Origin of the sequence: Aeromicrobium sp. SORGH_AS_0981 (assembly GCF_031453195.1) — a bacterium.
In the GTDB taxonomy this organism is placed as follows: domain Bacteria; phylum Actinomycetota; class Actinomycetes; order Propionibacteriales; family Nocardioidaceae; genus Aeromicrobium.
Genome location: NZ_JAVIZD010000001.1, coordinates 1,512,587 through 1,568,959 on the forward strand (window position 1 = coordinate 1,512,587; position 56,373 = coordinate 1,568,959).

Annotated in this window: 54 protein-coding genes and 4 pseudogenes (2 of these 58 only partly in view); 40 read left to right on the forward strand and 18 right to left on the reverse strand. The window is 72.4% G+C overall.

Going from position 1 to position 56,373, the window contains the following annotated elements; genetic code table 11:
• The 3 genes from QE370_RS07735 to QE370_RS07745 all read right to left on the reverse strand — a co-directional run.
• A protein-coding gene (locus QE370_RS07735; protein WP_309633999.1) for a 5-oxoprolinase subunit PxpA crosses the window boundary here: on the reverse strand, positions 1 to 661 show its 5' portion. 29 nt of this gene lie to the left of the window's left edge; only the first 661 of its 690 coding nucleotides appear in the window; its start codon is at positions 659 to 661; its stop codon lies off the left edge, out of view.
• Between the two features lie 274 nt (positions 662 to 935).
• On the reverse strand, positions 936 to 1,454 hold the full coding sequence (locus tag QE370_RS07740; RefSeq protein WP_309634000.1) for a THUMP-like domain-containing protein: 519 nt from the start codon (positions 1,452 to 1,454) through the stop codon (positions 936 to 938).
• On the reverse strand, positions 1,391 to 2,107 hold the full coding sequence (locus tag QE370_RS07745) for a methyltransferase domain-containing protein (RefSeq protein ID WP_309634001.1): 717 nt from the start codon (positions 2,105 to 2,107) through the stop codon (positions 1,391 to 1,393). The genes QE370_RS07740 and QE370_RS07745 overlap by 64 nt, the downstream gene beginning before the upstream one ends.
• Before the next feature lie 271 nt (positions 2,108 to 2,378).
• Here QE370_RS07745 and groES point away from each other — a divergent pair, with 271 nt between their 5' ends.
• The 5 genes from groES (at position 2,379) to QE370_RS07770 (ending at position 7,769) form a co-directional block, all read left to right on the forward strand.
• Positions 2,379 to 2,672 (forward strand): co-chaperone GroES, encoded by a 294-nt coding sequence (gene groES, locus QE370_RS07750; RefSeq protein ID WP_067854175.1) that lies wholly within the window; start codon positions 2,379 to 2,381, stop codon positions 2,670 to 2,672.
• Positions 2,673 to 2,845: 173 nt separating this feature from the next.
• A complete protein-coding gene (groL, locus tag QE370_RS07755) occupies positions 2,846 to 4,450 on the forward strand; it encodes a chaperonin GroEL (RefSeq protein WP_309634002.1) in 1,605 nt (534 codons plus the stop codon).
• Between the two features lie 129 nt (positions 4,451 to 4,579).
• Positions 4,580 to 4,972 (forward strand): hypothetical protein, encoded by a 393-nt coding sequence (locus QE370_RS07760; RefSeq protein ID WP_309634003.1) that lies wholly within the window; start codon positions 4,580 to 4,582, stop codon positions 4,970 to 4,972.
• Between the two features lie 246 nt (positions 4,973 to 5,218).
• Complete coding sequence (locus tag QE370_RS07765) at positions 5,219 to 6,148, forward strand: diiron oxygenase (RefSeq protein ID WP_309634004.1); 930 nt, start codon at positions 5,219 to 5,221, stop codon at positions 6,146 to 6,148.
• Positions 6,149 to 6,155: 7 nt separating this feature from the next.
• Entirely contained in the window at positions 6,156 to 7,769 is a 1,614-nt protein-coding gene (locus tag QE370_RS07770; RefSeq protein ID WP_309634005.1) for a 4Fe-4S binding protein, read from the forward strand.
• 69 nt (positions 7,770 to 7,838) lie between these two features.
• Here QE370_RS07770 and QE370_RS07775 read toward each other — a convergent pair whose 3' ends face one another.
• Positions 7,839 to 8,294, reverse strand: a complete 456-nt coding sequence (locus QE370_RS07775) for an SRPBCC family protein (protein ID WP_309634006.1) — start codon at positions 8,292 to 8,294, stop codon at positions 7,839 to 7,841.
• A 146-nt stretch (positions 8,295 to 8,440) separates the two neighbouring features.
• Between QE370_RS07775 and QE370_RS07780 the strand changes: the two genes are divergently transcribed.
• Genes QE370_RS07780 through QE370_RS07795 form a run of 4 tightly spaced genes read left to right on the forward strand, consistent with a single transcriptional unit; the run spans position 8,441 to position 12,138 of the window.
• Positions 8,441 to 9,439: an ABC transporter substrate-binding protein gene (locus QE370_RS07780; RefSeq protein WP_309634007.1), complete on the forward strand. Its 999-nt coding sequence runs from the start codon at positions 8,441 to 8,443 to the stop codon at positions 9,437 to 9,439.
• Positions 9,436 to 10,419, forward strand: coding sequence for an ABC transporter substrate-binding protein (locus tag QE370_RS07785; RefSeq protein ID WP_309634008.1), 984 nt, complete (start codon positions 9,436 to 9,438; stop codon positions 10,417 to 10,419). The genes QE370_RS07780 and QE370_RS07785 overlap by 4 nt, the downstream gene beginning before the upstream one ends.
• A complete protein-coding gene (locus tag QE370_RS07790) occupies positions 10,416 to 11,405 on the forward strand; it encodes an ABC transporter substrate-binding protein (protein ID WP_309634009.1) in 990 nt (329 codons plus the stop codon). Before QE370_RS07785 ends, QE370_RS07790 begins: the two co-directional genes overlap by 4 nt.
• A gap of 4 nt (positions 11,406 to 11,409) precedes the next feature.
• On the forward strand, positions 11,410 to 12,138 hold the full coding sequence (locus QE370_RS07795) for an SIP domain-containing protein (RefSeq protein ID WP_309634010.1): 729 nt from the start codon (positions 11,410 to 11,412) through the stop codon (positions 12,136 to 12,138).
• Between the two features lie 13 nt (positions 12,139 to 12,151).
• Here the strand turns inward: QE370_RS07795 and QE370_RS07800 are convergent, their stop codons facing one another.
• Positions 12,152 to 13,324, reverse strand: coding sequence for a low temperature requirement protein A (locus QE370_RS07800; RefSeq protein ID WP_309634011.1), 1,173 nt, complete (start codon positions 13,322 to 13,324; stop codon positions 12,152 to 12,154).
• Positions 13,325 to 13,487: 163 nt separating this feature from the next.
• Between QE370_RS07800 and guaB the strand changes: the two genes are divergently transcribed.
• Together guaB and QE370_RS07810 are read left to right on the forward strand one after the other, a co-directional pair.
• A complete protein-coding gene (guaB, locus tag QE370_RS07805; protein WP_309634012.1) occupies positions 13,488 to 14,996 on the forward strand; it encodes an IMP dehydrogenase in 1,509 nt (502 codons plus the stop codon).
• Positions 14,997 to 15,030: 34 nt separating this feature from the next.
• Positions 15,031 to 15,537, forward strand: coding sequence for an SRPBCC family protein (locus QE370_RS07810; RefSeq protein ID WP_309634013.1), 507 nt, complete (start codon positions 15,031 to 15,033; stop codon positions 15,535 to 15,537).
• Positions 15,538 to 15,551: 14 nt separating this feature from the next.
• On the opposite strand, the gene QE370_RS07815 is transcribed toward QE370_RS07810, so the two are convergent.
• Positions 15,552 to 15,836, reverse strand: a complete 285-nt coding sequence (locus QE370_RS07815; RefSeq protein WP_309634014.1) for a hypothetical protein — start codon at positions 15,834 to 15,836, stop codon at positions 15,552 to 15,554.
• A gap of 113 nt (positions 15,837 to 15,949) precedes the next feature.
• Between QE370_RS07815 and QE370_RS07820 the strand changes: the two genes are divergently transcribed.
• From QE370_RS07820 to QE370_RS07845, 6 genes and pseudogenes are all read left to right on the forward strand, one after another.
• On the forward strand, positions 15,950 to 17,056 hold the full coding sequence (locus QE370_RS07820; RefSeq protein ID WP_067854215.1) for a GuaB3 family IMP dehydrogenase-related protein: 1,107 nt from the start codon (positions 15,950 to 15,952) through the stop codon (positions 17,054 to 17,056).
• Positions 17,056 to 17,475, forward strand: coding sequence for a hypothetical protein (locus QE370_RS07825; protein ID WP_309634015.1), 420 nt, complete (start codon positions 17,056 to 17,058; stop codon positions 17,473 to 17,475). The genes QE370_RS07820 and QE370_RS07825 overlap by 1 nt, the downstream gene beginning before the upstream one ends.
• A 115-nt stretch (positions 17,476 to 17,590) precedes the next feature.
• A complete protein-coding gene (gene efeO, locus QE370_RS07830; protein ID WP_309634016.1) occupies positions 17,591 to 18,724 on the forward strand; it encodes an iron uptake system protein EfeO in 1,134 nt (377 codons plus the stop codon).
• A 56-nt stretch (positions 18,725 to 18,780) separates the two neighbouring features.
• A pseudogene (locus QE370_RS18175) lies at positions 18,781 to 19,908 on the forward strand (Dyp-type peroxidase); the annotation flags it as partial.
• A 166-nt stretch (positions 19,909 to 20,074) separates the two neighbouring features.
• Entirely contained in the window at positions 20,075 to 21,625 is a 1,551-nt protein-coding gene (locus QE370_RS07840) for a succinic semialdehyde dehydrogenase (protein ID WP_309634018.1), read from the forward strand.
• A gap of 85 nt (positions 21,626 to 21,710) precedes the next feature.
• Positions 21,711 to 23,402, forward strand: coding sequence for a GMC oxidoreductase (locus QE370_RS07845; protein WP_253022539.1), 1,692 nt, complete (start codon positions 21,711 to 21,713; stop codon positions 23,400 to 23,402).
• Positions 23,403 to 23,525: 123 nt separating this feature from the next.
• Here QE370_RS07845 and QE370_RS07850 read toward each other — a convergent pair whose 3' ends face one another.
• Positions 23,526 to 25,121, reverse strand: coding sequence for an adenylate/guanylate cyclase domain-containing protein (locus QE370_RS07850; protein WP_309634019.1), 1,596 nt, complete (start codon positions 25,119 to 25,121; stop codon positions 23,526 to 23,528).
• Between the two features lie 140 nt (positions 25,122 to 25,261).
• Here QE370_RS07850 and QE370_RS07855 point away from each other — a divergent pair, with 140 nt between their 5' ends.
• The gene (locus QE370_RS07855) at positions 25,262 to 25,660 is read left to right on the forward strand and encodes a cyclic nucleotide-binding domain-containing protein (RefSeq protein ID WP_067854232.1); all 399 of its coding nucleotides are present in this window, start codon (positions 25,262 to 25,264) and stop codon (positions 25,658 to 25,660) included.
• Positions 25,661 to 25,726: 66 nt separating this feature from the next.
• Here the strand turns inward: QE370_RS07855 and QE370_RS07860 are convergent, their stop codons facing one another.
• Positions 25,727 to 26,542: an adenylate/guanylate cyclase domain-containing protein gene (locus QE370_RS07860; protein WP_253022535.1), complete on the reverse strand. Its 816-nt coding sequence runs from the start codon at positions 26,540 to 26,542 to the stop codon at positions 25,727 to 25,729.
• Between the two features lie 244 nt (positions 26,543 to 26,786).
• Between QE370_RS07860 and guaA the strand changes: the two genes are divergently transcribed.
• The gene (gene guaA, locus QE370_RS07865) at positions 26,787 to 28,346 is read left to right on the forward strand and encodes a glutamine-hydrolyzing GMP synthase (protein ID WP_253022523.1); all 1,560 of its coding nucleotides are present in this window, start codon (positions 26,787 to 26,789) and stop codon (positions 28,344 to 28,346) included.
• A 33-nt stretch (positions 28,347 to 28,379) separates the two neighbouring features.
• Here guaA and nhaA read toward each other — a convergent pair whose 3' ends face one another.
• Positions 28,380 to 29,657 carry a Na+/H+ antiporter NhaA gene (gene nhaA, locus QE370_RS07870; protein WP_309634020.1) on the reverse strand — a complete coding sequence of 426 codons (1,278 nt, stop codon included), beginning with the start codon at positions 29,655 to 29,657 and terminating at the stop codon, positions 28,380 to 28,382.
• A gap of 114 nt (positions 29,658 to 29,771) precedes the next feature.
• On the opposite strand from nhaA, the gene QE370_RS07875 reads away from it, so the two are divergent.
• From QE370_RS07875 to QE370_RS07890, 4 genes are read left to right on the forward strand one after another with little or no spacing between them, the layout of a single operon-like run.
• Positions 29,772 to 31,274, forward strand: coding sequence for a gamma-glutamyltransferase (locus QE370_RS07875; protein ID WP_309634021.1), 1,503 nt, complete (start codon positions 29,772 to 29,774; stop codon positions 31,272 to 31,274).
• 32 nt (positions 31,275 to 31,306) lie between these two features.
• Entirely contained in the window at positions 31,307 to 32,137 is an 831-nt protein-coding gene (locus QE370_RS07880) for a hypothetical protein (protein WP_309634022.1), read from the forward strand.
• On the forward strand, positions 32,134 to 32,928 hold the full coding sequence (locus QE370_RS07885) for an META domain-containing protein (protein ID WP_309634023.1): 795 nt from the start codon (positions 32,134 to 32,136) through the stop codon (positions 32,926 to 32,928). Before QE370_RS07880 ends, QE370_RS07885 begins: the two co-directional genes overlap by 4 nt.
• 50 nt (positions 32,929 to 32,978) lie before the next feature.
• A complete protein-coding gene (locus QE370_RS07890) occupies positions 32,979 to 34,178 on the forward strand; it encodes an FAD-dependent oxidoreductase (protein ID WP_309634024.1) in 1,200 nt (399 codons plus the stop codon).
• Between the two features lie 147 nt (positions 34,179 to 34,325).
• Here the strand turns inward: QE370_RS07890 and QE370_RS07895 are convergent, their stop codons facing one another.
• Positions 34,326 to 35,276: a succinylglutamate desuccinylase/aspartoacylase family protein gene (locus tag QE370_RS07895; RefSeq protein WP_253022508.1), complete on the reverse strand. Its 951-nt coding sequence runs from the start codon at positions 35,274 to 35,276 to the stop codon at positions 34,326 to 34,328.
• On the reverse strand, positions 35,276 to 35,797 hold the full coding sequence (locus tag QE370_RS07900; RefSeq protein WP_286690435.1) for a RimK/LysX family protein: 522 nt from the start codon (positions 35,795 to 35,797) through the stop codon (positions 35,276 to 35,278). Before QE370_RS07900 ends, QE370_RS07895 begins: the two co-directional genes overlap by 1 nt.
• Before the next feature lie 28 nt (positions 35,798 to 35,825).
• Between QE370_RS07900 and QE370_RS07905 the strand changes: the two are divergent.
• The 11 genes and pseudogenes from QE370_RS07905 to QE370_RS07950 all read left to right on the forward strand — a co-directional run bounded on the left by QE370_RS07905 (position 35,826) and on the right by QE370_RS07950 (position 43,428).
• Positions 35,826 to 36,729: pseudogene (locus tag QE370_RS07905) on the forward strand (RimK family alpha-L-glutamate ligase).
• Positions 36,730 to 36,761: 32 nt separating this feature from the next.
• Positions 36,762 to 37,016 (forward strand): annotated as a pseudogene (locus tag QE370_RS18180) (cation:proton antiporter regulatory subunit); the annotation flags it as partial.
• Positions 37,017 to 37,167: 151 nt separating this feature from the next.
• On the forward strand, positions 37,168 to 37,821 hold the full coding sequence (locus QE370_RS07910) for a hypothetical protein (RefSeq protein WP_309634025.1): 654 nt from the start codon (positions 37,168 to 37,170) through the stop codon (positions 37,819 to 37,821).
• Positions 37,818 to 38,042 carry a hypothetical protein gene (locus QE370_RS07915; protein ID WP_309634026.1) on the forward strand — a complete coding sequence of 75 codons (225 nt, stop codon included), beginning with the start codon at positions 37,818 to 37,820 and terminating at the stop codon, positions 38,040 to 38,042. Before QE370_RS07910 ends, QE370_RS07915 begins: the two co-directional genes overlap by 4 nt.
• Complete coding sequence (locus tag QE370_RS07920) at positions 38,039 to 38,284, forward strand: hypothetical protein (RefSeq protein ID WP_289017526.1); 246 nt, start codon at positions 38,039 to 38,041, stop codon at positions 38,282 to 38,284. The genes QE370_RS07915 and QE370_RS07920 overlap by 4 nt, the downstream gene beginning before the upstream one ends.
• A gap of 145 nt (positions 38,285 to 38,429) precedes the next feature.
• Positions 38,430 to 39,456, forward strand: a pseudogene (locus tag QE370_RS07925) (NADH:flavin oxidoreductase/NADH oxidase).
• Positions 39,457 to 39,483: 27 nt separating this feature from the next.
• Entirely contained in the window at positions 39,484 to 39,780 is a 297-nt protein-coding gene (locus tag QE370_RS07930; protein ID WP_286689905.1) for a DUF1905 domain-containing protein, read from the forward strand.
• Between the two features lie 9 nt (positions 39,781 to 39,789).
• On the forward strand, positions 39,790 to 40,140 hold the full coding sequence (locus QE370_RS07935; RefSeq protein ID WP_309634027.1) for a hypothetical protein: 351 nt from the start codon (positions 39,790 to 39,792) through the stop codon (positions 40,138 to 40,140).
• 177 nt (positions 40,141 to 40,317) lie between these two features.
• Complete coding sequence (locus QE370_RS07940; RefSeq protein ID WP_309634028.1) at positions 40,318 to 40,689, forward strand: hypothetical protein; 372 nt, start codon at positions 40,318 to 40,320, stop codon at positions 40,687 to 40,689.
• A 49-nt stretch (positions 40,690 to 40,738) separates the two neighbouring features.
• On the forward strand, positions 40,739 to 43,033 hold the full coding sequence (gene purL / locus QE370_RS07945; RefSeq protein WP_309634029.1) for a phosphoribosylformylglycinamidine synthase subunit PurL: 2,295 nt from the start codon (positions 40,739 to 40,741) through the stop codon (positions 43,031 to 43,033).
• 5 nt (positions 43,034 to 43,038) lie between these two features.
• Positions 43,039 to 43,428, forward strand: a complete 390-nt coding sequence (locus QE370_RS07950) for a sterol carrier family protein (RefSeq protein ID WP_309634030.1) — start codon at positions 43,039 to 43,041, stop codon at positions 43,426 to 43,428.
• A gap of 144 nt (positions 43,429 to 43,572) precedes the next feature.
• Here QE370_RS07950 and QE370_RS07955 read toward each other — a convergent pair whose 3' ends face one another.
• From QE370_RS07955 to QE370_RS07965, 3 genes are all read right to left on the reverse strand, one after another.
• Positions 43,573 to 45,135 (reverse strand): long-chain-fatty-acid--CoA ligase, encoded by a 1,563-nt coding sequence (locus tag QE370_RS07955; protein WP_309634031.1) that lies wholly within the window; start codon positions 45,133 to 45,135, stop codon positions 43,573 to 43,575.
• A 74-nt stretch (positions 45,136 to 45,209) separates the two neighbouring features.
• The gene (locus QE370_RS07960) at positions 45,210 to 45,662 is read right to left on the reverse strand and encodes an SRPBCC family protein (RefSeq protein WP_309634032.1); all 453 of its coding nucleotides are present in this window, start codon (positions 45,660 to 45,662) and stop codon (positions 45,210 to 45,212) included.
• A gap of 51 nt (positions 45,663 to 45,713) precedes the next feature.
• The gene (locus QE370_RS07965) at positions 45,714 to 46,397 is read right to left on the reverse strand and encodes a ZIP family metal transporter (RefSeq protein ID WP_067854282.1); all 684 of its coding nucleotides are present in this window, start codon (positions 46,395 to 46,397) and stop codon (positions 45,714 to 45,716) included.
• An 807-nt stretch (positions 46,398 to 47,204) separates the two neighbouring features.
• Here QE370_RS07965 and purF point away from each other — a divergent pair.
• From purF to QE370_RS07980, 3 genes are all read left to right on the forward strand, one after another.
• On the forward strand, positions 47,205 to 48,698 hold the full coding sequence (gene purF, locus QE370_RS07970) for an amidophosphoribosyltransferase (RefSeq protein ID WP_309634033.1): 1,494 nt from the start codon (positions 47,205 to 47,207) through the stop codon (positions 48,696 to 48,698).
• On the forward strand, positions 48,695 to 49,768 hold the full coding sequence (purM, locus tag QE370_RS07975) for a phosphoribosylformylglycinamidine cyclo-ligase (RefSeq protein WP_309634034.1): 1,074 nt from the start codon (positions 48,695 to 48,697) through the stop codon (positions 49,766 to 49,768). The genes purF and purM overlap by 4 nt, the downstream gene beginning before the upstream one ends.
• Positions 49,769 to 49,858: 90 nt before the next feature.
• Positions 49,859 to 50,035, forward strand: coding sequence for a DUF3073 family protein (locus QE370_RS07980; RefSeq protein WP_083516201.1), 177 nt, complete (start codon positions 49,859 to 49,861; stop codon positions 50,033 to 50,035).
• A 184-nt stretch (positions 50,036 to 50,219) separates the two neighbouring features.
• On the opposite strand, the gene QE370_RS07985 is transcribed toward QE370_RS07980, so the two are convergent.
• A complete protein-coding gene (locus QE370_RS07985) occupies positions 50,220 to 52,295 on the reverse strand; it encodes an MMPL family transporter (protein WP_309634035.1) in 2,076 nt (691 codons plus the stop codon).
• Positions 52,296 to 52,318: 23 nt separating this feature from the next.
• Between QE370_RS07985 and QE370_RS07990 the strand changes: the two genes are divergently transcribed.
• Entirely contained in the window at positions 52,319 to 52,804 is a 486-nt protein-coding gene (locus QE370_RS07990) for a MarR family transcriptional regulator (RefSeq protein ID WP_309634036.1), read from the forward strand.
• Between the two features lie 13 nt (positions 52,805 to 52,817).
• Here QE370_RS07990 and QE370_RS07995 read toward each other — a convergent pair whose 3' ends face one another.
• Entirely contained in the window at positions 52,818 to 53,894 is a 1,077-nt protein-coding gene (locus QE370_RS07995; RefSeq protein WP_309634037.1) for a Glu/Leu/Phe/Val dehydrogenase dimerization domain-containing protein, read from the reverse strand.
• Positions 53,895 to 54,040: 146 nt separating this feature from the next.
• On the opposite strand from QE370_RS07995, the gene QE370_RS08000 reads away from it, so the two are divergent.
• Complete coding sequence (locus QE370_RS08000; protein WP_309634038.1) at positions 54,041 to 54,313, forward strand: hypothetical protein; 273 nt, start codon at positions 54,041 to 54,043, stop codon at positions 54,311 to 54,313.
• A 9-nt stretch (positions 54,314 to 54,322) separates the two neighbouring features.
• Here QE370_RS08000 and QE370_RS08005 read toward each other — a convergent pair whose 3' ends face one another.
• Positions 54,323 to 55,141: an SDR family NAD(P)-dependent oxidoreductase gene (locus QE370_RS08005; protein ID WP_309634039.1), complete on the reverse strand. Its 819-nt coding sequence runs from the start codon at positions 55,139 to 55,141 to the stop codon at positions 54,323 to 54,325.
• Positions 55,138 to 55,764: a TetR/AcrR family transcriptional regulator gene (locus QE370_RS08010; protein ID WP_309634040.1), complete on the reverse strand. Its 627-nt coding sequence runs from the start codon at positions 55,762 to 55,764 to the stop codon at positions 55,138 to 55,140. The genes QE370_RS08005 and QE370_RS08010 overlap by 4 nt, the downstream gene beginning before the upstream one ends.
• A 79-nt stretch (positions 55,765 to 55,843) precedes the next feature.
• Here QE370_RS08010 and QE370_RS08015 point away from each other — a divergent pair, with 79 nt between their 5' ends.
• Positions 55,844 to 56,373: the 5' portion of a sterol desaturase family protein gene (locus QE370_RS08015; RefSeq protein ID WP_309634041.1), read on the forward strand. It continues 361 nt past the right edge of the window; only the first 530 of its 891 coding nucleotides appear in the window; the start codon lies at positions 55,844 to 55,846; its stop codon lies beyond the right edge, outside the window.

Here is a 56,373-nt window from a genome sequence, read left to right on the forward strand (position 1 = left end):
CGTCGACCAGCGCGGCACGCACGGCACGCGCGAGGTCGAGGGCGCCGGGGGAGTCGCCGTGCACGCAGAGCGAGTCGACCTGCGGGGCGAGGCGCAGCGCCTGGTCCGCGACGGAAGCGGCGTCGGTGAGCACGGCGCCCGGCTCGGAGCGCGGCACCAGGAGGCCGTCGGGGGTGTAGGCGCGGTCGGCGAAGCCCTCGGTGACGACCTGCAGCCCGTCGGCGGTGGCCAGCCGCAGGCTCGCAGCGCCCGGCAGGCCGAGCAGCGGGAGGCCGTACGGCGCCACCGCGTCGACGACCGCCGCCGCCTGGCGCTCGTCGTGCACGACGGTGTTGTAGAGCGCGCCGTGCGGCTTGACGTAGGCGACGCGCGCCCCCACGGCGTCGGCCACCTCGGCGAGCAGGTCGAGCTGCTTGCGCAGGGTCGCGACGAGCTCGTCGTCGGTCGGCTCCTGCGGTCGTCGGCCAAATCCCTCGCGGTCCGGGTAGCCGACCTGGGCGCCCACGACCACCCCTCGCTCGGCGGCGCGCTCGCACGCGTCGAGCATGAGCTCCTCACTGCCCGCGTAGGCCCCGCAGCACACGTTCGCGCTCGTGACCACGTCGAGCAGGGCGAGGTCGTCCGGCGACTCGGCGACGTCGGCGTTCAGGTCGATGCGCACGCCCCCACCCTAGGCCCGCTCGCCCTCGGGGTTGGGCCCCACTCAGAGTCTGACCGCCCACCTCAGCGCTGGGTTGGGACGAATCCTTTGGGTGGGGGTGCGCCCTGGCTGAGATGTCGACGGGCCCGGGCCCGGGCCCGAGTCCCAACCCGACGCCCGATCCCCCACACCGACGCGTGCCTCCGCCATCGCCCCATCCCAACGGGTGCACCCCACCCCAGCGCTGGTGTGGGAAGTCACCCTTGGGGTGGGGCCCCACCCCAAGGGTGAGAGGTCAGCGGGGGAGGGGGTCGACGAGGAGGGCGACGGCCTTGTCGTCGACCCGTGTCAGCACGACCGTGGCGCGCTGCGACCCCTTCAGACGCAGGCGGCGCACGAGCACCTCGGGCACGACGTCGACGCCGCGCTTCTTCACCGTCAGGGTGCCGACGTCGCGCGCGACGAGGGCTGCCTTCAGCTGCTTCTCGCGGAACGGCAGCTCCGCCACGACGCGGAAGGAGCGGGCCAGTGGGTGCCGCACGTCGACGTCGGTCGTCACCCAGGCGATCCTCGGGTCGACGAGCTGCCCGTCGACCTGCTCCGCCAGCGCCCCGACCAGGCCGGAGCGGATCACCGCGTCGTCGGGCTCGTGCAGCCACCCGGCGAGCTCGCCGACGTCACCGGGTGCGCCGTCGCCGCTCAGCACGTGCGGACCCGGCAGCGCCGACGCGCGTCGCGGCGCGCGGTCGGTCAGGTCGAGCCCGGCACCCCACAGGCACGCCTCGACCAGGTCGCCCCCCCGTCGCTGACCCACTGCGCCTCCACGCCGTCGGGGACGAGCGCATGCGGGATCCCCGGCAGCGTCTTCACCACGGCGCGGCCGGACAGGTGCTCCTCGACCACCGACCACGGCGGGCTCATCGCCTCCGGGTCGAACACCCGCCCCCGGTCGTCGCGACGGGCGGGGTCGAGGAACACCACCTCCTCCGCGGTCGGCGCCACGTCGGCCGCGTCGGCGCACACCACCTCCCCGTCGAGCCCCAGCGCACGCAGGTTCGCCGACGCGATCGCGGCACGCACCGGATCTCGCTCGACACCGCGCACCCGCAGCCCGGCGCGCGCGAACGCGACGAGGTCGGACCCGATGCCGCAGCCGAGGTCGAGCACCGCGGTCGCGCCCGACACAGCGAGCCGCTCGGCGCGCAGCGCCGCCACGGTGCCACGCGTCGCCTGCTGCAGCGCGTCGTGCGTGAAGAACATGCCGGCCGCGTCGTCGCCCAGCTTGCCCCGCGCCAGGCCCCGCAGGTGGTTCTGCGTCACCGCCGCCGCCACCAGCTCCACGTCGTGCAGCGTGCGCAGCCGCGTGCCGAGCGCGAGGTCGGACTCCCGGCCCGCGCGCTCGTGCACCTCCGCCACCAGCGCCCGACCCTCGTCGGTCTGCAGCCGCTCGAACGTCGCCAGGTCCACGACGCCATCGTGGCAGGCCGGGCACCCCCGCCGCCCACGGCCCGGCGCCCCCGCCGGCCTCGGCTCGGCACCCCCGCCGCCCACGGCCCGGCGCCCCCGCCGGGTGTCCGCCGCCCGCGAACACCCCTTAGCACTCGGGAGGGGTGAGTGCTAGATTCTGAACTGGCACTCGAACCCTGAGACTGCCAACCCGTGCACGGCCCCCGCGACGGCGTGCACACCCATCACGTACATCCGTCACTCACCACAACGTTGAAGGGGAGGTCGACCAGTGTCGGTCACCATCAAGCCGCTCGAGGATCGTCTCGTCATCAAGGCCGTCGAGGCCGAGCAGACCACCGCCTCCGGGCTCGTCATCCCGGACACCGCCAAGGAGAAGCCCCAGGAGGGTGAGGTCGTCGCCGTCGGCCCCGGCCGCATCGACGACTCCGGCAACCGCGTCCCGCTCGACGTCAACGTCGGCGACAAGGTCATCTTCAGCAAGTACGGCGGAACCGAGGTCAAGTACTCGGGCGAGGAGTTCCTCATCCTCTCCGCCCGCGACGTCCTCGCCGTCGTCTCCTGACGCACCTGGGCTCCCGACCGGCGGCGTTGCTGCTCGCTCGGCGACCAAGAACGGGTCGCCGTCGCTCGCGCGCCTTGCCGGTCGGGTCCCATGCGCGTCAGGACCGTGCTGACGCGCCACCTCCGGCTCTCGCCGGACACCACCATTCAGTCGTTTCGTAGGAAGGCATCACCATGCCCAAGATCCTCGAGTTCGACGAGGACGCACGCCGCGCGCTCGAGCGCGGCGTCGACGCCCTCGCGAACACCGTCAAGGTCACCCTCGGCCCCAAGGGCCGCTACGTCGTGCTCGACAAGAAGTGGGGCGCCCCCACCATCACGAACGACGGCGTCACCGTCGCGCGTGAGGTCGAGCTCGACGACCCGTTCGAGAACCTCGGCGCCCAGCTCGCCAAGGAGGTCGCCACCAAGACGAACGACGTCGCCGGTGACGGCACCACCACGGCCACCGTGCTCGCCCAGGCGATGGTCCACGAGGGCCTGCGCGCCGTCGCCGCCGGCGCCAACCCGGTCGGCCTCAAGAAGGGCATCGAGGCCGCCGTCAAGGCCGTCTCCGAGCGCCTGCACGAGGTCGCCCGCGACGTCGACGACATCAAGGACATGACCGACGTCGCCACCGTCTCCTCGCGCGACGCGCACATCGGCGAGCTCATCGCCGAGGCGTTCGACAAGGTCGGCAAGGACGGCGTCATCACCGTCGAGGAGTCCAACTCCCTCGGCACGCAGCTCGACTTCACGGAGGGCATGCAGTTCGACAAGGGCTACCTGTCGCCTTACATGGTCACCGACACCGAGCGCATGGAGTCCGTCCTCGACGACCCCTACGTGCTCGTCAACCAGGGCAAGATCAGCTCGGTCGCCGAGCTGCTCCCGCTGCTGGAGAAGGTCATCGCGGCCAACAAGAGCCTGTTCATCATCGCCGAGGACGTCGAGGGCGAGGCCCTCAGCACGCTCGTCGTGAACAAGATCCGCGGCACGTTCACCTCGGTCGCCGTCAAGGCGCCCGCGTTCGGCGACCGTCGCAAGGCCATGCTCCAGGACATCGCGACCCTCACCGGCGCGACCGTCGTCACCCCCGACGTCGGCCTCAAGCTCGACCAGGTCGGCCTCGAGGTGCTCGGCACCGCCCGTCGTGTCGTCGTCACCAAGGACGACACCACGATCATCGACGGCGGCGGCGACGCTGCCGAGGTCGAGGGCCGGGTCAACCAGATCAAGGCCGAGATCGAGCTCACCGACTCCGACTGGGACCGCGAGAAGCTGCAGGAGCGGCTCGCGAAGCTGGCCGGCGGCGTGTGCGTCATCCAGGTCGGCGCGGCCACCGAGGTCGAGCTGAAGGAGAAGAAGCACCGCATCGAGGACGCCGTCTCGGCGACCCGCGCGGCCATCGAGGAGGGCATCGTCGCCGGCGGCGGCTCCGCCCTCGTCCACGCCGTCTCCGTGCTCGACGACGACCTCGGCCTCACCGGCGACGAGGGTGTCGGCGTGCGCATCGTCCGCATCGGCGCCGACGCCCCCCTGGAGTGGATCGCCCGCAACGGCGGCGTCTCCGGCGAGGTCGTCGTGTCCAAGGTCCGCGAGAGCGGCGAGGGCTACAACGCCGCCACCGGCGAGTACGGCGACCTGCTCGCGCAGGGCATCCTCGACCCGGTCAAGGTCACGCGCTCCGCGCTGGCCAACGCCGCGTCGATCACCGCCATGCTGCTCACGACCGAGACGCTCGTGGCCGACAAGCCCGCCGACGACGAGGGTGACGCCCACGCCGGGCACCACCACTGAGTCAGCCGCACCACGACCGAGGCCCGTCGTCCCTCCTGGGACGGCGGGCCTCGTCGCGTCCCGGGGTGGTCGACCGCGGGCGTGGTCGACCGGGTTGACGGGCCGACGTCGCCGCACGACGCTGGGCCCGTGCCCACCCTCGCCGACGTCGAACGCCTGTGCACGGCGCTGCCGTCGGTGAGCGAGGGCACCACCTTCCGCAACCGGGCCTGGTTCGTGGGGAAGGCGGTGTTCTGCTGGGTGCGGCCCTTCACGCAGGCCGACCTGCGACGCTTCGGCGACGCGCGCGTGCCCCAGGGCGAGATCGTCGGCCTGCGCACCGAGGACCTCGCCGAGCGCGACGCCATCCTCGGCGAGGGCGTGCCGGGCCTGTTCACCATCGAGCACCTGGCCCGCCACCCCGGCTACCTCGTCGAGCTCGACGTCGTCGACCCGGCGCGGCTCGCGGAGGCCGTCGAGGACGCCTGGCTCGCCCGCGCCCCCGCCCCGCTCGCCCGCACCTACCTCGACGCCCGCCGCTGACCCCGGTCCGCAGATTCCCAGGTCGACCTGGGAATCTCCTGCGAGGCACGGAGATCTCAGCGGCGCACGGAAAGCTCTCCGTGCTTACCGAGGATTCCCAGGTCCACCTGGGAATCCTCGACGAGGCGCGTGGACGAACGGCGGGTGACGTGTGTCTCTTGCGCTTCCGCCAGCACGGGCATACCGTGGGTACGGATGTGACACTCCCGATGTCACATCGTTGCTGTCGAGTCGAGGAGTCCCACCATGACGATCACCGCACCCAGCCCGGAGCAGGACGCCGCCGCCTTCCGCGCCGAGGTCGAGCGCGACGGTGTGCTCGAGCGTCTGCTCTCCTCGTCGGCCCAGCTCTCGTACGACCCCGAGAAGGAGGTCGACTGGGACGCCCCGCTCGACCCGCTGCACGACGGCGTCAACCCGGAGTGGTGCACGCTGTACGGCACCGACATCTGGGAGCGCATGACCCCCGAGCAGCGCGCGACCCTCACGCGTCACGAGGCCGCCAGCGTCGCGAGCATCGGCATCTGGTTCGAGATGCTGCTCCAGCAGATGCTGCTCGTCGACATCTACGACAAGGACTACGCGAGCAGCGAGTTCCAGTTCGCGCTCACCGAGATCGCCGACGAGTGCCGTCACTCGATCATGTTCGCCAAGGGCGCGCAGCTGATCGCGGGCCGCTCCTACCTGCCGCACCCGCGTCTGCACCAGGCGGCCAAGCTGCTCAAGCTGACGGCACGCAACGAGGTGGCCTACACCTCCATCCTCGTCGCCGAGGAGGTGCTCGACGTCATGCAGCGCGACTGGATGCGCGGTGCGTCGGTCGCCCCGCAGGTCAAGACGATCTGCAAGATCCACGTGGTCGAGGAGTCGCGCCACATGAAGTTCGCGCGCCACGAGACCATCGAGGCGATGCGCGGCATCTCCGAGGTGCGCCGCAAGGCCAGCGCGCTGCAGATCGCCAGCGTCGGCTACTTCATCGTCAAGAGCCTGGTGCAGCCCGACGTGTACGCCGAGGCCGGTCTCGACGTGAAGGAGGCCGTCGCGGCGGCCAAGGACAACGAGCACCACCACGCCCTCATGCGCCTGTCGTGCGTCCACCTCATGGACTTCCTGTCCGAGGCGGGCCTGCTGACGCCTGCGGCCAAGCGGCTGTACCGCCGCGTCCACATGCTCTGACCCGCCCATGCCCTTCGCGATCACCCAGAGCTGCTGCTCCGACGCGTCCTGCGTCGAGGTCTGCCCCGTCGACTGCATCCACCCGACTCCGGGGGAGCCCGACTTCGGCCACACGGACATCCTCTACGTCGACGCGCGCGCCTGCATCGACTGCGGCGCGTGCGCCGACGCCTGCCCCGCCTCGGCGATCAAGCCGATCGAGATCCTCCGCGGCGGCGAGGAGGTCTTCGCCGAGCTGAACGCCGCCTACTACGCCGAGCGCCCCGACCGCGCGGTCGCGAAGGAGCAGACGCACGCCCGCGTGCGTCCCGGCGTGCCCACCGGCCTGCGCGTGGCGGTCGTCGGCACGGGTCCGGCAGCCACCTACGCCGCCCGCGAGCTGCTCGCCGCGACGGACGCCGACCTCTCCTTCGTCGACCGCCTGCCGGTGCCCGGCGGTCTGCTCCGCGCGGGCGTGGCCCCCGACCACGGCGAGACCAAGCGGGTCGGTGACACGTTCTCCTGGACGTACGAGCACCCGCGCACCTCGCTGTTCATGAACGTCGAGGTCGGTCGTCACGTCAGTCACGCCGAGCTGCTCGAACACCACGACGCCGTCGTCTACGGCATCGGCGCGCCCGAGGACCGGCGGCTCGGCATCGAGGGCGAGGACCTCGACGGCGTGCACGGCTCCACCGAGACCGTCTCCTGGTACAACGGCGACCCCGAGGTCCCCGGCGAGGCGATCCGCGTCGACGGCACGCGCGCGTTCGTCGTCGGCAACGGCAACGTCGCGCTCGACGTCGCCCGCATCCTGCTGAGCGACCCCGACCGGCTCGCCGGCACGGAGATCGCGGACCACGCCCTCGAGGCCATCCGGCGCGGCGACGTGCGTGAGGTCGTCCTCCTCGGCCGCCGTGGACCTGAGGAGTCGGCGTTCACGCGTCCGGAGCTGCTCACGCTGCCCGACGGCATCGAGCTCGTGGTCGAGGACGACGCCGCCACCGCTGCAGCGCTCGACGCCGCTGCGCCCGGCTCGAAGGCGGCGCTGCTCGCCGACCGTCGTCGGGTGCGCAGCGACTGGTCGAGCGAGCCGGGCCCCGGACGCCGCCTCGTGCTCGCCTTCGGTCGACGCGTCGTCGCCGCGCACGGTGACGGGACCCTCGCCTCGGTGACCGTGTCCGGACCCGACGGCGAGGTCGAGGCGCCCACCCGCCTGCTCGTCAGCTCGATCGGACGCAGAGGCCGCCCGGTGCCGGGCCTGCCCTTCGACGCCGACCGCGGCATCATCCCGAACGCCGACGGGCGCGTCGTCGACCCGGCGACGGGTGAGGCCGTGCCCGGCGCCTACGTCGTCGGCTGGGCGAAGCGCGGGTCGACGGGCGGCATCGGCGCGAACCGCATCTGCGCCGGCGAGACGGTCACGACCCTGCTGGCCGACGCCGCGGAGCACCGACTCACCCGTCCCTCCCGGTCGGGGCGTGCGTTCGCCCGGCTCCTGCGCAAGCGTCAGCCCGACCTCGTCCAGGCCCCGGGGGTGCGCGCCATCGAGCGCCACGAGGTCGACGCCGGCCGCGCGTCCGGACGGCCGCGGGTCAAGCTCGTCACGGTGGAGGAGCTCCTGGCCGCGGGCCGACGCTGAGCCTTCCGCTGGGCGGTCGGTGCTGGCCGGCCGGCGCTGGATGGTCGGTGCTGGGTGGTCGGCGCTGGGTCAGCCGACGACCGCGTGCAGACGCTCGAGCGTCCTCTCGAGCGCGGCCACGGGGACGGCGGGGAAGCCCCCGACCCTGCGGTGGATCTCGGGGTCGTCCACGTCGGACCAGTCGTACGTGAGCGACACCAGGCTTCCCCGAGCCGTCGCGTCGACGCGCCACCGCCACTCCCAGCCCGGCGGGGTGCCATCGACCGGACCGGTGCGCCAGGCGACCTCGACGTCGCGCTCGAAGCGCGTGACGAGGTTGTCCGTGCGGTAGTCGCCGGCGCGCGGGTGGTGGACGTGCATCCGGAACACCTGTCCGACGGCGGTGACGGGGGAGGCGCCGTCGTCGGCGCGCACCATGTCCGAGCCGTCGATCTCGGGGTGGCGCCGCGGGTCGGCGAGCAGGCCGAACACCACCGAGGGCGAGGCGGTGACCTCGCGCGAGACGACGACGCTGGTGCGGTCCACGTCCCCATCGTGCGCCCGGCGACGGCCGCTGTCGAGCGTCGTCGACCCCGGCGGTCGAACCTCGACCTCGCAGGTGGTCCACCTCACGCCGGCCGTCTGAGACATCTCTTGCTCAGGTAAGGCTGACCTAGGTTAGGCTCCCCTCCATGATCCGACGCACGTTCACGCCCCGACGCCTCGCCGCAGCCGTCGCCGTGGCCCTCGCCCTCCCCCTCGCCGCCTGCGGCTCGTCCTCCGACGACGCCTCCTCCGACCAGGCCTGGACCTACACCGACGACCTCGGCACCACGCTCGAGCTCGACAAGGCGCCTGAGCGGATCGTCGCGCAGTCGTCGGTCGCCGCGGCCCTCACCGACCTCGGCCTCGGCGACAAGATCGTCGGCGTCTTCGGCCCGGTGAAGAACGCCGACGGCGACGTCGACAGCCAGGCCGCCGGCCTCGACGTCGACTCCGTCGAGGACGTGACCGGCGAGGGCGAGTACGGCGACATCGACCTCGAGAAGATGGCCGGCCTCAAGCCCGACCTCATCGTCACCAGCTCCTACGTCGAGCCCGACCTCTGGTACATCAACAAGGACGCGCAGACCAAGCTCGACAAGCAGTACCAGACGCTCGTCATCAGCTTCGACGGCAAGACGCTGCCGCAGATCATCGAGTCGACCGAGAAGGCCGCGAAGGCCCTCGGCGCGTCCGACGACGCCGGCGAGAAGGGGCAAGAGGCCTTCGACGCCGCCAAGCAGCGCCTGACCGACGTCGCGGAGGGGGCGAAGCCGTCCATCCTCGCCGTGTCCTACTCCCCGGACCTGTTCTACGTCTCCAACCCCGACGTCAGCCCCGACCTCAAGTACTACCGCGACGAGATCGGCCTCGACATCGTGACGCCGAAGAACCCCGACGAGGGTGGCTACTTCGAGTCCCTGAGCTGGGAGAAGGCCGACACGTACGACGCGGACATCGCCTACTGGGACGACCGCATCGGCAGCGCCGGCCTCGCCGCGCTGAAGAAGGAGCCGGTCTGGGGCAAGACCACGGCCGCCAAGAACGACGCCTACATCCCGTGGACGTCCGTGGCGCCGCCGTCGGCCCAGGCCTACGCCGACATCTTCGACCGCTTCGCCGACGGCCTGGAGAAGTACACCCGATGAGACGCCCGCTGCAGGCCGCGCTGACGGCCGTCGCGCTGCTGCTGGCGACGGCCTGCAGCGGCGGCTCGACCGACGGGTCCGAGGAGGACTGGGCCTTCACGGACGACATGGGCACGAGGATCAGCCTCGACGCGGTGCCCGAGCGGATCGTCGCCTACAAGGGTGTCGCTGCCGCGCTCGCCGACATGGGGCTCGGCGACCGGGTGGTCGGCGTGTTCGGGGAGCCGGCCAACCCCGACCCCGACCTCGGGCTGCAGTCGCCCGACCTCGACATCGACGCGCTGCCCGACGTCACGGGCGGCGAGTACGGTGCGGTCGAGCTCGAGGAGCTGGCCGCGCTCGAGCCCGACCTGATCGTGACCACCACCTACGGCTCCGGCGACTACTGGTACCTCTCGCCCGACGTCGCGAAGCGGCTGGGCGGCACCTACGACCTCGCCGCGATCAACCTCGAGAAGGAGACCGTCGACGGGGTGATCGAGAACAGCGAGCGCCTCGCGCTCGCCCTGGGCGCCGAGGAGGCCGACTTCGAGGCGGGCCACGCCGCCCTGGAGAAGGCCGGCGACGTCGTCCGCAAGGCCGCGAGGGCCGCCGGTGACCCGACCATCATCGCCACGTCGACGACGCCGGAGCTGCTCTACGTCGCGAACCCGCCAGCGTACGCGGACCTGACCTACCTGTCCGACGAGATCGGCCTCGACGTCGTGCGTCCGGCGGCGAAGGACCTCGACGAAGGCGACTACTGGGACTCCGTCAGCTGGGAGCAGGCGGACGCCTACGACGCCGATGTCGCCCTGTGGGACACCCGTGGGGGCGACAAGAACCTCACGACCCTCGAGCAGCAGCCGGTGTGGAACAAGGTCCGGGCGGCGCAGGACGGGGCCTACCTGCCCTGGCGGTTCGAGGTCGCGCCGAGCGCGCAGGGCTACGCGACGATGCTCGAGCTGTTCACCGGCGACCTGCAGAAGCTGGGGTCGTGAACGCGCTGCGCCGTGTCGCGTCCCTTGCGGCAGCCGTGCTGGTCGTCGCCGGGTGCGGCGCCGGTCCCGGCGGCGAGGACCCGGACGCCTGGACGTTCACGGACGACCTCGGCACGAGGATCTCGCTCGACGCGGTGCCGCGGCGCATCGCGGCCAGCAAGGACGTCGCCGCCGCCCTCGCCGACATGGGCCTCGGCGACCGGGTGGTCGCGGTCTTCGGCAAGCCCGACAACCCGGACCCCGACCTCGGGCTGCAGTCGCCCGACCTCGACCTCTCCTCCGTCCCCGACGTGACCGGTGCCGAGGGGTCGGGGACGCTCGACGTCGAGGCGCTGGCGACCGCGCGCCCCGACCTCGTCGTGACGACCCACTACGTCGGCGACGCGCTCTCGTTCATCGATCCCGACACCCGGGCACGCGTCGAGAAGGCCTACCCGATCGCCGCCCTGACCTACGAGGGCGAGACGGTCGAGGGGATCGTCGACAACGCCGAGCGGCTCGGGACGGCCCTCGGGGCCGACCCGGCCGGCTTCGAGGACGACCACGCCGCACTGGCCGCGGCGGGCGACCGGCTCCGCGCCGCCGCACGAGCGGCGGGCGACCCCACCCTCGTCGCGACGTCGACGACGCCCGACCTGCTCTACGTCGCGAACCCCGCGGCCTACGGCGACCTGCGCTACCTGCGCGAGGAGGTCGGCCTCGACGTCGTGGTGCCCGACGAGCGAGACCTCGACGAGGGCGTCTACTGGGACGCCCTGAGCTGGGAGAACGCCGACACCTACGACGTCGACGTCGCGCTGTGGGACACCCGCGGCGGTCGCCAGCACCTGGAGCGGCTGCAGGATCAGCCCATCTGGGGCCGGACCACGGCGGCGCGCGACGACGCCTACCTGCCGTGGAGGTTCGAGGTGGCGCCGAGCGCGCGCGGCTACGCCGACGTGCTCGACGCCTACGCCGACGACCTGCGATCCCTGGCGAGGAGCTGATCCCATGGCCCGCACCCCGACCCTGCTCGCGAGCTACGTCGAGTCACAGGCCCACGACGCCGTGGTGCGTGCCAACGACCTGCTCTCGCCCGGGCTGCGCCGGCTCGTCCTCGCCAGCACCGACTTCCACGGCGCGACGATCGAGCCGTGCGACGTCACCGCGTTCCGGGTGGCCCGCAACGCGTTCCGGCACTACACCCCGGCCCGCGTCGTCGACGACGCGCTGACGATCGTCGTCCAGCGTCACGACCACCCGGGCCCGACGCCCGGCCACGACCTCCTCGAGCGGTGGGTGCCGGGCGACGCGGTCAAGGTGTGCCGGTGGTCGTCGGCGCGGGCGTTCACCTGGGCGCTCGGCGGGGACCGGCCCGTCGTGCTGCTCGGTGACGCGACCGTCATCAGCCTCGCGCTGTGCATGGCCGACCGCGCGGCGCGCGAGGGTCGCGAGCTGCTGACCGTGCTGGAGGTGCCCGGACCCGACGTCGCCGCCACGCAGGCGCTCCTGCCCGACGCCACCGTCCTGCCCGCCCTCGAGGTCCCGGGCGCCGTGGTCGACGCCTGGCTGCGCGCGAACGTCGAGGCGCTGCGTCTGCTGGACACCCCCGTCGCCTACCTGGCCGGCAACGGGCCGGCGATCCAACGCCAGCGGACCCTGCTGCGCGACGTCGTCGGCCTGGACCGCAGGGCCGTCCGCACGCAGCCCTACTGGGCCGAGGGCAAGGTCGGCCTGTAGGGGTCTCCGCCGGTCAGCCGTGCGCCGGTGTCGTCGGCGGCCGGACCACCAGCACGGCGACCACGAGCGCCAGCACCACCGAGGTCAGCGCGAACGGGATCGGCAGCACCGGGTCGAGCAGCACCAGCAGCGCCCCGACCGGGACGACGGTGTTGACCACGGCGTCGGCGTTGTCGCGCAGCGTGATCCACCAGATCCCGAGCACGAAGAGGGCGACGGGGACGGTCACCGTGAACGCCGCCGCGACGTCGGTGAGCTCGGAGTGGTCGGTGAGCACGTCGATCTCGACCTCGATGCCCGCCGAGAGCGCGCCCGCCGCGGCGAACACGACGTAGTGGACGTAGCCGTAGCGCAGCGAGCTCGCGAGCGACGTGATCGCCCGGTGGTGCGGCGGCCAGAAGTAGATCCACCAGAGAGCCGCGGTGGTCACGAAGGCGAGCAGCGCCACCGACAGCAGCGGGACGAGCGCGGTGTCGTCGTGCAGGGCCTCGAGCACGGCGTTCGCCGACCCGAGCAGGCTCTCGCCGAGCAGGATCAGGGTGAAGAGCGCGTAGCGCTCCGTCACGTGGTGCGGGTGCCACGGCGTCGTCTCCCGCCGTTCGGCCACCACCGGCACGGCCAGCTCGGCGAGCAGCAGCACCACGAACGCGACCGGCACCGCGGCACCCGGCAGCACCAGCACCGCGATCCAGAGCACCTGCACCAGGGAGATGCCCGCGGCGTACGTCAGGCACGTGCGGCGCGTGGTCTCGTCGGCGCGCGCGGCACGCAGCCACTGGGCGACCATCGCCACGCGCATGATGACGTACCCGACGATGACCAGGCGCAGGTCGTCGTCCTCGAAGACGGGCTGGATGCCGGCGGCCAGCACCAGGACGCCGGCCATCTGCACGAACGTGAGCACCCGGTAGAGCCAGTCGTCGACCGCGAAGGACGTGGCGAACCAGGTGAAGTTCATCCAGGCCCACCAGATGGCGAAGAACACCATCGCGTAGGAGACGAGCCCGTCGACCACGTGGTCCTCGGTGAGCTGGTGGTGCAGCTGCACCGAGGCCACGCTCACGGCGACGACGAACACGAGGTCGAAGAACAGCTCGAGCGTGCTGGCGACGCGCCCGTCCTCGCCTGGGTCGCGCGGCCGCATCGGCAGCAGGCGCAGGCGCGAGGGCGCGGTGCTCGTACTCATGGGTCCTCCCGACGGTCCCGGTGGTCCGGACCCGGCCATCCTGCCAGCGTCGGGGCGGGCCGGTCAGCCCCTTCGCCTCGGCTCAGTGGTCGTGCGAGGTCGAGCGTCGGACGTCACCCTCCACGCGGTCGGGGCACCTGGCGCACGGTCGTAGGATGGGTCCATGGAGCAGGGCATCCCCGACAAGTTCGCCAGTCTCGGTCTCACGTACGACGACGTCCTGCTGCTGCCGGGCGAGACCGACGTCGTGCCCAGCGAGGTCGACACCACCGCACGCCTCACGCGCGACCTGACGCTGCGCATCCCGCTGCTGTCGAGCGCCATGGACACCGTCACGGAGTCGCGCATGGCCATCGCGATGGCGCGCGAGGGCGGCATCGGCATCCTGCACCGCAACCTCTCGATCGAGGACCAGAGCTACCAGGTCGACCTGGTGAAGCGCACCCAGACCGGCATCATCCCCAACCCGGTCACCATCGGCCCGAAGGCCACCCTGGAGGAGCTCGACGAGCTCTGCGGCGAGTACCGCGTCTCGGGCCTGCCCGTCGTCGACCCCGACGACCGGCTCATCGGCATCATCACCAACCGCGACCTGCGCTTCACGCCCGTCGCGGAGTGGGCCAGCACGCTCGTCGGCGACGTCATGACGCCCATGCCGCTCGTCACCGGCCCGGTCGGCATCAGCCGCGAGGACGCCTCCGCGCTGCTGCGCCAGCACAAGCGCGAGCGGCTCCCGATCGTCGACGACGAGGGACGGCTCGCCGGACTCATCACGGTCAAGGACTTCGTGAAGTCCGAGCAGTTCCCGCTCGCCAGCAAGGACGGCGAGGGCCGTCTGCTCGTCGGTGCCGCCGTCGGCTTCTTCGGTGACTCGTGGGACCGCGCCAACGCGCTGCGCGAGGCCGGCGTCGACGTGCTCGTCGTCGACACCGCCCACGGGCACGCACGCCTCCTGCTCGACATGATCCGCCGCATCAAGGCCGACAAGAACTTCGCCGACATCCAGGTCGTCGGCGGCAACGTCGCCACGCGCGCAGGGTCGCAGGCGCTCGTCGACGCCGGTGTCGACGCGGTCAAGGTCGGCGTCGGACCCGGGTCCATCTGCACCACCCGCGTCGTCGCCGGTGTCGGCGTCCCGCAGGTCTCCGCCGTCTACGAGGCCTCGCTCGCCGCGAAGCCCGCCGGCATCCCCGTCATCGCCGACGGCGGCCTGCAGTACTCCGGCGACATCGCGAAGGCCCTCGTGGCCGGTGCCGACACCGTCATGGTCGGCTCGCTGCTCGCCGGCTGCGAGGAGAGCCCCGGCGACCTCATCTTCATGAACGGCAAGCAGTACAAGACCTACCGGGGCATGGGCTCGATCGGCGCCATGGCCTCGCGCGGCAAGAAGTCCTACTCCAAGGACCGCTACTTCCAGGCCGACGTCGTCAGCGACGACAAGATCGTCCCCGAGGGCATCGAGGGCCAGGTGGCCTACCGCGGCCCCCTCGGTGCCGTCGCGCACCAGCTCGTCGGCGGCCTGCACCAGTCGATGTTCTACGTCGGCTCGCGCACCATCCCCGAGCTGCAGGAGCTCGGCCGCTTCGTGCGGATCACGTCGGCGGGCCTGAAGGAGAGCCACCCGCACGACATCCAGATGACGGTCGAGGCGCCCAACTACGCCGGACGCTGAGCGCGTCCGGGACGGGTTGGTCCGGGGCGCGCCGGTGCTGGGTGAGCGCTGGGGCGTCACCGATGCCGAGACGCGCCTCGCCTTCGGCTGCGACGCCGTGCTGCCAGCGGCGCCGATGCAGGGGTGGAGGGGGGTCACCGTCGACGCCCCGCCCGACGTCGTCTGGGCGTGGGTGCGTCAACTGAGGCTCGCGCCCTACTCCTACGACTGGGTCGACAACCTCGGGCGGCGCTCGCCCCGCGTCCGCTCCGAGCTGCCCGAACCGGTCGCCGGTGACCGCTTCATGCACGCCATGGGCCGCGACGTCGGCACCGTCGTCGCGGTCGAGCCGGGTCGCGAGCTGACTGCCCGGATCGGCCCGTCGCTGATGAGCTACCGCGTCGAGCCGCTGCCCGACCGGCGCACCCGCCTGCTCCTCAAGCTCGTCTCGCGTGGCGCGCGGCCCTTCACCGACCTGTTGTGCCTCGGCGACCTGCCGATGGCCCGCCGGCAGCTCCTCACCCTGCGCGATCTCGCCGAGGCCGAGGCGCGCGCGGGCTGAGCCTGCGCCGAGACCTACTCCGGGCGGTCGAACACGTGGCGGGTGAGTGCCTGCACGTCGCGGTCGAGGTGGTCGAGCCGCTGGTCGACACGGCGGAACGCGGCGCGCATCTCGGTGCGCAGGCCGTCGATCTCGGCGCGGACGGTGCCGATCTCGCCGCGCAGCTCGTGCCGCACCGCCGTCAGCCCCGACTGCAGCGTGCGGTGGAAGGAGGTCATGACGAGGCCGAGGACGGCGACGGTCGTGGTCAGGAACCCGATGATCAGCGTCCAGCTCTGCGCGTCGGTCATGCTCGGCACCCCTCCATCGTCGGCGACGTCAGCGATCCTGCCAAGGGCCACCGACGTCGGTCCAGGCGTACGTCCACAGCCGGGCGGGTCGTGGCGATCGCCGTCGGCACTAGGGTGGACCCATGCCTGAGCTCGACATCGGTGCCGCCAAGCGCGGTCGGCGCGCGTACTCCTTCGACGACATCGCGATCGTGCCCAGCCGGCGCACGCGCGACCCCGAGGAGGTCTCCACCGCCTGGCAGATCGACGCCTACCGCTTCGACCTGCCCGTCATCGCCGCCCCGATGGACAGCGTGATGAGCCCGGAGACGGTGATCGCGCTCGGTCGCCACGGCGGCCTCGGCGTCCTCGACCTCGAGGGCCTCTGGACCCGCTACGAGGACCCGACGCCGCTGCTCGCGGAGATCGCGTCGCTCGATCCCGTCGCCGCCACCGCGCGCCTGCAGGACATCTACGCCGAGCCGATCAAGCCGGCGCTCATCAAGGACCGGCTCGCCGAGATCCGCGAGGCCGGCGTCACGGTGGCCGCCGCGCTCTCGCCGCAGCGCACCAAGCAGTTCGCCGACGTCGTGGTCGACGCTGGCGTCGACCTGTTCGTCATCCGTGGCACGACCGTCTCGGCCGAGCACGTGTCGAGCCAGACCGAGCCGCTGAACCTCAAGCAGTTCATCTACGAGCTCGACGTCCCGGTCGTGGTCGGCGGCTGCGCCACCTACCAGGCCGCGCTGCACCTCATGCGCACCGGCGCCGCGGGCGTCCTGGTGGGCTTCGGCGGCGGCGCGGCGCACACCACCCGCTCCGTGCTGGGCCTGGCCGTCCCCATGGCGTCCGCCGTGGCCGACGTGGCCGCCGCGCGTCGCGACTACCTCGACGAGTCGGGCGGCCGCTACGTCCACGTCATCGCCGACGGCTCGATCGGGCGCAGCGGCGACATCGCCAAGGCGATCGCCTGCGGCGCCGACGCCGTCATGATCGGCTCGCCGTTCGCGCGGGCCACCGAGGCTCCCGGTCGCGGGTTCCACTGGGGTGCCGAGGCCTGGCACCACGAGCTGCCGCGCGGCAAGCGGGTCGAGATCGGCACGGTCGGCTCGCTCGAGTCGGTGCTGTTCGGTCCGTCGTCGGTCCCCGACGGCACGATGAACCTCATCGGCGCCCTGCGTCGCGCCATGGCCACCACGGGCTACACCGAGCTCAAGGAGTTCCAGCGCGTCGAGGTGGTCGTCGCCTGATGGCGACCAGCCCCCCGGACGGCGCCTGGCCGGTCGCCGAGCCGCCCCCGGACCGGCAGCCGCCGACCGCTGCGCGGATCGTCGAGGTCGTGGTCGCCGGGGTGCTGTGGGTCGGTCTCGCGCTCGGCTCCCTGCTGGTCGGCGCTCTCGCGCCGCTCACCGCGATGGCCTCCGACGGCTGCGGCGGCTCCTCCGACGACGGGGCCCTCATCTGCCGTCCGGAGGGCTCGCTGCTGTTCTTCGGCGGCCTGGCGCTGCTCTGGGTCCTGCTGCTCGTGGCGGTGCTCCTCAGCGCCTTCCGGATCGTGCGCGCCGCGACGACCGGACGGCCCGTCTGGCCGTGGCCGTTCGTCGGCCTCGGCATCGCGCTGCTCGGCCTCGTCCTGATGATCCTGGACCTGGCGATCATCACCCGCTGACGGCTCGTCAGGGGTCCGGGCCAGATCACATCGGAATCCGTTGCCGCGAGGAACGGTCCGGGGTCTAGCATGGTGAGGCTGTCCTCACCTGGACGCCCGCACCGAAGGAACCCCCATGCGCCGCACCGTCATCGCCACCGGCCTCGCCGCCACGTCGCTCGTCCTCCTGGCCGCCTGCGCCGAGAAGCCGTCGGAGGCCGACGGCACGGTCTCCGTGAAGGCCGCCGACTCCTCCTGCAAGGTCTCGGCGACGCAGCTCAAGGCCGGCCCCACCACGTTCGCCGTGACCAACGCGGGCTCCAAGGTCACCGAGTTCTACGTGTACGCCGAGGGCGACCGGATCATGGGCGAGGTCGAGAACATCGGCCCGGGCCTGTCGCGCGACCTCGTCGTCGACCTGCCGAAGGGTGACTACCAGGGCGCGTGCAAGCCCGGGATGGTCGGCGACGGCATCCGCCAGGACCTCACGGTCTCCGGCAAGGCCGCCAAGGAGCTGTCGGACTCCGCCGAGCTCAAGGCCGCTGCCGCCAGCTACCAGCGCTACGTCGAGAGCCAGACCGGTGCGCTCATCGACAAGACCACCGAGTTCGTCGACGCGGTGAAGGCCGGCAAGGTCGACGAGGCGAAGGCGCTCTTCCCGCGGGCGCGCACCTACTGGGAGCGCATCGAGCCGGTCGCGGAGATCTTCGGCGACCTCGACCCGATCACCGACGGCCGCGAGCCCGACGCCAAGGCCGAGGGACGCGACTTCACGGGCTGGCACCGCATCGAGAAGCAGCTGTGGGTCGCGGGCAACACCGACGGCATGGACCCCTACGCCGACCAGCTGCTCGCCAACGTGACGAAGGTGGTCCAGGAGAGCAAGGACAAGCCGCTCACGGCGCTTCAGCTCGCCCAGGGCTCGAAGGGTCTGCTCGACGAGGTCGCCACGGGCAAGATCACGGGCGAGGAGGACGAGTTCAGCCACACCGACCTCTGGGACTTCAAGGCCAACATCGAGGGCTCCCAGGCGGCGATCGCCGCCCTGCGTCCGGTGCTCGAGAAGGCCGACCCCGACCTCGTGACCCTCATCGACCAGCGGTTCAAGGCCCTCGACGCCGAGCTCGACCAGTACCAGGACGCCGACACCGGCGAGTGGGCCGGTTACGACACGCTCAGCAAGGAGCAGGTCAAGCGGCTCTCGGACTCCGTGGCAGCGCTCAGCGAGCCGACCAGCAAGGTGGCGGCCGTGGTCGCGGCCTCGGCGTGAGCGAGCGCTCGCCCCTCTCGCGTCGCGCCCTGCTCGGCGCGGCCGGCGCCGGTGCCGTGGCTGCGAGCGTCGCCGGCGGCTACGCGGTCGGCGCGACGCGCGACGAGCCGGTGCGCCCCGACCCCGAGGCGGTCCCGGTCGCGTTCGAGGGTCGGCACCAGGCGGGCATCCTCACCCCGGCGCAGGACCGGCTGCACTTCGTCGTGCTCGACGTGACGACCGAGAGCCGCGACGAGCTCGTCGGCCTCCTGAAGGAGTGGACGCAGGCGGCGCGCAAGCTCACCCAGGGCAACGAGGTGGGCGTCTACGGTGCTGTCGCGGGCGCCCCGGAGGCGCCACCGGAGGACACCGGCGAGGCCCTCGGCCTGCCCGCGTCGGGCCTGACGCTGACCATCGGCTTCGGGCCGAGCCTGTTCGAGCGCGACGGTCGCCCCCGGTTCGGCCTCGGCGACGCGCGGCCCACCGACCTCGCCGACCTGCCGCTGTTCTCCGGCGACCGTCTCGAGCCGTCGCTGACGGGCGGCGACGTCGCGATCCAGGCGTGCGCGAACGACCCCCAGGTGGCCGTGCACGCGATCCGCAACCTCGTCCGCATCGCCTTCGGGCGTGCGTCGGTGCGCTACTCCCAGCTCGGCTTCGGTCGCACGTCGTCGACGTCGGCGGCCCAGGCCACGGCGCGCAACCTGTTCGGCTTCAAGGACGGCACCGCGAACGTGAAGTCCGAGGACCGCGACGTGGACGACGTGGTGTGGGTCCAGGAGGGCGACGGTCCCGACTGGATGGTCGGCGGCTCCTACCTGGTCGCGCGCCGCATCGACATGCGCATCGAGACGTGGGACCGCGAGCCGCTCGCCGGGCAGGAGGCGATCATCGGCCGGGCCAAGGGCTCGGGCGGTCCGCTGTCCGGCGGCGACGAGCACGCGGCGATCGACCTCGGCAAGCGTGGCTCGGACGGCCAGCCGCTCATCCCCGTCACGTCGCACGTCGCCAAGGCACACCCCGACAACAACGGCGGCGCCCGGATCCTGCGACGCGGCTACAACTTCGTCAACGGCACGGACGGTCTCGGCCAGCTGGCGGCCGGTCTGTTCTTCATCAGCTACCAGCGTTCGCCGGAGCAGTTCGTGCGGATCCAGCGCAACCTGGCCGGGCCGACCAACGACGCCCTCAACGAGTACCTCGTGCACCGCAGCTCCGGCTTGTTCGCCTGCCCGCCCCGGCGTCGGGCCGCGCGGCTTCTGGGGCGAGACGCTGCTCGGCTGACCCGCTGCGGTGACGTTCGTCCGACGGACCGTCCGGATGTGACACAAGCCCTGTCGCATTCGACATACCGGCGGTATCCTGGAGGGCATGTCACTCGTCGACGTGGTCCCCGCCTCCCGTGTCCAGAGCCTGACGGCGCTGATCCGCAGCACCAGCGGCGAGACCCGCACGACCACCACCCCGCTCACGGGCGAGCCCGTCGCCCAGATCCCCGTGTCGTCGATCGACGACGTCGAGGCCGCCTTCGACGCCGCCCGGGCCGCCCAGCAGCGCTGGGCGCAGACCCCGCTGGAGGCGCGGTCCGCGGCCCTGCTGCGTCTGCACGACCTCGTGCTGGCGCACCAGGACGAGCTGCTCGACCTCATCCAGCTCGAGTCGGGCAAGGCGCGGGCCCACGCCTTCGACGAGGTCGCCCACCTGGCGCTGACCGCCCGCTTCTACGCACGTCGTCTGAAGAGCCAGCTGACCCCCACGCGACGCAACGGCGCCCTGCCGGGGCTCACGCGGGTCGAGGTGAACCAGGTGCCCAAGGGCGTCGTCGGCATCATCAGCCCCTGGAACTACCCGCTGACCATGGCGATCTCCGACGGGCTGCCCGCCGTCGCGGCCGGCAACGCGGTGGTGCACAAGCCCGACAGCCAGAGCCCGCTCATCGCGCTCGCCGGCGTCGAGCTGCTGCGTCGGGCCGGCATCCCCACCGACGTCTGGCAGGTCGTCAGCGGTGCGGGCTCGGTCGTCGGCTCGGCGATCATCGAGCGCGCCGACTACATCTGCTTCACCGGCTCGACGGCGACCGGCACCCTGGTCGCGAAGCAGGCGGCCGAGCGGCTCGTCAGCTGCTCGCTCGAGCTCGGCGGCAAGAACCCGATGATCGTGCTGCCCGGCGCCGACGTCGAGCGGGCCGCAGCCGGTGCGGTCACCGCCTGCTTCTCCTCGGCCGGTCAGCTCTGCGTGTCGATCGAGCGCGTCTACGTGCCCGAGGCGCTGTACGACGGCTTCCGCGACGCCTTCGTGCGTCGGGTGCAGGCCCTGAGCCTCGGCGCGTCCCTCGACTGGGACGCCGACATGGGCTCGCTGATCTCCCAGAGCCAGGTCGAGACCGTCGCCAAGCACGTCGACGACGCGGTCGCGAACGGCGCCACCGTGCTCACTGGCGGTCGGGCCCGACCCGACCTCGGTCCGTACTTCTTCGAGCCGACGGTGCTCGAGGGGGTCACCGAGGCGGCCGCGTGCTTCGCCGAGGAGACGTTCGGCCCGCTCGTCTCGCTCTACCCGTACCGCACGGTCGACGAGGCCGTCGCGCTCGCCAACGCCGGCGAGTACGGCCTCAACGCCAGCATCTTCGGACCGGTCCGCGAGGCCCGTCGCATCGCCCCGGCCATCAAGGCCGGCACCGTGAACATCAACGAGGGCTTCGCCGCCACGTTCGGCAGCATCGACGCCCCGATGGGCGGCATGCGCACGTCGGGCGTCGGCCGGCGTCAGGGCGCCGAGGGCATCCTGCGCTACACCGAGCCGCAGGCCGTGGCGGTCCAGCGGGCCGTGCCGATGGGCGGGCCGGCGTTCGTCCCCGCGCGGCGCTACGCGCAGGCCCTCACCCTCGGGCTGAAGGTGCTGCGTCGCACCCCCCGCGCCTGACGCCACCGCACCTGCACACCCCGCGTTCCCACACTCCGCAGGACACAGCACCACCTACCCCGCAGCAGCACCACGAGAGGTTCCCATGGGTTTCGACCACGACGTCATCGTCATCGGCTCCGGATTCGGCGGCAGCGTGTCCGCCCTGCGGCTGACCGAGAAGGGCTACAAGGTCGCCGTGCTCGAGGCGGGCAAGCGCTTCCGCGACGAGGACTTCGCCAAGACGTCGTGGCGGCTGCGCAAGTTCCTGTGGCTGCCGCAGCTGGGCTGCTACGGCATCCAGCGCATCGACAAGCTCAAGGACGTGCTCATCCTCTCCGGCGCGGGCGTCGGGGGCGGGTCGCTGGTGTACGCCAACACCCTGTACGAGCCGCTCGACCCGTTCTACAAGGATCCCGCCTGGGGCCACATCGCCGACTGGAAGAGCGAGCTGGCGCCGTACTACGACCAGGCCAAGCGGATGCTGGGCGTCGCGACCTACCCGTTCGAGACCCCGGCCGACCGGGTGATCAAGAAGGTCGCGCAGGACATGGGCGTCGAGGGCACGTTCCACCACACGCCGGTCGGCGTCCTCTTCGGTGACGAGCCGGGCCAGAAGGTCGCCGACCCCTACTTCGGCGGAGCGGGCCCCGACCGCAACGCCTGCACCAACTGCGGCGAGTGCATGACCGGCTGCCGACACAACGCGAAGAACACGCTCGTCAAGAACTACCTCTACCTCGCCGAGCAGAACGGCGCCGAGATCCACCCGATGACGACGGCGGTGTCGGTGACGCCGCTGCCGGGCGGCGGCTACGCGGTCGAGACGCGCCGCACCAACAAGCGCTTCCGCAAGCACCGCGTGATGACCGCCGAGCAGGTGATCTTCTCGGCCAGCACGATGGGCACGCAGAAGCTGCTGCACCGGATGAAGGACCAGGGCGTCCTGCCGAACGTCTCGGACCGGCTCGGGCTGCTGACGCGCACGAACTCCGAGGCGCTGCTCGGCTCCATCGCCGACGGCAAGGACGTCGACTACTCCGAGGGCGTCGCCATCACGTCGTCGTTCCACCCCGACGAGTTCACGCACATCGAGCCGTGCCGCTACGGGCGGGGCTCCAACGCGATGTCGCTGATGCAGACCGTGCTCACCGACGGGAGCCTGCCGACGGCGCGCTGGAAGACGTGGCTCAAGGAGCTGTGGAAGCAGAAGGGCAACATGTTCAAGCTCTACGACCTGCGGCACTGGTCGGAGCGCACGGTCATCGCGCTGGTCATGCAGACCCACGACAACTCGATCACCACGTACACGAAGCGCAACCTGCTCGGCCGGAAGGTGCTGACGTCGCGACAGGGCCACGGCGCACCGAACCCGGCGTTCATCGAGCCCGGGCACGTGGCGGTGCAGCGGATGGCCGAGCACATGGGCGGCACCCCGGGCGGCACGATCGGCGAGCCCTTCAACGTGCCGCTCACGGCCCACTTCATGGGCGGCGCGTGCATCGGCGACTCCCCGGAGACCGGCGTGATCGACCCCTACCACCGCCTCTACGGGCACGAGGGGCTGCACGTGATCGACGGCTCGTCGATCAGCGCCAACCTCGGCGTCAACCCGTCGCTGACGATCACGGCCCAGGCCGAGCGTGCGATGGCCTACTGGCCGAACCGCGGCGAGGCCGACCCGCGCCCCGCGGTGGGCGAGGGCTTCCGCTCGCTCGAGCCGATCGCCCCGAAGAATCCCGTGGTCCCCGAGGACGCGCCGGCCGCCCTGCGCCTGCCGATCGTCGGCGTCAGCTGACCTCCGCCTCGCTGCTGCTGGTTCCCATCGGGTGATGGGAACCAGCAGCTCACCACGGTCCTCCCTCGCTCACCTGCGGATGAACCCGCAGGTGAGCGGGGGATTCCCATGACCTGATGGGAATCAGTCGATGGGCGAGGGCTCAGGCCTCGGGACCGTCGGCGCGGCGCGGCGCGGCACGGCCGTCTCGGTCTCCTCGGAGCGGCCGCGGAGCACGGTGCTGCCCTCGCGGCGCCAGTGGGCGGCCTCCTCGGGGTCGGCGGAGGTGACCGCCTGCAGGTCGGCCAGCACGCCGCCCTCCACGTCCTTGGCCAGCTCGGTCAGGCGGGAGGCGGCGTTGACGGCGTCGCCGATCACGGTGAACTCGTAGCGGGTCTCGTCGCCGACGTAGCCCGCGACGGCGCGGCCGGTGGCGACGCCGATCCCCGCCCGCACGCCCACCAGCTCCGTCTCCAGCCGCTCGCCGATCCGCCGGGCGGCGGCGAGCGCCTGTCCCGCGTGGTCGTCGAGGTGGCGCGGTGCGCCGAACACCGCGAGCACGGCGTCGCCCATGAACTTGTTGACCAGGCCGCCGTGCGCGTCGACCTCGGCGATGATCACGCCGAAGTAGTCGTTCAGCATGGCCACGACCTCGTCGGGCTCACGCTCCTCGGCGTATGACGTGGAGCCCACGAGGTCGGTGAACAGCACCGACACCTCGCGCGTCTCTCCGCCGAGCCGGACGTCCTCCAGCGCCGCCTCGGCCACGTCGCGCCCGACGTGGCGGCCGAACGCGTCGCGCAGCCGCTCCCGCTCGAGCAGGCCCGTCGACATCTGGTTGAACCCCGACTGCAGCATGCCCAGCTCCGAGCCGTCGAACACCTCGATCGTGGTGCCGAACTCGCCGCGCTCGACCCGACGCATCGCCTCGGTGACGCCGGTCATCGGCTGGACGACGGCGCGGGAGGTGAGCCACATGACGAAGAACCCGAAGAACAGCACGACCGTGCCGATGATGAGGGTGACGACGGCCAGCTCGCTCAGGGTCAGCTGGTCGGTCGACAGCGCGAGGATGCCCACCACGACGAGTCCGACGACCGGAGCACCGGTGCCCAGCCACCAGAACATCAGCACGCGGGTCGCGGCGCCGAGACCGCGCGGCCGCTTCATGACCGCACCGCGGAGGGCGCGCGCGGCGATCGGTCGCATCGCGAACTCGGCGAGGAGGTAGGCGATGGTCGTCACCACGATCGACGCGATGCCGACGGTGAGGCCGGTCGAGAGCGCGCGTTCGGGCTGCACGGCGACCGACAGGAGCGTGAAGAGGACCGTGGCCAGCACCCACAGCGTCGCCTGCATGACGGTCAGCGACCGCGCGGCCCGCAGCGCGCGCCGCCGCTCGCGCGACGTCGGCTCGCGGTCCTCGAGGGCCCACCGCTGGGCCCGCACCGTCCGCCGCGTGCCCCACGTCGCGCCCACGAGCACGGCGAGCCCGACGTAGATCGGCACCGCGACCGCGAGGGCCACGCCCATGTCGGCCGTCGGGCGGGGGCTCGGGACCACGAACACCGACAGCGCGACGACGATGCCCGCGCCGATGACGTTCGTGCTGACGAGGAAGAGGGTGAGCAGCAGCTGGATGCGCACCCGCAGCCGGCTGGTGTCCTGCTCGGCCGATCCGAGCAGCACCGAGCCGAACGCGCGGCGGGACCGGGCCGTACGCGCGTCACGAGAGGCCACGTCATTGCCTTCCAGGGCTGGCGGAGGGGACGTCGGGCAGCGTACCGTCAGCATGCTGCGGGCGTGTCCTCCTTCGCTCCAGGTCGTTGGACCGGCTGCGGCGCCCTCCCACCCCCGCGCCGTTCGACCGAGAGGAAGCCATGGCACGCAAGGCAGACCGCGAGACCATCGACGCGCTGACCCGCGTCACCGACTTCGACGCCAAGACCATCGAGAAGCTCGCCGGTGTCGGTCGTCCCGTGAACATCCCCGAGCGCTGGGCCGTGATGATCGAGAACACCCCCGCGGACAAGGCGTACATCATCCTCGAGGGCACGGTGGAGATCCGACGCCACCAGGAGTCCATCGCCGAGCTGGGTGCCGGCGACGTCATCGGCGAGATGGCGCTCGTGAACGGCAAGCTGCGCAACGCGACCGTCGTGGCGAAGACGCCGGTCAAGGCGCTGCACCTCACCGACTCCGACGTCGCCGAGCTGCTGGAGCACGACCCGAACTTCGCCGAGAAGCTGCAGAAGAAGGCCACCGAGCGGCTCGACTGACCGTCCCGCTCCCGGTCGCCCGGCCCGGTCCCTCCCCGGAGGTGCCGGGCCGGCGCGCGTCCGGGCTCAGACCTGCCAGTCCAGGGCGTGCACGACCTGCGTGCCCGGGATCCCCTTGAGGTCGACCTCGCGGCTCTCCAGCACGGGCACGTCCGCACCGTCGGCCTCCAGCGCCTCGAGGACGGTGTCGCTGACCAGCACCTCGCCGCCCTCGGCCTGGGCGGCCACGCGCGCGGCGTAGGCGACGTTGCGTCCGAAGAGGTCGCCGTCGCGGTGCACGGCCGAGCCGCGGTGCACCCCGATCCGCACGGCCACGCCGGCCAGGCGCGACCCCGGCCGGGCGCGGGTGATCCGACGCTGCACCTCGGCCGCGGCGGCGACGGCCGCGGCCGCCGTCGGGAACGCGACCATGAACCCGTCGCCCTGGGACTTCACGACGTGGCCGCCGTGGCGGCCGACCGCACGGGTGACGACCGCGTCGTGCTTGGCGAGCAGCCGCACCCAGCCCCCGTCGCCCAGCTCGTGGTTGAGGGCGGTGGAGCCCTCGATGTCGGAGAACAGGATCGCGACCGTGCCGTCGGGCGTGGCCATGCGCGCGAGGTCGGGCCTTTCGACGTCGGCCCAGCGCGCGAGGTCGTCGATCGAGCTGCGCAGGGTGCCGCCGAGTCCCTTGTCCTTCAGGCTGATCGCCGTGCCCACGACCGTGCGGACGGCGTCGGCGGGTCGCGGCACGGTGAGTCGGGGTCGGGGTCGCTCGGCCTGCAGCGACCGCTTCAGCTGGGTGATCCGGCGACGCGCACCCAGGAGCAGCCCCCACGTCACGACCAGCAGCACGGCCAGCGTGGCCGTGCTGAGGGAGAGGGCGATCTCGAGACCGGACATCGGGACCAATCTACGGCGCGGACGGGGGAGGGACGGGCGCCGCGGCCGCCGGCTCGGGGTGCCGGAACGCACAGGACCCGGCCTGGAGGGAGCTCACGGGCCGGGTCCTGTCATGTGCCACGAGGAGCGGGCACGATGTGGATCTCGCGGGAGGGAGTGTAGCGAGATCCGTCCTGTTCAACGACGCTCCCCGGAGGGGGTTACGAGCCGTCTGAAGAAATTTCTCGACCGATACGATGACGCGGTGACCCCAGACCACGACCTCGTCATCGTCGTCGACTACGGCGCCCAGTACGCCCAGCTGATCGCACGCCGCGTCCGCGAGGCCCGGGTGTACTCCGAGATCGTCCCGCACACGATGCCGGTGGAGCAGATCCTCGCGCGCGAGCCCGCCGCGATCATCCTCTCGGGGGGTCCCTCCTCGGTCTACGAGCCGGGTGCGCCGCAGCTCGACCCGTCGATGGTCGAGTCCGACGTGCCGGTGTTCGGCATCTGCTACGGCTTCATGGCCATGGCCGCCGCGCTCGGCGGCGACGTCGCCCGGACAGGGCAGCGCGAGTACGGGCGCACGGCCGTCGAGGTGCTCGACCCGGGCACCCTGCTCCAGGGCCTGCCGAACAGCCTCACGTCGTGGATGTCGCACGGCGACGAGGTCGTCGGCGCGCCCCAGGGCTTTACGGTGAACGCGCGCTCCCCGCGTGCCACCGTCGCCGCGTTCGAGGACATCGGACGCCGGCTCGCGGGCGTCCAGTGGCACCCGGAGGTGCTGCACTCCGAGCACGGCCAGCAGGTGCTGGAGCGCTTCCTCGTCGAGATCGCGGGCTGCCGCCAGACGTGGACCAGCGTCAACATCGTCGAGGAGCAGGTCGAGAAGATCCGCGCCGAGGTCGGCGACGCGCGCGTCATCTCCGCGCTGTCCGGCGGTGTCGACTCCGCCGTGTCGACGGCGCTCGTGCAGCGCGCGGTCGGTGACCGCCTCACCGCCGTGTTCGTCGACCACGGGCTGCTGCGCGAGGGCGAGGCCGAGCAGGTCGAGCGCGACTACGTGGAGGCCACCGGGGTCGACCTGAAGGTCGTCGACGCGCGCGAGCGGTTCCTCGGGCACCTCGACGGCGTGAGCGACCCCGAGACCAAGCGCAAGATCATCGGTCGCGAGTTCATCCGCGTGTTCGAGGAGGCCGAGCGGGAGGTGCTCGCCACCCCAGGGCCGCCGGTGAAGTTCCTCGTGCAGGGCACGCTCTACCCCGACGTCGTCGAGTCCGGCGGCGGCGAGGGCGCGGCCAACATCAAGAGCCACCACAACGTCGGTGGCCTGCCCGAGGACCTCGAGTTCTCGCTCGTCGAGCCGCTGCGCACGCTGTTCAAGGACGAGGTGCGCGAGGTGGGCCGCCAGCTCGGCATTCCCGAGGCGATCGTCGGGCGCCACCCGTTCCCCGGCCCGGGCCTCGCCATCCGCATCGTCGGAGCGGTCGACGCCGAGCGTCTCGCGATCCTGCGTCGCGCCGACGCGATCGTGCGCGAGGAGACGACGGCCGCCGGCCTCGACGGCGACATCTGGCAGTTCCCGGTGGTGCTGCTCGCCGACGTCCGCTCCGTGGGCGTGCAGGGCGACGGTCGCACCTACGGCCACCCGATCGTGCTGCGTCCGGTGTCGAGCGAGGACGCCATGACCGCCGACTGGAGCCGCCTGCCCTACGAGCTGCTCGAGCGGATCTCCACCCGCATCACCAACGAGGTCGAGGACGTCAACCGCGTCGTCCTCGACATCACCAGCAAGCCCCCGGGCACCATCGAGTGGGAGTAGTCACCCCGTCGCGAGACGGATAGGGACGGGGGCTCAGGCCTGGTAGACGTCGGGCACGCCGTCGCCGTCGTCGTCGCGGGTCTCGCGCTCGTGGAGGCGACGGTACGTGCGGTTGCGCGACCGCAGCACCACGACCGCCAGCAGCGCCGACGTGAGGGACCCGAGGAGCACGCCCACCTTCACGTGCTCGTCGGCCTCGCTGCCCGGCCCGAACGCGAGCTCGCCGACCAGCAGCGCGACGGTGAAGCCGATGCCGGCGAGCAGGCCGACGCCGATCAGGTCGGTCCACGTCAGGTCGTCATCGAGCTCGGCGCGGGTGAACCGAGCCGTGAGCCAGGTCGCGGCCAGGACGCCGAGCGGCTTGCCGAGGACCAGCCCGGCGACGATGCCCAGGGTGACCGGGTCGCGCAGGGCCTCCACGAACCCCGACGCCCCCTCGACCGCCACACCGGCGGAGAAGAACGCGAACACCGGCACCGCGAACAGCGAGGACACCGGGCGCACGACGTGCTCGAGGTGCTCGGCCAGGCCGGGGCCGGACTCGCCGTCGCGGCGCAGCACCGGCACGGTGAAGCCGAGCAGCACGCCCGCGACCGTCGCGTGGACGCCCGACTCGTGCACCAACGCCCACGCGACGACGGCCAGCGGCACGAGCAGCCAGGGTGAGCGGACGCGGCGCTGGACGAGCAGCCCGAACAGGCCGATCGGCACGAGGGCGGCCGCCAGCCAGAGCACGTCGAGCTCGGCGGTGTAGAAGAGCGCGATGATCGTGATGGCCAGCAGGTCGTCGACGATGGCCAGCGTCAGCAGGAACAGCCGCAGCGCCGTCGGCAGGAACGACCCCACCACCGCCAGCACGGCGACGGCGAACGCGATGTCGGTGGCCGACGGGATCGCCCAGCCGACCAGGCGTCCCTCGGGGTGCAGTCCGTTGATCGCCAGGTAGAGAGCTGCCGGGACGGCCATGCCGCCGACCGCCGCGACGATCGGCACCGCGGCGCGCGAGGGGTCGCGCAGGTCGCCGGCCACGAACTCGCGCTTGAGCTCCAGGCCGACGACGAAGAAGAAGATCGCGAGCAGGCCGTCGGCGGCCCAGGTGCCGAGCGAGAGGTCGAGGTGCAGCGCCGACGGCCCCACGACGGTGTCGCGCAGCCGTGCGTACGCGTCGGTCGTGTTGGCGGCGACGAGCGCGACGAGGGCCGCGGCGACGAGGAGCGCGCCGCCGAACGTCTCGGCGCGGACCAGCTCGCCGATGCGCTGTGCCTCGGGCCAGGAGCCCCGACCGAACAGACGGGGGCGGGTGGTGTTCACAGAGGATCGTCCTCCAGGGGTCGACGACAGGACGCCGACCAGACTTCCCGGCACACCAGCTCCCATCCTACCGTCGAATCGCGCGGGGTCGGTGGGCGAGGCTAGCCTGCGGGGATGCCTGACGTCGCGCTCGCCGCACCCAACGAGGCCGCCGCCGACGCCGGCGCGCTGGTGGCTCGCGCGGGCGGCAACGCCGTCGACGCGGCGCTCGCCGCCGCGCTGGTGACCATGGTCAACGAGGTGGGCCTGGTCTCGCTCAGCTCGGGCGGCTTCGTGACGGTGCAGCCCCAGGACGGGTCGAGCCCGGTCACCGTCGACGGCTGGATGGACATGCCCGGTCGTGGAGCGGAGGCCGCGCGCGGCTCGGGCACGTGGGACGTGACCACCGAGTACGGCGGCGGGGTCACGGTCACGATCGGCGCCGGCTCGGTCGCGACCCACGGCGCGGTGGCGGCGTTCGAGGAGGCGCACCGCCGGTGGGGGAGCGTCCCGTGGCGCGAGGTCGTGGCACCGGCCGTCGACGTGGCCCGGGGAGGCTTCCGGCTGGGCTCGGCCTCGCGCTACTACCTCGACTACGTGCACGACGGCATCTACGGCTGGGACCAGCAGAGCCGGGCGGCCGTGCACGACGTCGACGGCACGGTGACGCGCGGGCTCGTGGTGGTCGCCGACCTCGCGGCCTCGCTCGAGCTGATCGCCGAGGAGGGCGCCAGGGCGCTGCACGCCGGCGAGCTCGGACGACTCATCAGCGACGACGTCGTCGCGCGCGGCGGTCTGCTGACCCGCGAGGACCTCGAGGCGTACCGGCCGGTGGTGCGGCCCGCGTTGCGCGTGGAGCTCGGCGACTGGACGCTTGGCACCAACCCGACGCCGGCGATCGGTGGGGTGTGCGTCGCGGCCATGCTGCGCCTGCTCGACGGCGTGCCGCGCGGCGTGGCGGACGGACGGTGGTCGACCGCCGACGTCGACCGCCTGGTCGAGGTGCAGCGGGCGGTCCTCGGGCACCGGCTCGACGTGCTCGACCACAGCGACGACCTCGTCGCCGACGCCCTCGCCTACCTGGCGTCGGTCGACGACACGGTGCGCTCGTCCGGCTCCACGGCCCACGTGTCGGCCACCGACGGCGACGGCGGCGCGTGCTCGGTGACCGTGTCCTCGGGCTACGGCTCGGGGATGGTGGCCCGCGGCACCGGCATCTGGCTGAACAACTGTCTCGGCGAGCAGGAGCTGAACCCGCGGGGGCTGCACGGCCTGCCGGCGGGCACCCGGCTGCTGTCCAACATGGCGCCGACCGTGGCCCACCACCGCGACGGCGCGGCCCTGGCGATCGGGTCGCCGGGGGCCGACCGCATCTCGACGGCCGTCGCGCAGGTCGTGGCGGGCTTCGTCAACGGCGGACTGCCCCTGCAGGAGGCTGTCGACCACCCGCGGGTGCACGTGCACCGGGCCGGCCGGCCCGACCAGGTGGTCAAGGTCGAGGAGGCGGCCGACCTCACGATGTACTACGGCGGCGTGGCCGCGACCCTGCTGCGGCGCGACGCGACGGGCGCACTGCACCTCGAGGCCGCCGCCGACCCCAGGCGCGACGGCGCGGTGCGTCTGGTGCGCAGCGCGTGACATCGTCGCTGTCACGGTCCTACGCTGCGGGCATGAACCTCGTCGGCCTCGCCACCCTGCCGTTGCGCGTGACGATCTCGGCCACCCGCACGACCCTGGCCCTCGGCCAGCTGGCGTCGCCGGACGGCCCGATCCTGCGCGAGGGCGGGTACGGGACGAGGATCGCGGTGCTGATCGGCGAGGACGGGCTGCTCGAGCAGCTGGGTCGGCTGCTGGCCGACGACCGCGGCATCGTCGCGCTCGGCAACCTGGTCGCCGACATCACGGCCGAGGACCGGCCCGTCGGCAAGGCGTTGCAGCGCGACGGTCTCGTCGACCGGATGGCGTCGGAGGACGGCCCGTTCGTGCGACTGCTGGAGGCCGGGGGTCCGCTCGACCGCGCCCTGGCCGAGGACGGCCCGCTCTACCGCTTCCTGGCTCCGGGCGGCTCGCTCGACCGGCTGCTCGCGCCCGACGGCCCCTTGGAGCGCCTCACCGCACCCGACGGCCCGATCGAGCGGATGCTGGCACCCGGTGGCCCGCTCGACCGGCTCCTGGAGCAGGACGGCACGCTCGAGAACGTGCTGCGCCCCGGTGGTCTGCTGGAGCAGCTGCTGGAGGAGGAGGGCGTCCTCGAGAACCTGCTGCGGCCGGGCGGGACGCTGGAGCAGCTGGTCGCGCTCGGGTCGACGATCGACGCGATCGTCCCGCGCCTCGAGGCCCTCGGCAGCGCGATCCCCAGCCTCAACCAGGCGGTGTCGGTGCTCAGCGGCGCCGTCGAGCCGCTCGGCACGCTCGCCCAGCGTCTGCCCGGCGGCCGCCGGCGGGTGCTGTCGTCCGGTCCGTCGGGGTCGACCCCCACGAACGAGCTGTACGGCGAGTGAGCGCCCCCGCGCGGTCCGACGTCGTCGGCCGCTGGCTCCCCGAGAACGGCCCGGACCGGGCGTTCGTCGAGCTGCGCGACAACGGCGACCTCGCCGGGCACGACGGGTGCAACCGGTTCGGCGGCGAGCACTGGTCGCTCGAGGGCGACGTCGTCACCACGTCGGGCACCCGTGTCTCGACCCTCATGGCCTGCGACGGTGTCGACACCTGGGTGGGGCGGGCCGTCTCGTTCCGCTGGGACGACGGCACGCTGCGTGCGACGGGACCCGACGGCGCGGAGCTGGGTCTGCTGCTCACCGACCCCGGACACGTCCGCGCGGGGCTGACCGTCGTGCCTCGACGAGGGCTCAGACGTCCGCCGGTCGTGGTGGTCCTGGTCGTCGTGGGCGCCGCGCTCGCCGTGGGCGGGTGCCAGGGAGGGGCGTCGGACCCGGCTCCCTCGGCGTCGCCGTCGCTCCCGACGACGGGACACGACGTCACCCGGGCCGATCTCGTGGGGCTGTGGTCGGCGGGCCGTTCGGGCTCGCGCCTGCCGGTGGAGGTCGAGCTCGGGCCCGACGGCGGCGTGTCAGGCTCCGACGGGTGCAACTCCTTCAGCGGTCGGCGCTGGTCGCTCGACGGCGACCGCGTGCTGCTGAGGGGCAGCCAGGTGACGTCGCTCGTCGGCTGCTCGACGGTCCCGGGGGAGTGGCTGGCCCGGGCCGCCTCGTTCCGGGTGGAGGACGGTCGCCTGGTCGCCCTCGACCGTCGCGGTGACGCGCTCGGGTCGCTGAGCCGGGCGGGCTCCTGAAGGCTGTCCGTTCGGCTTGCCGACGTCGAGGTCCGTGCGAGGCTCGACGCATGGACATCGTCATCATCGGAGGCGGTCTCGCGGCCGCGAAGGCTGCAGCGGCGCTGCGCGAGAACGGTCACGACGGCGCGCTGACGATCATCGGCGACGAGGACCGTCTGCCCTACGAGCGTCCGCCGCTGTCGAAGGACGTGCTGCTCGGCGAGGGCACGCTCGACGACGCCGTCGTCCAGCCGCAGGAGTGGTACGCCGAGCACGACGTGCGGCTCGTGACGGGCACCGAGGTCGAGCGGCTCGACGTCGAGGGTCACCGGGTGCACCTGGCGGACGGCCAGGTCGTGCCGTTCGACAAGGCCGTCATCGCGACCGGCGCCCGGCCCGCCGTCCCCGACGCCATCGCGGGTGGTGCCGACGCCTTCTTCCTGCGCAACGCGGCCGACGTGGAGCGGCTGTCGGCGGCGTTCGCCGATGCGTCGTCCGTCGTCGTCGTGGGTGGCGGCTGGATCGGGCTCGAGGTGGCGGCTGCGGCACGTCACCACGACCTCGAGACGACGGTCGTGCTGCGCGACGACGTGCCGCTGGAGAAGGTCATGGGCGAGCGGATCGGCGGCTACTTCGCGTCGCTCCACACGTCGCACGGCGTGACCCTGCGGTCGGGTGAGCGGGTCGACGCGGTGACCGCGCGCACGGTGAAGCTCGGCGGCGGGGAGGTGCTCGAGGCCGACGTCGTCGTGCTGGCCGTGGGTGCGACGCCCAACGTCGAGCTCGCGCAGGAGGCTGGGCTGCTCGTCGACGACGGCATCGTCACCGACGAGCACTTCGCCACCAGCCACCCCGACGTGTACGCCATCGGCGACGTCGCGGCCACCCTGCACCTGGGTCGCGGCCACGCCGTGCGGGTCGAGCACTGGGACGACGCGGTGCGCCAGGGCGAGGCCGTCGCGCAGGTGCTGCTCGGCCAGGACGTCGCGTACGACTGGGAGCCGTACTTCTTCACCGACCAGTACGACCTCGGCATGGAGTACGTCGGCCACGGCTCCGGCGACGACGACGTGGTCGTGCGCGGCGAGCTCGACGACGGCAGCGGCGAGGGCGAGTTCATCGTCTTCTGGCTGCACGACGGCGTCGTGTCCGCCGCGATGAACGTCAACATCTGGGACGTCCAAAACGATCTGCGGGCCCTCGTGGGCCGTGAGGTCGACCCCGACCGCCTCGCCGACCCCGCCGTCGAGCTCTCCGACCTCGCCTGACCTGGGTCCCGAGATTCCCAGGTCGACCTGGGAATCTCGCCCAGGCACGAGAATCTCAGCCAGGCACGGCTTGCTTTCCGTGCTTCGTTGAGAATTCCGTGCTGCGTCCGGAGATTCCCAGGTCGACCTGGGAATCTCTCCCTCGGGTCAGACCTCGGCGACGTGCACGACGGCGTCGCCGCTGTTGACCACGGGGGCTTCGGTGCGGCCGATGACGACACCGGACCGCTCGGCGTGGACGAGGCGGACGCGCTTGCCGAAGGAGTCGAACAGGCCGCCGAGGCGCTGGCCCTCGCTGACGTGCTCCCCGAGCCCGACCTCCAGGTGCAGCATGCCGGTGCCGCGGGCCCGGACCCAGCTGCTCTTGAACGACGCCTGGCTCGGCGTCGGGGGCTCCTCGTCGAGCGGGTCGGTCATGCCGAGCGCGGCGAGCACCCGACGGACGCCGCGGACGCCGGCCTCGATCGCCCACCCGTCCATGCGCCACGCCTCGCCGGCCTCGTAGAGGAGCACCGTGGCGCCGGCCTCGCGGGCGGCGGCGCGCAGCGACCCGTCGCGGATGCGGGCGTGCAGCATGACGGGGGCGGCGAACGCCTCCGCCAGCTCGCGCGTGCGGGCGTCCTCCAGGTCGGCGCGGATCTGCGGCAGGTTCGTGCGCCGGTCCGACCCGGTGTGCAGGTCGATCCCGACCTCGCACTTGGCCACCACCTCGGTCATCATCAGGTGCGCGATGCGCGACGCGAGCGACCCGCGGGCCGATCCGGGGAAGGAGCGGTTCAGGTCGCGGCGGTCGGGCAGGTAGCGGTCGCCCGTCATGAAGCCGAGCACGTTGACGATCGGCACGGCGATCAGGGTGCCGCGCATCGTCTTCGGGTCGAGATCGGCGAGCACCTGCCGGACCACCTCGACGCCGACCGCCTCGTCGCCGTGGATGGCGGCGTCGACCCACACGGTCGGCCCGTCCTCACGTCCGTGCACGACACGCACCGGCAGGTCGACGTCGGCACCGGTCACGAGTCGGGTGATCGGCAGCGACACCGACTTCACCTGCCCCGGACGCACCCGGATGGGGCCGATCTCGAACGACGGGCGCACCATCACCGTCCCCGGTTCCGGCGGCGCACGCGCACGGGCGGACGCCCGCCGAGGTAGGACGCGCTGGAGTCGACGAGGAACCCCTGCGCGAGCGCCTCACGTCCCACGAGCATCCGGAAGCCCATCTCGTCGCGCCGCGACAGCGTCACCTCGGCGGGCACCACGCGACCGGCGAGGTGCAGGTCGATCATCACGACGTAGCGCTCCTCGACGTGGCCCGACGACGACCGCACCTCGCGCAGGTCGAGCACGTCGAGCTCGACCTGCGTCGGGTCCTCGTCGCTGCCCTGCCACGGGTGGATGCTGAACCGGACCCGACGTCCTCCGTCGTCGTCGAGGTCGAAGGCGTGCAGCGACGACGTGCGCGCGCCGGTGTCGATCTTGGCCTTGATCCACGGCACGTCCAGGTCGGGCAGACGGACCCACTCGCGCCAGCCCACCAGCGTCGGCGCCGGACGGTCGGCGTCGGGCCCGCCAGGGGGAGCGGACTGCGGGGCGGAGGTGTAGGAAGGGGGTTGCGTCAACCGTCCGTCCTTCCAGCTCGGGGAGTCCATGAAGCTCGCGATCCTGTCACGTGCGCCTCGGTCGTACAGTACGCAGCGCCTGCGCACCGCGGCGCTCGACCGTGGTCACACCGTCAAGGTGCTGAACACCCTGCGCTTCGCGATCGACCTCTCGGGCGACGAGCCCGACCTGCAGTACCGCGGCAAGCCGCTGTCGCACTACGATGCCGCGCTGCCGCGCATCGGCAACTCCATCACCTACTACGGCACCGCCGTCGTGCGGCAACTGGAGCAGATGGACGTGTACACGCCGAACACGTCGTGGGGCATCCAGAACTCGCGCGACAAGCTGCGCGCGAGCCAGATCCTCTCGCGCCACGACATCGGCATGCCGGCCACGACGTTCGTGCGCGACCGGGCCGACGTGATCCCCGCGATCGAGCGGGTCGGTGGCGCGCCGGTCGTCATCAAGCTGCTCGAGGGGACCCAGGGCATCGGCGTGATCCTGGCCCCGGAGATCAAGGTCGCCGAGGCGATCATCGAGACCCTGCAGAGCACCCGCCAGAACGTGCTCATCCAGCACTTCGTCGCGGAGAGCAAGGGTCGCGACATCCGTGCGCTCGTGGTCGGCGACCGTGTGGTCGCGGCGATGCGACGCGTGGCGAAGGGCGATGAGTTCCGCTCCAACGTGCACCGCGGCGGCTCCGTCGAGCCGGTCACGCTCGACGCCGAGTACGAGCGGGTGGCGGTACGGGCGGCGCAGATCATGGGTCTGCGGGTCGCCGGCGTCGACATGCTGGAGGGCGACGAGGGGCCCCTCGTCATGGAGGTCAACTCCTCGCCCGGCCTGGAGGGCATCGAGGCGGCCACCAACCTCGACGTCGCCGGGGCGATCATCGACCACATCGACAACCAGGTCGCCTTCCCCGAGATCGACGTCCGGCAGCGGCTGACCGTCTCCACCGGCTACGGCGTCGCCGAGCTGCTCGTGCAGGCGGCGTCGGACCTGGTCGGCACGCCGCTCGGCGAGAGCGGCCTGCGCGACCGCGACATCTCCGTCCTCACGCTGCAGCGCGGCACCCAGGTGATCCCGAACCCGCGCCGCTCGCACGTGCTCGAGGCCGGCGACCGGCTGCTGTGCTTCGGCAAGCTCGAGGAGATGCGCTCGATGATCCCGAGCCGCCGCAAGCGGATCCGCAAGGTCAAGCGGCTCCCGAAGGACCCGATCCACGAGGGGTGACGGCTCCCAGTACGTCGGCTCACGCGCCCTGTCAAGGCCATCCACCTCAACTCTGAAGAAGTCTGTCGCACTCCTGCGAGCCCCTCCATCGTGTGGGGACCGGCACCTCCCAGGTGCCGAGATCGGAGGAGACGTGATGCAGAGACGGGCGATGACGGTAGTGGTGTCGTCTGCGGCGTGTGCCCTGGCCCTGGCGGTCGGACCCGCCGCAGCGGCGGAGGGTCCGGACGGAGCCCACGCCCCGCCGGCCGAGGCGCAGTCCGTCGACGACCTGAGGGTCGTCGACACCCCCGAGGGCGACTATCTCCTGGAGGAGTCGTTCACGCTCGACGGTCGGCCGCTGTCGACGAAGCGGACGTCGCTCGACGGCTCCGCGAGCACCGAGCCGTCGACCCTCGCGAACCGGGGCGGGACGGGTGGCACGAGCACGGCGTCGGGCTGCCGCAAGGTCACGATCTCCAACCGGGCGAAGACGGTCGTCGGCAAGACGGCCTACCGCTACAACACCTGGACGCGCTGGTGCTGGACGCGGTCGACCGAGCGGATCCACCGCGGCGTGAAGACCGGATGGAGCATCTCGTCGGTGGACGGGTTCCAGTACTGGCGGGGCCAGGTGCGCAAGGTGACGAACTTCTACGACGCAGGAGCGAACAACAACCGGCCTCGGAGCGGTTTCCGGCACTACCGACAGGGTCGGTTCGAGAACTGTGTCGTCAAGTACGGCTGCATCCAGACGTCGTACCCCGCCAACTCCCTGCGGTCGTACTCCAACGGCAGGTACCGCTACGCGTTCTCGGGCACGTGACCGGGCGCCGGCAGGTCCTCGCGGTCGCGCTCGTCGTGGTGGTCCTGCTCCCGTTCGGGCTCGTGGGTCTGGGCGGGAGCGTGGGCTACGGCGCGATCGAGCTGGTCGCGTGGCTGGTCGTCGTGGCGGCGCTCGTCGTCGCCTTCCTCACGTGGGGCCGAGGCCCCCGCAACACCCAAGGAGCTCGGGACCAGGACCCGAGGAGAAAGGATCAGAGATGAAGCGAATCACCGTTCCCGGACGAGGTCTGGCGGTCGCGGCGGGAGTCGCGGCCCTGGTGGTCGGCGGCGCGGTCGCGGCGGTCGGGGTCGACGGACCTGACCCCTCCTCGATCGACCCGGCGCAGGCGGAGGTCACGATCACCGACGAGACGTCCACGCTCGACGGGACGCCGACCGGCACCACCGTCGCGACGTACGACGTCGAGGGACACCTGCTCGACCGCCAGGTCAGCGAACCCTGAGCCGTCCTGCCGTGCCGGGCGGGCGTGGCGACCGGGCGGGGAAGATCCGGACGGTCGAGGACGTTGCACCGCTGACGTGAGTGCTCTTCTCGAACCCGTCACCCTCCGCGGCGTCACCGCCCGCAACCGTGTCTGGCTGGCGCCGATGTGCCAGTACTCGTGCTTCGCGCGCGACGGCGTGCCGACCGACTGGCACCTGGCGCACCTCGTCGCGCGGGCGTCGGGCGGCTTCGGGCTGCTCCTCACCGAGGCCACCGCGGTGGTGCCCGAAGGCCGCATCAGCCCTGAGGACACCGGACTCTGGGACGACGTCCAGCAGGAGGCGTGGGCACGGGTGGTCGCGGCGGTGCACGAGCAGGGCGTGCCGATCGGGGTCCAGCTCGCGCACGCGGGACGCAAGGCGTCGACCTTCGCCCCGTTCGCCGACCCCCGCGCTGCCGCCACCGGCGAGGGCAGCGTGCCCGTCGAGGACGGCGGCTGGGAGACCGTGGCGCCGTCGGCCGTCGCCTTCCCGGGGTACGCCACGCCCCGCGCGCTGTCGGTCGAGGAGGTCCGCGAGCTGCCGGCGCGCTTTGCCGACGCCGCCCGCCGGGCCGACGCCGCCGGGTTCGACGCCGTCGAGGTGCACGCCGCCCACGGCTACCTGCTGCACCAGTTTCCTGTCGCCGTTGTCGAACCAGCGCGACGACGAGTACGGCGGCTCCTTCGAGAACCGCACGCGGCTGGTCGTCGAGGTCGTCGACGCGGTCCGCGCGGTCTGGCCCGACGACAAGGCGCTCGTGGTCCGGTTCTCGGGGACCGACTGGCTCGAGGGCGGCTGGACGTCGGCCGAGACCGCGCGACTGTCGCGCGAGCTCGCCGACCACGGTGTGGACCTCGTCGACGTCTCCAGCGGCGGCCTGCTCCCCGCCGACATCCAGGTCGGGCCCGGCTACCAGGTGCCGCTCGCGCGCGAGGTGCGCGACGGCTCCGGCCTGCCCGTGGGCGCGGTGGGCCTGATCACCGACCCGCAGCAGGCGGAGGAGGTGCTCGAGCGGGGCGACGCCGACGTCGTGCTGCTGGCGCGGGCCGCCCTGCGCGAGCCGGGCTGGCCCCAGCGAGCGGCCCACGAGCTCGGCGACCCGCCCGCGGGCCTGTACCCGCCGCAGTACGAGCGGGGCGTCTGGCGCTGACCCCGCCGGCCCCGCCACCATGAGCGGGTGGACGACGCGACCTGGACCTTCGACGCCGAGCTCTGGCGCGACGGCGCCTGGCACTTCGTGACCGTGCCCGATGACGTCTCCGACGAGGTGGAGGAGCGCTTCGGTCCGACGGCCGCAGGTTTCGGCTCGGTGCGGGTCGAGGTGACCGTCGGCGCGACCACCTGGCGCACGTCGGTGTTCCCGTCCGCGCAGCAGCGCGCGTACGTGCTTCCGGTCAAGAAGGCCGTGCGGTCCGCCGAGCGCCTCGACGAGGGCGGCACGGCGTCGTTCACGCTGCGCGTGCTCGCGCACTAGGGTGACGGCGTGCTGCACCGCGACGTCCGACGCCCGGCTGCGTGGGCTGCCTGTGCCGGCATCGCCGGGTCCGGCACGCTGGTGCTCGTGCTGGCAGGCCAGTTGCTGCTCGTGAGCACGACGCCCGTCGAGACCGGCCCCGACCTCCCCGCGTCGGCCGCGGACGCCATCTCGGCGTCGGTCCGTCGCGACGGTCTGCTGCTGGCGCTGGTGAGTCTCGTGCTGGTCGTGGGCGGGGGACTCGCCGCGCGGCGCCTCCAGCCGGACGGGCCCGTCCGCGCCTGGTGGGGCCTCGCTGCGGTCGTCGTCGGCGTGCTGGGCTGCGTCGTCGTGCCGTGGCTGGTGCTCGGACTGGTCTGACGCGTCGGCTCCGGCTCGGGGCGGCGGGACCCGTCAGCGGTAGGTGAGGCGCCTCAACGGGGCCCGGTAGCGCGGCCGACCTACCTTTGGCCCGCATTCCGCGGCCCACCTACCGCCCAGGGGGTGAGGTCCGGGGACGGGTCGGCGGGGCCGGCGCGACCGTCTAGGCTCGGGTGCGTGGAACGGACCGACGTGGGGCGCAGCCTCGGCTGGGGCGTGGCGCTCGGGGGTGCCCTGGGCACGACGCTGACGCTGCTGTTCTCGGTGGCTGCTCGCTACCTCCTCGGCACGCAGGGCCTGGCCCTGCCCGGGGAGACCTCCGACGCGACCATCACCGGCGACGACCTCGGCCGCTACGTCCTGGTGACCGCGATCGGCAGCAGCGTGGTGCTGGTGGGCTGCCTCGTGGCCCTGTGGGTGCTGCGACCACGGAGCCTGCGCGGCTCAGTGATCGCGCTCGTGGTGGTCGGCGTGCTGGTCGGTTTCGCCGCCCTGCCGTGGGTCGTGAACACGGCCGCGGCGCTCGCCATCGGCGACGTCACCGCCTGACGCGCCGACAGTCCACCGGCACGGACACGCCCGCCGATAGGATTCTCAGGTGACCGACGCCCCGCTGCCCGACAGCCCGCGCCAGCTCGACACCGTCGCCCACGCGAAGGAGACGCCCGAGCGCGAGCTCCCGTGGGCCGAGCTGGGGCTCAAGCCCGACGAGTACGAGCGGATCGTCGAGATCCTCGGCCGTCGCCCCACCGGCGCCGAGCTCGCCATGTACTCGGTCATGTGGAGCGAGCACTGCTCCTACAAGTCCTCCAAGGTGCACCTCAAGAAGTTCGGCGAGCTGCCGCAGGAGACGCCGCTCGGCAAGACGCTCGCCGGCATCGGCGAGAATGCCGGCGTCATCGACATCGGCCAGGGCTACGCGGTGACCTTCAAGGTCGAGTCGCACAACCACCCGTCCTACGTGGAGCCCTACCAGGGCGCCGCCACCGGTGTCGGCGGGATCGTCCGCGACATCCTCGCGATGGGTGCCCGCCCGGTCGCCGTCATGGACCCCCTGCGCTTCGGCCCCCTCGACGCCCCCGACACCTCCCGCGTGCTGCCCGGCATCGTGGCCGGCGTCGGCGGGTACGGCAACTGCCTCGGCCTGCCCAACATCGGCGGCGAGGTCGTCTTCGACGACACCTACCTCGGCAACCCGCTCGTCAACGCGCTCTGCGTCGGCGTCCTGCGCCACGAGGACCTCCACCTCGCGTTCGCCTCCGGCGTCGGCAACAAGGTGGTGCTCTACGGCGCGCGCACCGGCGGCGACGGCATCGGCGGCGTGTCGGTGCTCGCGTCCGAGACGTTCGACGCCGACGGCCCGGCCAAGCGACCCAGCGTCCAGGTCGGCGACCCGTTCATGGAGAAGCTGCTCATCGAGTGCACCCTCGAGCTGTTCGCGGCCAAGGTCGTCAACGGCATCCAGGACCTCGGCGGGGCGGGTCTGTCGTGCGCCACGAGCGAGCTGGCCAGCGCCGGCGACGGCGGCATGCACGTCGAGCTCGACACGGTCCCGCTGCGCGACCCGTCGCTCTCGCCCGAGGAGATCCTCATGAGCGAGAGCCAGGAGCGCATGATGGCGGTCGTCGAGCCGGAGCACCTCGACGCGTTCATGGCGATCTGCCAGAAGTGGGACGTCGAGGCCGTCGTGGTCGGCGAGGTCACCGACGGCGACCACCTGGTCATCGACTGGCACGGCGAGACGATCGTCGACGTGCCGCCGCGGTCCGTCGCGCACGACGGACCCACCTACGAGCGCCCCTACGCGCGCCCGGACTGGCAGGACGCGCTGCAGGCCGACACGGCCGAGCAGCTGCCCCGGCCCAGCACCGGCGAGGAGCTCGGCCGCCAGGTCGTGCAGGTGGTCACGAGCCCGAACCTCGCCGACAAGTCGTGGGTCACCGACCAGTACGACCGCTACGTCCAGGGCAACACCGTGCTCGCGCAGCCCGAGGACGCGGGCATGGTCCGGGTCGACGAGACCACCCACCTGGGCGTGGCCGTCTCGACCGACTGCAACGGCCGGTTCGCCAAGCTCGACCCCTACGCCGGTGCGCAGCTCGCGCTCGCCGAGTCGTTCCGCAACGTCGCGGTCTCGGGTGCGCTGCCGCTCGCGGTCACCGACTGCCTCAACTTCGGCTCGCCCGAGGACCCGGCGGTCATGTGGCAGTTCGAGCAGGCCACGCACGGCCTGAAGGACGCGTGCGCCGAGCTCGGCATCCCCGTCACCGGCGGCAACGTCAGCTTCTACAACCAGACCGGCGAGACCGCCATCCTCCCGACGCCGGTGGTCGGGGTGCTGGGCGTCATCGAGGACGTCCGGCAGCGCGTGCGCCAGGGCTTCACGCGCGACGGCGACCACCTGCTGGTCCTCGGCGACACCCGCGAGGAGCTCTCGGGCGGGGCGTGGGCGCACACGGTGCACGGCCACCTCGGCGGTCTGCCGCCCGCGGTCGACCTCGCCGCCGAGCAGGCCCTGGCCGCCGTGGTGCGCGAGGCGGGCCGTCTGGGCCTCCTGACGTCGGCGCACGACCTCTCCGACGGCGGCCTGGCCATGGCCCTCGCCGAGGGGTCCTTCGCGCACGGCGTGGGCGTGCAGCTGCAGCTCGACGACGACCCGTTCCTGCAGCTGTTCAGCGAGTCCGCCGCCCGCGCGCTCCTGGCCGTGCCGGAGCACCACCACGACGAGGTCGTCCAGATCGCGCAGGAGCACGGCGTCACGCTCACCTCGGTGGGCCGTACCGGTGGCTGCTCCTTCGAGGTGGCGGGCCAGTTCACCATCGACGTCGACGACCTGCGCGACGCCTGGCGGCGGACGCTGCCGGCGGCGCTCGGTCCGATCCTGGAGGCCTGAGGCCGGTGGCGCGGCCGACCGTGGGGCTCACGCCCGAGGTCGTCGACGGCCTGCTGGCCCGGCTCGACGACGGCGACGCGTCGCGCGAGGTGCTCAAGCCGCTCGTCAAGCACTACCTGGGCGAGCTGGCACGTCGTGCGCCCGGCCGCAGCGTCGAGGTGCGCGTGCCGCCGTACGCAGCCGTGCAGTGCATCGAGGGGTCCACCCACACGCGAGGGACACCGCCGGCCGTCGTCGAGATGGACGCGGCGACCTGGATCGCGCTCGCGCGGGGCCAGGTGGCCTGGGCCGAGGCCGCCGCCGACCGGGCGCGGGTCCGGGCCTCGGGCCAGCGGTCCGACCTCTCGCCGCACCTGCCGCTCGACGTGCCCGAGGCTGCCGACCCGGACGCCTGATCGGTGCGTCGTCCACACCGCTGAGAACTTTCCCGACCGCGCGAGAACCTGTTCACCCGGTGTATGCTGTGGACCACAACGGTCCCGGCCCACACCCCTGGAGGGTCGGGGCCGTTGCTGCGTCCAGGGGCCCGCGACGCCCCGTCAGACCTGGCGCCCGCCCTGCGGCCAGTAGCCCTTGCGCAGGTCGCGCTTGAGGATCTTGCCGGAGGGATTGCGCGGCAGGGCCTCGACGACGTCGACCGACTTCGGCGCCTTGTAGTGGGCGAGCCGCTCGCGGGCGTAGTCGATGAGCTCCTGCGGGTCGATCTGGTGCTCGGGCCGGAACGCGACGACGGCCTTGACCGACTCGCCCCACGTGTCGTCCGGGACGCCGATCACGGCGGTCTCCAGCACCGCCGGGTGCTCCGCCAGCACGCGCTCGACCTCGGGGGAGTACACGTTCTCGCCGCCGGTGATGATCATGTCCTTCACCCGGTCCTCGATGAAGACGAAGCCGCCGTCGTCGACGCGGCCGACGTCGCCGGAGCGCAGCCAGCCGCCGTCCTGGAGGAGCTCGGCGGTGGCGTCGGGGCGCCCGAGGTACCCGACGGTGCTCTGCTCGGTCCGCCACCAGAGCTCGCCGGCCTGGCCGGGCTCGACGTCGCGCAGGGTGGCGACGTCGACGACGCGCAGCTCCACCCCGGGGATGGGCCGGCCAGCCGAGACGAGCCGCTCGGGGTGGGCCTCGTCGCGGTGCGCGGCGTCGTCGAGGATCGTCACGACGCCACCCATCTCGGTCATGCCGTACACCTGCATGAACCGGGTCGTGGGCCAGTGCTCGAGCGCGCCGCGCAGGACCGGCAGGGGCATCGGCGCCGCACCGTAGGAGAAGACCTTGAGCCGGCTGAACAGCTGCATCGCCTGCGGGCCGGCCTGCAGCAGACCCGCCACGACGGCCGGCACGAGGAACGCGTGGGTCACGCCGGCCGCCATCGCGCCGGCGAGGAGCGTCGGGTCGACCTCGCGGATGATGTACCCGTGCGTGCCGGTGGCCGGACCGAACAGGGCGTAGGACGAGCCGCCGACGTGGAACATCGGCATCGCGACGAGCATCGTGTCGTCGGGCCCGTACTCCACGTCGCCCTTCGCGTGGCGCGTGTGCTCGACCATGTTGTGCTGCGTGAGCATCACGCCCTTCGGGCGCCCCGTGGTGCCCGAGCTGTACATGACCAGGCAGACGTCCGACGGCTCCACGCCCGGCTGCCGGTCGACCGGCTCGGCCGACGCGAGGAACGCGTCGAGCTCGTCGTGCTCGCCGCCCACCACCACGACCCGCTCGACCCCCACGAGCCGGTCGCGGATCAGGTCGATCGTGGGGGCGAGCTCGTGTCCGACGAAGAGGATGCGCGCCCCGGCGTCGTTGATGACGTAGTCGAGCTCGTCGCCGGCGAGCCGCCAGTTGACGATCGCGTTGGCCGACCCGAGCAGGCACGACGCCTGCGTCGCCATGAGGATCGCCGGGTTGTTCTTGTCGAGGAACGCGATCCGGTCGCCCCGGGTGATGCCCTCGGCCTGCAGGGCGCCGGCGAGGCGTCGCACGTCGTCCCAGGCCTGCGACCACGTCCACGTGCGGTCGAGGTAGGTCCAGCACCGACCGTCGGGCTCGTGCTCGGCCCGGTGCTGGTGGAAGTCGGACAGGTACGTGGCGTCGGGCAGGTCGGGCACGGGCGCTCCTCTGTGGCGTGGGTCACGCCAGCCTAGAGGGCCCCCGGTCACCGGGGAAGAGGGTCGAGCGCGGCTCAGGCCTGCTCGACGGCCTCGGCGAGGCGTTCGAGCGTCCGCTCCATGTTGCGCTTGGTGGTGCGCGGCAGGTTCCCGCGACGCAGGAAGATCCGCTGCCGGTCGCGGCTGATGTCCCACGTCTCGCGGACGATGGTGCTGGCGCCCTGGTCGACGAGCTCGTAGCGCCAGGTGCGTCCGCCGATGATCCCGAACAGGCCGGTGGTGCGCCAGGCGATGCGGCGGTTCGGCTCGAACTCCACGACCTCGTTCTTGGTCGTGTAGGGCAGGCCCATCTTCATCGACATGCCGAACGTCGAGCCCATCGAGAGCGGCTCGCTCCGGGACTTCGTGCCCTGCACGGTGCCCGACCCGTCGATCAGCTGGTGCCGTCCCGCGTCGGCGAGGATCGCGAAGATCCGGTCGGAGGGCGCGGCGATCAGCCGCTCGGCGGTGACCTGGTCGGACGTCATGCGTCCATCGTCGCCGAGGTGTCCGGTCGCCGCACGACGAGGCGCGGCAAGTCAGCCGAGCACGAACGCCAGCCAGAACCCGAGCGCGGTGGACAGCCCGATCCACCAGCCGCCGTCGCGGTAGGCCTCCGGCAGCAGCGTGTCGGCGAGGACGGCCAGGGTCGCACCGCCGGCGACCGCCTGGGCGACGGCGATCGCCGCGGGGGAGACGACGTCGCTGCCGGCGTGTGCGGCGACCGTGACGAGGGTCAGCAGGACGCCGACGCCGGCCCACAGCAGCAGCCCGCGACGCGGACCGAGAGCGGGGTCCTCGCGCAGGGAGGCGGCGCTGGCGATCGCCTCGGGGGTGTTGCCGACGGCGATCGCGACCAGCAGTGCGAGTCCGCCCTCCTGCAGCGACACCCCGAGCGCGGTGTTCTCCGGCACCCCGTCGAGGAACGCGCCCAGGAGCAGACCGAGCCCGACCGCCGACGTCCCGAGCCGGGTGTCGAGCAGGTGGCTGAGCACGACGTACGCCGCCGCGCCCCCGATGAGACCGAGACCCGCGAGACCGGCCCCCACCTCCGTGAACGCCGGCCCGAACAGCTCCTCCGACGCCGCCGCGATCATCGTGCCCGCCCCGAACGCCATCAGCGCCGCGAGCACCGGCTTCGGGATCCGCCACCGCAGACCCACGGCCGCGCCCCCCACGAGCGGCACGGCCGTCGCGGCACCGTAGAGAGCAGCGGTGAGCATCCCTCCACGCTAGGCCGGTGGGGGCGGGGGCGCCTCCTGGCGGGTGCGTGGGTTGGCTTGGGCTGGGTGGTGCGGGGTCGTGGTGTTGCTGGTGCGCTGCCGCCGGGGGTCTCGCCCTGCTGCTGCGTTGCCTGCGGTCGTCGTGACCTTGCTGGTGCGCTGCCTCGGCCTGCGCTGGGTCTGGTCTCCGAGAGGGCCTCGACCGGCAGCGGGCCTGGGGGTGGTCTCGGGTCTCGGGGTCTGGTCTGGGCTCTCGGGTGACGCACGATTCTTCTTTTCTGCGTTCTGGGGCCACCGCTCTACGTTGGCGCGGCCTATCGGTGGATCTGCAACCGCAGGAGCCCTTGTGCGGTTGCAGATCCACCGATGGCGGGCGGGGCGCGGTAGGGATTCTCCCTTCGCGTGGAACGGTCCACGAGAAGGGAGAATCTCGCGTCACCCCAACGCAAAGGGCAGCCACGATTCTTCATTCACGCGTGCGAGGTCGAACGCTTCTGCGTTCACGACGGGATCCCGTCGCCAACGCAGAAGCCTTGGCCTCCAGCGCATGAACGCAGCATCGTGCGTCCCCCAGCACCAACCCACAGCCCGAGACCCCGGACCAGCGCGCCCGCCAGCCGCCCGGTCGAGGCCCTTTCGGAGACCAGACCGAGCGAAGGCGGAGGCAGCGCGGCAGCGGGACGAGACCGACCGCAGGCTTCGCGCGAGCAGGATCACGGCCCCGCCCCCAGCGCACCACCAGCCCCCGCCGCCCACGTCACGCCCAGGGCGGTCCCGGGGGCGCTGGCGGGCCCCTACACTGGTGCAGTGGCACGCGGAGACGGTCGGCTGACGCACGACATCGATCCTCAGGACGTCGGACCCCAGGACGCCTGTGGCGTGTTCGGGGTGTGGGCTCCCGGTGAGGAGGTCGCGAAGCTCAGCTACTTCGGTCTCTACGCCCTGCAGCACCGGGGCCAGGAGTCGGCGGGCATCGCGGTGAGCAACGGCAAGCAGATCCTCGTCTACAAGGACATGGGCCTGGTCTCCCAGGTCTTCGACGAGTCGACGCTGGAGTCGCTGGTGGGCTCGGTCGCGATCGGGCACTCCCGCTACAGCACCACGGGTGCGAGCGTGTGGCAGAACGCCCAGCCGACGTTCCGGCCCACGGCGCAGGGATCCGTCGCCCTCGCGCACAACGGCAACCTGACCAACACCGCCGACCTCGTCACGATGCTGCAGGAGCGGACGGCCGAGAACGGTCCCGGCCGGCGCGGCAAGGGCGAGACCGCCACCACCGACACGTCGGTCATGGCGAGCCTGCTGGCCGCCTACCCCGACCGGTCGGTGGAGGAGGCCGCGATCGAGGTGCTGCCGAAGCTGCGGGGCGCCTTCTCGCTCGTGTTCATGGACGAGCACACCCTCTACGCCGCGCGCGACCCGCAGGGCATCCGCCCGCTCGTGCTCGGCCGCCTGGAGCGTGGGTGGGTCGTCGCCAGCGAGACCGCCGCGCTCGACATCGTCGGCGCCTCCTTCATCCGCGAGATCGAGCCGGGCGAGTTCATCGCCATCGACGAGAACGGGCTGCGCACCGAGCGGTTCTCGCCGGCCGAGCCGAAGGGCTGCATCTTCGAGTACGTCTACCTCGCCCGCCCCGACACCACCATCTCCGACCAGCGCGTCTTCACGGTGCGGGCGGAGATCGGCCGACGTCTGGCGCGCGAGCACCCGGTCGACGCCGACCTCGTCATCCCCGTGCCGGAGTCGGGCACGCCGGCCGCCATCGGCTACGCCGAGGAGAGCGGGATCCCGTTCGGGCACGGCCTGGTCAAGAACTCCTACGTGGGGCGCACGTTCATCCAGCCCTCCCAGACCATCCGGCAGCTCGGCATCCGGCTCAAGCTCAACCCGCTGCGCGACGTCATCGCCGGCAAGCGCCTCGTGGTCGTCGACGACTCGATCGTGCGCGGCAACACGCAGCGCGCGCTCGTGCGGATGCTGCGCGAGTCGGGTGCCGCGGAGGTGCACGTGCGCATCTCGAGCCCGCCGGTCAAGTGGCCGTGCTTCTACGGCATCGACTTCGCCTCGCGCGCCGAGCTCATCGCCAACGGCATCAGCGTGGAGGAGATCTGCCGCTCGATCGACGCCGACTCCCTCGCCTACGTCGAGCTCGACCAGCTCGTCGAGGCCACGAACGTGCCCAAGGAGAAGCTCTGCCGCGCCTGCTTCGACGGCATCTACCCGGTCCCGCTGCCCGAGGACGACCTGATCGGCAAGCACCTGCTCGAGACCGACGCGAAGCCTCTGAAGGTGACCCAGTGACCAGCACGCAGCAGCCGAGCGCCTACGCCGCCTCCGGCGTGTCCATCGAGGCCGGCGACCGCGCCGTCGAGCTCATGAAGGAGTGGGTCGAGAAGGCCCGCCGTCCCGAGGTCGTCGGTGGCATCGGCGGGTTCGCGGGCCTGTTCGACGCCAGCGCGCTGAAGGACTACCGCCGTCCCCTGCTGGCGACGTCGGCCGACGGCGTGGGCACGAAGGTGCAGATCGCCCAGCGCATGGACGTGCACGACACCATCGGGTACGACCTCGTCGGCATGCTCGTCGACGACCTCGTCGTCTGCGGTGCCGAGCCGCTGTTCATGACCGACTACATCGCGTGCGGGAAGGTCGTCCCCGAGCGCATCGCGGCGGTCGTCAAGGGCATCGCGCAGGCGTGCGCGGAGGCCGGGACCGCGCTGCTGGGCGGCGAGACCGCCGAGCACCCCGGGCTGCTGCACCCCGACGAGTACGACGTGGCCGGCTCCACGACCGGCGTCGTCGAGGCCGACGCGCTGATCGGCGCCGAGCTGGTCCGTCCCGGCGACGTCGTCGTGGCCATGGCCTCCTCGGGTCTGCACTCCAACGGCTACTCCCTCGCACGGCACGTGTTCTTCGGGCAGGCGCAGTGGTCGCTCGACCGTCACGTGCCCGAGCTCGGCGCGACCCTCGGCGAGGCGCTCCTGACGCCCACCCGCCTGTACACGCTGCCCTGCCTCGACCTCGTCCGTCGCACCCGGACGCACGCGATGTCGCACGTCACCGGCGGCGGACTCGCGGCCAACCTCGAGCGGGTCGTCCCCGACACCGTGTCCGTGCGGGTCGACCGCGGCACCTGGACGCGCCCCGCGATCTTCGACCTCGTGTCCGACCTCGGCGAGGTCTCCCAGCACGACCTGGAGGAGGCGCTGAACATCGGCGTCGGCATGGTCGCCCTCGTCGATCCCGACGACGCCGACGCGGCCGTGCGGCTGCTGGGCGAGCACGGCGTCGAGGCGTGGGTCGCGGGAGAGGTGGCCGAGGCCGGCGTGCACGGCCCCGGCGGGACGGTCACGCTGGAGAACCGACACGCGTGACTCGTGGCCCCGCTGCCAGCGCGTTCGAGATTGTTCGGTAGGGTAGGCACCACGACATACTGACGATTTCTCTGCGAGGGGGTCGGACCCATGGGGCGCGGCCGTGCAAAGGCAAAGCAGACCAAGGTCGCACGCGACCTGAAGTACCGGACCTTCGATCCGGACTTCGACGATCTGCAACAGGAACTCCACCAGGACTCGGGTGACCCGATCCCGGACCAGTACGCCGATCTCGCGAGGAAGTACGGGGACGAAGCGGCCAGCTGAGGCCTGTCCCCCCGGTCGTCCGTCAGGGCGGCTGTTCGCGTGCGTCCGCACCTGTGCGGGCGTGGTCGACGTGACCGTGCGCCGTCGGACGTCCTGACGTCCGTCCGCGGGCGGTCGATGACGTGACGAGCCGGTCCGGACGTCGGTCCGGACCGGCTCGCACGTGCGTGGGACCGCCACGCTGTCAGCGTGCCCGCCGAGGGGCTCGGGCGACCGCGCTCGGCCACCAGAAACGTCGTCCGCACCAGGCCACGAGAGCGGGCGTGACGACTCCGCGCACGAGGACGGTGTCGAGGAGCACGCCGAAGCCGACGACGACTCCCAGCTGCGCGAGCAGCACCAGCGGGAGCACACCGAGCACCGCGAAGACGGCGGCGAGCAGGATGCCGGCACTCGTGATCACGCCGCCCGTCACCCCGAGGGCCGTCACGACCGACGAGGTGGCGTCGCCGCTCGCTCGCATCTCCTCCCGTGCCCGCGCGGTGAGGAAGATGTTGTAGTCCACCCCGAGCGCCACCAGGAAGATGAACGCCAGCAGCGGGGTGCTCACGTCCATCGCCGACCAGCCGAGGACGTGGTCGAACACGAGCCAGCCCACGCCGAGCGCCGACACGTACGACAGCACCGTCGTCGCGACCAGCAGCACGGCAGCCACGACGGAGCGCAGCAGGAGCAGCAGCATGCCGAGCACGACGACGAGGACCACGGGCACGACCACCGTCCGGTCGCGTTGCGCCGTCGTCGCCTCGTCGAGGGCCTGCGCGTCCTGACCCCCGACCAGGGCGTCGGGGTCGACCTCCTGCACGGCGGCGCGGAGCCGCTCGACCGTGCCGAGGGCGGCGTCGCTGCCCGGCGGGTCGGACAGCACGACGCTCACCGGCGCCACGGTCGCACTCGGGCGACCGACGTCGGCGGACTGCACGTCCGGGACGTCCGCGGCTGCACGCGCGACCTGCTCGGCGAGCCGCGGGCTCGTGACGACGGTGGTCGGGGAGGAGGCGCCCGCAGGGAACGCCGACGCGAGCGTCTGCTGGGCGGTGATCGACTCCGGCGTGTCGAGGAACTGCTCGTCCTGACCCAGCCCGGTGCGCAGGCCGAGCGTCCCGAGGGCCATGAGCGCGAGCACCACCAGGCCGCCCACGGTCACGAGCGCGGGGCGGCGGGTGACGCGAAGACCGACGCGGCGCCACAGGCCGCGCTCGGTGGGGTCGGAGTCGCCGACGCGAGGCACGAACGGCCAGAAGAGCCACCGTCCGGGGATCGACATGGCCGCCGGGAGCACCACGAGGGCGAACAGGACGGCGACGACGATCCCGGCTGCCCCGGCGAGCCCGATCCGGTTGACGAAGGGGGCGTCGGCGAGCAGCAGGGCGAGGAGGCCGAGCACGACGGTGCCGGAGCTGGAGAGGATGGCCGGGCCTGCGGCACCGACGGCCTGGCGCATCGCCTCGCGACGGTCCTCGTGGCGGCGCAGCTCCTCGCGGTAGCGGGCGATGAGCAGCAGCGCGTAGTTGGTGCCGGCCCCGAACACGAGGACGGACGTGATGCCGGTGGTGGAGCCGTCGATCGGCAGCTGGGCCCAGTGGGAGATCGCCTCCACGACCTTCGCGGCCACGCGGTCACCGAGCCCGACGACGGCGAGGGGGACGAGCCAGAGCAGCGGGCTACGGTAGGTGACGACGAGCAGCAGGGCCACGACGGCGGCGGTGACGAGCAGGAGCCGGACGTCGGCGCCCTCGAAGACGGCACCGAGGTCGGCCTGGATGGCGGGCGCGCCGGTCACCTCGGCGGTCAGCCCGCTGGGCAGCGCGTCCGTGACGTCGGCGCGCAAGGTCTCGATGCGCTCCGCGTTGGCCTCGTTGCCGACGTCGCCGGGCAGGGGGATGGTGAGGAGGGCGACGGTGCCGTCCACGGACGGCACCGGGCCGGACACCTCGGCCTCGAGGGCGCTGCCGAGGGTGGAGCCAAGCCGGCCGAGCGCGCCCAGCTGCTCGGCGTCGAGGGCCTGGCCGTCGTCGCGCGAGACCACCACGACGGCGGGTGCGTCGTCGCCACCGGGCAGCGTGGCCAGCCGGTCTTGCGCGAGCGCTGACTCGGCGTCCGCGGGCAGGTTGGCAGACGCCTCGGTGCTCTCCGTGGCCCCAGGAGCCAGAATGAGGACGGTGCCGGCGAGCACCAGGCCGAGCACCAGGACGGCGACGGAACGCCCTCCGCCCACGAGTCGAGCGAGGGAGAAAGTTTGATGATCGAAAGTTTCCACGGTGGAAGGGTAGGATGTGCCGCATGAGCGCGCAACACGGCCCCCTCGACGGCGATCGCGCCGACGTCGTGCGCCGGCTGCGCGACCTCTCCGAGCGGTCCACGCGCTACGCGGAGCGCGCCGGCGCGGCCCACGGCCTGCACCGTTCCGACCTCACGGCGCTCTCGGTCCTGGCCCGCGCGCACGAGGAGGGGCGCTCCCCGCTGACCCCCGGCGTGCTGGCCCGCGCGCTCGCGCTCAGCCCGTCGGCCACCACCACGCTGCTCGACCGACTCGAGCGCTCCGGGCACGTCGAGCGCTCCCACGACGAGGTCGACCGTCGGCGGGTGAGCCTGGCCATGACCCGTGCGGCGGGCGAGGCGGCCCGCTCGATGTTCGGACCCATGGCCGCGGCGATGGACGCGGCCATGGACGAGTTCGACGACGAGCAGCTCGACGTCGTGCGGCGGTTCCTGGACGTGATGATCGACGTCATCGACGCCCAGGAGCCGCGTGCCCAGGACCCCTGAGCGACGGCACGAGTCAGCGGGGCAGGTGGATCTGCCCGAGTCGGCCGACGTCGCGCATGCGCTGCTCGGCCTGGCGGTCCGCCGCCTCGGCCGTGGTGGTGCTCTCCGTAGCCGCCCGCTCCAGCACCGCGAGCGTCGTGTCGAAGATGCCGGTGGCGCGCGCCTGGGCCCGCTCGAAGCTGAAGCCCTGCGGGTCGAGCTCGTCGGCCACCTGGATGACGCCACCGGCGTTGACGCAGTAGTCGGGGGCGTAGGTGATGCCGCGCTCGGTGAGCAGCTTCGCGGTGCCCTCGTGGGCGAGCTGGTTGTTCGCGCCGCCGCACACGACCTTGGCGCTCAGCACGTCGACGACGTCGTCGCCCAGCGCGCGGCCGAGCGCACAGGGGGCGTAGACGTCGAGCTGCTCGCGCACGAGCTCGTCGGTGGACCCGACGACCCGCACCTGCGGGAATCGGGCGGTCAGGCGCCCCAGCGCCTCGGTGTCGACGTCGGTGACGACGACCTGGGCGTCCTCCTCCACGAGGTGCTCGACGAGGTGCCTGCCGACCTTGCCCACGCCCGCGACGCCGACCGTGCGCCCGGCGAGCGACGCGTCGCCCCACACGTGCTGGGCGCTGGCGCGCATGCCCTGGTAGACCCCGAACGCGGTCAGGACCGACGAGTCGCCGGCGCCTCCGTGCTCGACGGTGCGACCGGTCACGTACGACGTCTCGCGCGCGATGACGTCCATGTCGGGGCTGAAGGTGCCGACGTCGCACGCGGTGAAGTAGCGACCGTTCAGCGACTCGACCATGCGCCCGTAGGCGCGCAGGAGGGCCTCGGTCTTCTGGGTGCGCGGGTCGCCGATGATCACGGCCTTGCCGCCGCCGAGGTCCAGGCCGGCGAGGGCGTTCTTGTACGCCATGCCCTGGCTGAGGGCCAGCACGTCGGCGAGGGCGTCGGCCTCGCTCGCGTACGGGTGGAACCGCGTGCCGCCGAGGCCGGGGCCGAGGGCGGTGGAGTACAGGCCGATGATGGCGCGCAGTCCGGACGCCTCGTCGTGGCAGAACACGACCTGTTCGTGCGGGTGGCTGAAGACGGGATCGGGCATGGGTGGCTCCTTGCAGAGGGCGTCGGTACGGGTGGCCGGCGCGCGGACGGTCGACCTCGGGGGTGGTGAGGTCTGCCGAGGATGCTACTCCCGCCGCTAGGCTGCGCGCAGGTTCCTGGGCGGTCCGGAACCGGTCAGGAGACGCGATGACGCCCCCGTACGTCGAGGCCCGCTCGATCCTCGTCGGAGGGGTGGTGCTGCTGGTCACGGGCGCGACGATCCCCCTGGTGCTGCAGCTCCTCGTCCCCGACGGCTTCTCGGGAGGTCGCGGCGCCTCGCTCGTGCTCTCGTGCGTGACGGTCGCCTCGACCGTGCTCGTCGCGCTCGGTGCCGCTGTGGTCGGCGCCGGGCTGGTGCTGCGCGCCCTCGAGCAGGCCGGTGTGGTCGGGCCGGGCGCCCGACGCTCCGACGATCGCTGACCGCGCGGCTCAGGCCTCGCGCGAGCGTCGCGCGAGTCGACGGTCCATGCGGCGGATGCCGGGCGTGACCACCTTGGTGAGCACGCCGGGGAGCACCGACATGCCGGCCTGCGACACGGCGCCGCCGAGGCTGGTGACCCGGGTGGGTCGGTCGAGCGCCGCGCGGACGAGCCAGCCGCCCGCCCTCTCCGGGCTCATCATCGGCATCGCCGCGTAGATCGCGGTCGCGCCGGACATCGGCGTGCGCACCATCGGGAAGTGCACCACCGTCGTCGTGACGCCGTCGTGTCCGTGCTCAGCGAGCAGCGACCGGGCGAACGACTCGAGCGCGGCCTTGCTGCCGAGGTACGCCGAGAAGAGCGGGATCGGCAGCTGCGTCGACATCGTCGAGGAGAACACGACGTGACCGCGGGAGCCGTCGACCCGCTCCTGCTCGAGCAGGCGGGGCAGCAGCGCGAGCGTCAGCCGCACGGCGCCCAGGTAGTTGACCGCCATCGTCCGCTCGTAGTCGTGCAGCCGGTCGACGGACTCGCGGATCGGGCGCCGGATGGAGCGGGCGGCGTTGTTGACGAGCACGTCGATGCGCGGGTGCTCGGCGAGCAGCACGTCGACGACGGACCGGACGTCGGCGTCGTCGGTGAGGTCCACCGGGTGCACGTGCGCCGTGCCGCCGGCCTCGCGGACCCGCTGGGCGACGGCGGCGAGCTCGTCGGCGCGGCGGGCGAGCAGGCAGACCGTCCAGCCGCGACGTCCCAGCTGCACGGCCGCCTCGGCGCCGATGCCGCTGGAGGAGCCGGTGAGCACCGCGACGCCCGGTCGGGTCGTCATCGCGTCGCCCCGGCGGCGTCGGTGAACAGGGCGGCGACGAGACGCGTGACCCGCTCGACCATGTCGGCCGCGCTCTGCTCGGGGTGGGCGACCCACCAGTCCATGAGCGAGTCGACGATGCCGAGCCAGGTGGCGGTCATGGCGGAGACGTCGAGGGCGTCGCGCACGCCGGCCAGGGCGAGCAGCTCGCTGACCCCCTCGTGGGCGAGGGCGTGGATGCGGTCGGTGTGCGCCGCGACGACGGTGGCCACCTCGGCCGTGGACGGTGCGCTGCGGTCGTGCAGCAGGCGCCAGACGTGCCGCTGGTCCTCGAGCACGCCGAACATGCCCTCGAGCGTCCGCACGCCGCGCTCGAGGCCGACGACGTCGCCACGCGCCACGCGCTCGATCTCGTCGCCGAGCAGCGCGCCGGCGCGGTCGAGGCAGGCGGCGTACAGCCCCTCCTTCGACCCGAAGTAGGCGTAGACGAGCGGCTTGGAGATGCCTGCGGCGCGGGCGACGTCGGCGACGTTCGTGCCGACGAAGCCGTGGGTGCCGAAGGCGACCGAGGCGACGGCGAGGATCTGGCGCTCGCGGTCGGCGCGGGGGACCCCCTTGGTGCCGGCGTTGGGTCGAGCGGCCATGGCCCGGACTCTATCCGGGTCTGGCGCGCGGGTATGAACCGGTGGTAACTTACCCGCAAGTCATATACCTGGAGGCGCTGTGCACGACCTGCTCGACCCGCTCAAGAACCCGGTCACCTACGCCGCCCCGTTCTTCGTGCTCGCGATCCTCGTGGAGCTGGCGGCCCTGCGCTGGCTCGACCACGACGACAGCACCAGCGGCTACGCCCTGAAGGACGCCCGCACCTCGATCTCGATGGGGGTGCTGTCGCTGGTGTTCCTGACGGCGTTCAAGGTGGTGACGTTCTTCGGCTTCGTCGCCGTGTACGCCTACGTGGCGCCCTTCCACCTCCCGGCGGACACCTGGTGGTACTGGGTGCTCGTCGTCCTCGGCGTCGACCTCGGCTACTACTGGCACCATCGGTTCAGCCACCGGGTGCGCATCGCGTGGGCGGGGCACCAGGCCCATCACTCGAGCGAGTTCATGAACTTCGGCACCGCGTTGCGCCAGAAGTGGAACCCGTGGTTCGAGTTCTTCTTCTGGCTGCCGCTCCCGCTGCTCGGCTTCGCGCCCTGGACGCTCTACGTCGCCTTCGGGTTCAACCTCGTCTACCAGTTCTTCGTCCACAC

What these genes read in the sequence shown, in the direction of transcription:
- QE370_RS07780 (WP_309634007.1), top strand. Translation starts at nt 8,441, where the DNA reads ATGATCCGACGCACGTTCACGCCCCGACGCCTCGCCGCAGCCGTCGCC.
- QE370_RS07960 (WP_309634032.1), bottom strand. Translation starts at nt 45,662, where the DNA reads ATGACGTCCGACCAGGTCACCGCCGAGCGGCTGATCGCCGCGCCCTCC.
- efeO (WP_309634016.1), top strand. Translation starts at nt 17,591, where the DNA reads ATGCGCCGCACCGTCATCGCCACCGGCCTCGCCGCCACGTCGCTCGTC.
- groL (WP_309634002.1), top strand. Translation starts at nt 2,846, where the DNA reads ATGCCCAAGATCCTCGAGTTCGACGAGGACGCACGCCGCGCGCTCGAG.
- QE370_RS07880 (WP_309634022.1), top strand. Translation starts at nt 31,307, where the DNA reads ATGAACCTCGTCGGCCTCGCCACCCTGCCGTTGCGCGTGACGATCTCG.
- QE370_RS07840 (WP_309634018.1), top strand. Translation starts at nt 20,075, where the DNA reads ATGTCACTCGTCGACGTGGTCCCCGCCTCCCGTGTCCAGAGCCTGACG.
- QE370_RS07820 (WP_067854215.1), top strand. Translation starts at nt 15,950, where the DNA reads ATGCCTGAGCTCGACATCGGTGCCGCCAAGCGCGGTCGGCGCGCGTAC.
- QE370_RS07965 (WP_067854282.1), bottom strand. Translation starts at nt 46,397, where the DNA reads ATGCTCACCGCTGCTCTCTACGGTGCCGCGACGGCCGTGCCGCTCGTG.
- QE370_RS07765 (WP_309634004.1), top strand. Translation starts at nt 5,219, where the DNA reads ATGACGATCACCGCACCCAGCCCGGAGCAGGACGCCGCCGCCTTCCGC.
- QE370_RS07990 (WP_309634036.1), top strand. Translation starts at nt 52,319, where the DNA reads ATGAGCGCGCAACACGGCCCCCTCGACGGCGATCGCGCCGACGTCGTG.
- QE370_RS07910 (WP_309634025.1), top strand. Translation starts at nt 37,168, where the DNA reads ATGACGGTAGTGGTGTCGTCTGCGGCGTGTGCCCTGGCCCTGGCGGTC.
- QE370_RS07890 (WP_309634024.1), top strand. Translation starts at nt 32,979, where the DNA reads ATGGACATCGTCATCATCGGAGGCGGTCTCGCGGCCGCGAAGGCTGCA.
- QE370_RS07845 (WP_253022539.1), top strand. Translation starts at nt 21,711, where the DNA reads ATGGGTTTCGACCACGACGTCATCGTCATCGGCTCCGGATTCGGCGGC.
- guaB (WP_309634012.1), top strand. Translation starts at nt 13,488, where the DNA reads ATGGAGCAGGGCATCCCCGACAAGTTCGCCAGTCTCGGTCTCACGTAC.
- QE370_RS07825 (WP_309634015.1), top strand. Translation starts at nt 17,056, where the DNA reads ATGGCGACCAGCCCCCCGGACGGCGCCTGGCCGGTCGCCGAGCCGCCC.
- QE370_RS07860 (WP_253022535.1), bottom strand. Translation starts at nt 26,542, where the DNA reads ATGTCCGGTCTCGAGATCGCCCTCTCCCTCAGCACGGCCACGCTGGCC.
- QE370_RS07875 (WP_309634021.1), top strand. Translation starts at nt 29,772, where the DNA reads ATGCCTGACGTCGCGCTCGCCGCACCCAACGAGGCCGCCGCCGACGCC.
- QE370_RS07995 (WP_309634037.1), bottom strand. Translation starts at nt 53,894, where the DNA reads ATGCCCGATCCCGTCTTCAGCCACCCGCACGAACAGGTCGTGTTCTGC.
- QE370_RS07855 (WP_067854232.1), top strand. Translation starts at nt 25,262, where the DNA reads ATGGCACGCAAGGCAGACCGCGAGACCATCGACGCGCTGACCCGCGTC.
- QE370_RS07770 (WP_309634005.1), top strand. Translation starts at nt 6,156, where the DNA reads ATGCCCTTCGCGATCACCCAGAGCTGCTGCTCCGACGCGTCCTGCGTC.
- QE370_RS07980 (WP_083516201.1), top strand. Translation starts at nt 49,859, where the DNA reads ATGGGGCGCGGCCGTGCAAAGGCAAAGCAGACCAAGGTCGCACGCGAC.
- QE370_RS08005 (WP_309634039.1), bottom strand. Translation starts at nt 55,141, where the DNA reads ATGACGACCCGACCGGGCGTCGCGGTGCTCACCGGCTCCTCCAGCGGC.
- QE370_RS07800 (WP_309634011.1), bottom strand. Translation starts at nt 13,324, where the DNA reads ATGAGTACGAGCACCGCGCCCTCGCGCCTGCGCCTGCTGCCGATGCGG.
- QE370_RS08010 (WP_309634040.1), bottom strand. Translation starts at nt 55,764, where the DNA reads ATGGCCGCTCGACCCAACGCCGGCACCAAGGGGGTCCCCCGCGCCGAC.
- QE370_RS07795 (WP_309634010.1), top strand. Translation starts at nt 11,410, where the DNA reads ATGGCCCGCACCCCGACCCTGCTCGCGAGCTACGTCGAGTCACAGGCC.
- QE370_RS08000 (WP_309634038.1), top strand. Translation starts at nt 54,041, where the DNA reads ATGACGCCCCCGTACGTCGAGGCCCGCTCGATCCTCGTCGGAGGGGTG.
- QE370_RS07785 (WP_309634008.1), top strand. Translation starts at nt 9,436, where the DNA reads ATGAGACGCCCGCTGCAGGCCGCGCTGACGGCCGTCGCGCTGCTGCTG.
- QE370_RS07920 (WP_289017526.1), top strand. Translation starts at nt 38,039, where the DNA reads ATGAAGCGAATCACCGTTCCCGGACGAGGTCTGGCGGTCGCGGCGGGA.
- QE370_RS07895 (WP_253022508.1), bottom strand. Translation starts at nt 35,276, where the DNA reads ATGGTGCGCCCGTCGTTCGAGATCGGCCCCATCCGGGTGCGTCCGGGG.